55 protein-coding genes and 3 pseudogenes (1 of these 58 running past the window's edge) are annotated in these 55214 nt (G+C 65.9%); 18 read left to right on the plus strand and 40 right to left on the minus strand.

The window, feature by feature from the left end:
- Positions 1–225: 225 nt before the first annotated feature.
- Positions 226–1851, minus strand: a complete 1626-nt coding sequence (groL, locus tag AC1RMY_RS00005) for a chaperonin GroEL (protein ID WP_492861890.1) — start codon at positions 1849–1851, stop codon at positions 226–228.
- A gap of 69 nt (positions 1852–1920) precedes the next feature.
- The gene (gene groES / locus AC1RMY_RS00010) at positions 1921–2235 is read right to left on the minus strand and encodes a co-chaperone GroES (protein WP_492861891.1); all 315 of its coding nucleotides are present in this window, start codon (positions 2233–2235) and stop codon (positions 1921–1923) included.
- Between the two features lie 257 nt (positions 2236–2492).
- Here groES and AC1RMY_RS00015 point away from each other — a divergent pair, with 257 nt between their 5' ends.
- Complete coding sequence (locus tag AC1RMY_RS00015) at positions 2493–2762, plus strand: usg protein (RefSeq protein WP_492861892.1); 270 nt, start codon at positions 2493–2495, stop codon at positions 2760–2762.
- A 12-nt stretch (positions 2763–2774) separates the two neighbouring features.
- Positions 2775–3428: pseudogene (locus AC1RMY_RS00020) on the plus strand (transposase); the annotation flags it as partial.
- Between the two features lie 144 nt (positions 3429–3572).
- Here the strand turns inward: AC1RMY_RS00020 and AC1RMY_RS00025 are convergent.
- Positions 3573–5642: an ATP-dependent helicase gene (locus tag AC1RMY_RS00025; RefSeq protein WP_492861893.1), complete on the minus strand. Its 2070-nt coding sequence runs from the start codon at positions 5640–5642 to the stop codon at positions 3573–3575.
- A 161-nt stretch (positions 5643–5803) separates the two neighbouring features.
- Between AC1RMY_RS00025 and AC1RMY_RS00030 the strand changes: the two genes are divergently transcribed.
- Positions 5804–6214, plus strand: coding sequence for a LysR substrate-binding domain-containing protein (locus AC1RMY_RS00030; RefSeq protein WP_492861894.1), 411 nt, complete (start codon positions 5804–5806; stop codon positions 6212–6214).
- Between the two features lie 327 nt (positions 6215–6541).
- Here the strand turns inward: AC1RMY_RS00030 and AC1RMY_RS00035 are convergent, their stop codons facing one another.
- From AC1RMY_RS00035 to AC1RMY_RS00060, 6 genes are read right to left on the minus strand one after another with little or no spacing between them, the layout of a single operon-like run.
- Positions 6542–7726 carry an acetyl-CoA C-acetyltransferase gene (locus AC1RMY_RS00035; protein WP_492861895.1) on the minus strand — a complete coding sequence of 395 codons (1185 nt, stop codon included), beginning with the start codon at positions 7724–7726 and terminating at the stop codon, positions 6542–6544.
- A gap of 45 nt (positions 7727–7771) precedes the next feature.
- Positions 7772–8752, minus strand: coding sequence for an aldo/keto reductase (locus tag AC1RMY_RS00040; protein WP_492861896.1), 981 nt, complete (start codon positions 8750–8752; stop codon positions 7772–7774).
- 32 nt (positions 8753–8784) lie between these two features.
- On the minus strand, positions 8785–9636 hold the full coding sequence (locus AC1RMY_RS00045) for an alpha/beta fold hydrolase (RefSeq protein ID WP_492861897.1): 852 nt from the start codon (positions 9634–9636) through the stop codon (positions 8785–8787).
- Between the two features lie 28 nt (positions 9637–9664).
- On the minus strand, positions 9665–10666 hold the full coding sequence (locus AC1RMY_RS00050) for an NADP-dependent oxidoreductase (RefSeq protein WP_492861898.1): 1002 nt from the start codon (positions 10664–10666) through the stop codon (positions 9665–9667).
- Positions 10667–10683: 17 nt separating this feature from the next.
- Positions 10684–11778: an alkene reductase gene (locus AC1RMY_RS00055; protein WP_492861899.1), complete on the minus strand. Its 1095-nt coding sequence runs from the start codon at positions 11776–11778 to the stop codon at positions 10684–10686.
- Positions 11779–11838: 60 nt separating this feature from the next.
- Positions 11839–12627: an SDR family NAD(P)-dependent oxidoreductase gene (locus AC1RMY_RS00060; protein ID WP_492863524.1), complete on the minus strand. Its 789-nt coding sequence runs from the start codon at positions 12625–12627 to the stop codon at positions 11839–11841.
- 111 nt (positions 12628–12738) lie between these two features.
- Here AC1RMY_RS00060 and AC1RMY_RS00065 point away from each other — a divergent pair, with 111 nt between their 5' ends.
- The 3 genes and pseudogenes from AC1RMY_RS00065 (at position 12739) to AC1RMY_RS00075 (ending at position 14166) form a co-directional block, all read left to right on the plus strand.
- Entirely contained in the window at positions 12739–13308 is a 570-nt protein-coding gene (locus AC1RMY_RS00065) for a TetR/AcrR family transcriptional regulator (RefSeq protein WP_492861900.1), read from the plus strand.
- A gap of 121 nt (positions 13309–13429) precedes the next feature.
- Positions 13430–13762: a winged helix-turn-helix domain-containing protein gene (locus AC1RMY_RS00070; protein ID WP_492861901.1), complete on the plus strand. Its 333-nt coding sequence runs from the start codon at positions 13430–13432 to the stop codon at positions 13760–13762.
- Between the two features lie 60 nt (positions 13763–13822).
- A pseudogene (locus tag AC1RMY_RS00075) lies at positions 13823–14166 on the plus strand (FCD domain-containing protein).
- A 254-nt stretch (positions 14167–14420) separates the two neighbouring features.
- Here the strand turns inward: AC1RMY_RS00075 and proX are convergent.
- The 9 genes from proX to AC1RMY_RS00120 all read right to left on the minus strand — a co-directional run bounded on the left by proX (position 14421) and on the right by AC1RMY_RS00120 (position 24425).
- Positions 14421–15461, minus strand: a complete 1041-nt coding sequence (gene proX / locus AC1RMY_RS00080) for a glycine betaine/L-proline ABC transporter substrate-binding protein ProX (protein ID WP_492861902.1) — start codon at positions 15459–15461, stop codon at positions 14421–14423.
- Between the two features lie 79 nt (positions 15462–15540).
- On the minus strand, positions 15541–16488 hold the full coding sequence (locus AC1RMY_RS00085) for an ABC transporter permease (protein ID WP_492861903.1): 948 nt from the start codon (positions 16486–16488) through the stop codon (positions 15541–15543).
- Entirely contained in the window at positions 16485–17654 is a 1170-nt protein-coding gene (locus AC1RMY_RS00090; protein WP_492861904.1) for a quaternary amine ABC transporter ATP-binding protein, read from the minus strand. Before AC1RMY_RS00090 ends, AC1RMY_RS00085 begins: the two co-directional genes overlap by 4 nt.
- A 67-nt stretch (positions 17655–17721) precedes the next feature.
- On the minus strand, positions 17722–18036 hold the full coding sequence (locus AC1RMY_RS00095) for an NIPSNAP family protein (RefSeq protein WP_492861905.1): 315 nt from the start codon (positions 18034–18036) through the stop codon (positions 17722–17724).
- Positions 18033–18878 (minus strand): alpha/beta fold hydrolase, encoded by an 846-nt coding sequence (locus AC1RMY_RS00100; RefSeq protein ID WP_492861906.1) that lies wholly within the window; start codon positions 18876–18878, stop codon positions 18033–18035. The genes AC1RMY_RS00095 and AC1RMY_RS00100 overlap by 4 nt, the downstream gene beginning before the upstream one ends.
- Positions 18879–18883: 5 nt before the next feature.
- A complete protein-coding gene (locus tag AC1RMY_RS00105; protein ID WP_492861907.1) occupies positions 18884–19969 on the minus strand; it encodes an LLM class flavin-dependent oxidoreductase in 1086 nt (361 codons plus the stop codon).
- Between the two features lie 34 nt (positions 19970–20003).
- Positions 20004–21515, minus strand: coding sequence for an aldehyde dehydrogenase (locus tag AC1RMY_RS00110; protein ID WP_492861908.1), 1512 nt, complete (start codon positions 21513–21515; stop codon positions 20004–20006).
- Entirely contained in the window at positions 21512–22513 is a 1002-nt protein-coding gene (locus AC1RMY_RS00115; RefSeq protein WP_492861909.1) for a flavin reductase, read from the minus strand. Before AC1RMY_RS00115 ends, AC1RMY_RS00110 begins: the two co-directional genes overlap by 4 nt.
- A gap of 106 nt (positions 22514–22619) precedes the next feature.
- Positions 22620–24425, minus strand: a complete 1806-nt coding sequence (locus AC1RMY_RS00120) for a helix-turn-helix domain-containing protein (RefSeq protein WP_492861910.1) — start codon at positions 24423–24425, stop codon at positions 22620–22622.
- Positions 24426–24559: 134 nt separating this feature from the next.
- Between AC1RMY_RS00120 and AC1RMY_RS00125 the strand changes: the two genes are divergently transcribed.
- Positions 24560–25165, plus strand: coding sequence for an amino acid synthesis family protein (locus tag AC1RMY_RS00125; RefSeq protein WP_492861911.1), 606 nt, complete (start codon positions 24560–24562; stop codon positions 25163–25165).
- 103 nt (positions 25166–25268) lie between these two features.
- Here AC1RMY_RS00125 and AC1RMY_RS00130 read toward each other — a convergent pair whose 3' ends face one another.
- Positions 25269–26504, minus strand: coding sequence for an MFS transporter (locus AC1RMY_RS00130; protein WP_492861912.1), 1236 nt, complete (start codon positions 26502–26504; stop codon positions 25269–25271).
- A 68-nt stretch (positions 26505–26572) separates the two neighbouring features.
- On the opposite strand from AC1RMY_RS00130, the gene AC1RMY_RS00135 reads away from it, so the two are divergent.
- Positions 26573–27001, plus strand: coding sequence for a helix-turn-helix domain-containing protein (locus AC1RMY_RS00135; RefSeq protein WP_492861913.1), 429 nt, complete (start codon positions 26573–26575; stop codon positions 26999–27001).
- A 280-nt stretch (positions 27002–27281) separates the two neighbouring features.
- On the opposite strand, the gene AC1RMY_RS00140 is transcribed toward AC1RMY_RS00135, so the two are convergent.
- The 3 genes from AC1RMY_RS00140 to AC1RMY_RS00150 form a co-directional block, all read right to left on the minus strand.
- Positions 27282–28409 carry an aminotransferase class V-fold PLP-dependent enzyme gene (locus AC1RMY_RS00140; RefSeq protein ID WP_492863525.1) on the minus strand — a complete coding sequence of 376 codons (1128 nt, stop codon included), beginning with the start codon at positions 28407–28409 and terminating at the stop codon, positions 27282–27284.
- Positions 28410–28530: 121 nt separating this feature from the next.
- Complete coding sequence (locus tag AC1RMY_RS00145) at positions 28531–29445, minus strand: dihydrodipicolinate synthase family protein (RefSeq protein ID WP_492861914.1); 915 nt, start codon at positions 29443–29445, stop codon at positions 28531–28533.
- 30 nt (positions 29446–29475) lie between these two features.
- Positions 29476–30105 (minus strand): LysE/ArgO family amino acid transporter, encoded by a 630-nt coding sequence (locus AC1RMY_RS00150; protein ID WP_492861915.1) that lies wholly within the window; start codon positions 30103–30105, stop codon positions 29476–29478.
- A gap of 67 nt (positions 30106–30172) precedes the next feature.
- Between AC1RMY_RS00150 and AC1RMY_RS00155 the strand changes: the two genes are divergently transcribed.
- Positions 30173–31072, plus strand: a complete 900-nt coding sequence (locus tag AC1RMY_RS00155; protein WP_492861916.1) for a LysR family transcriptional regulator ArgP — start codon at positions 30173–30175, stop codon at positions 31070–31072.
- 157 nt (positions 31073–31229) lie between these two features.
- On the opposite strand, the gene AC1RMY_RS00160 is transcribed toward AC1RMY_RS00155, so the two are convergent.
- Complete coding sequence (locus tag AC1RMY_RS00160) at positions 31230–32123, minus strand: LysR family transcriptional regulator (protein ID WP_492861917.1); 894 nt, start codon at positions 32121–32123, stop codon at positions 31230–31232.
- A 125-nt stretch (positions 32124–32248) separates the two neighbouring features.
- Here AC1RMY_RS00160 and AC1RMY_RS00165 point away from each other — a divergent pair, with 125 nt between their 5' ends.
- From AC1RMY_RS00165 to AC1RMY_RS00175, 3 genes are all read left to right on the plus strand, one after another.
- Positions 32249–33433: an MFS transporter gene (locus tag AC1RMY_RS00165; RefSeq protein ID WP_492861918.1), complete on the plus strand. Its 1185-nt coding sequence runs from the start codon at positions 32249–32251 to the stop codon at positions 33431–33433.
- A 22-nt stretch (positions 33434–33455) separates the two neighbouring features.
- A complete protein-coding gene (locus tag AC1RMY_RS00170) occupies positions 33456–34547 on the plus strand; it encodes an alpha/beta hydrolase (RefSeq protein WP_492861919.1) in 1092 nt (363 codons plus the stop codon).
- A gap of 180 nt (positions 34548–34727) precedes the next feature.
- Positions 34728–35081 (plus strand): cyclophilin-like fold protein, encoded by a 354-nt coding sequence (locus AC1RMY_RS00175; RefSeq protein ID WP_492861920.1) that lies wholly within the window; start codon positions 34728–34730, stop codon positions 35079–35081.
- 152 nt (positions 35082–35233) lie between these two features.
- Here the strand turns inward: AC1RMY_RS00175 and AC1RMY_RS00180 are convergent, their stop codons facing one another.
- From AC1RMY_RS00180 to AC1RMY_RS00225, 10 genes are all read right to left on the minus strand, one after another.
- On the minus strand, positions 35234–36073 hold the full coding sequence (locus tag AC1RMY_RS00180) for a 3-oxoadipate:acetyl-CoA acetyltransferase (protein WP_492861921.1): 840 nt from the start codon (positions 36071–36073) through the stop codon (positions 35234–35236).
- A 41-nt stretch (positions 36074–36114) separates the two neighbouring features.
- Positions 36115–37395 carry a TRAP transporter large permease gene (locus tag AC1RMY_RS00185; protein WP_492861922.1) on the minus strand — a complete coding sequence of 427 codons (1281 nt, stop codon included), beginning with the start codon at positions 37393–37395 and terminating at the stop codon, positions 36115–36117.
- Positions 37392–37997, minus strand: coding sequence for a TRAP transporter small permease (locus AC1RMY_RS00190; RefSeq protein WP_492861923.1), 606 nt, complete (start codon positions 37995–37997; stop codon positions 37392–37394). Before AC1RMY_RS00190 ends, AC1RMY_RS00185 begins: the two co-directional genes overlap by 4 nt.
- Before the next feature lie 147 nt (positions 37998–38144).
- The gene (locus tag AC1RMY_RS00195) at positions 38145–39152 is read right to left on the minus strand and encodes a TRAP transporter substrate-binding protein (RefSeq protein WP_492861924.1); all 1008 of its coding nucleotides are present in this window, start codon (positions 39150–39152) and stop codon (positions 38145–38147) included.
- Between the two features lie 46 nt (positions 39153–39198).
- Positions 39199–39999, minus strand: coding sequence for a sugar phosphate isomerase/epimerase family protein (locus AC1RMY_RS00200; protein ID WP_492861925.1), 801 nt, complete (start codon positions 39997–39999; stop codon positions 39199–39201).
- Positions 40000–40021: 22 nt separating this feature from the next.
- Positions 40022–40867, minus strand: a complete 846-nt coding sequence (locus tag AC1RMY_RS00205) for a shikimate dehydrogenase family protein (protein WP_492861926.1) — start codon at positions 40865–40867, stop codon at positions 40022–40024.
- A 28-nt stretch (positions 40868–40895) separates the two neighbouring features.
- Positions 40896–41579 carry a hypothetical protein gene (locus AC1RMY_RS00210; protein WP_492861927.1) on the minus strand — a complete coding sequence of 228 codons (684 nt, stop codon included), beginning with the start codon at positions 41577–41579 and terminating at the stop codon, positions 40896–40898.
- 56 nt (positions 41580–41635) lie between these two features.
- Positions 41636–42511, minus strand: coding sequence for an intradiol ring-cleavage dioxygenase (locus AC1RMY_RS00215; RefSeq protein ID WP_492861928.1), 876 nt, complete (start codon positions 42509–42511; stop codon positions 41636–41638).
- Positions 42512–42540: 29 nt separating this feature from the next.
- Positions 42541–43617 (minus strand): maleylacetate reductase, encoded by a 1077-nt coding sequence (locus AC1RMY_RS00220; protein WP_492861929.1) that lies wholly within the window; start codon positions 43615–43617, stop codon positions 42541–42543.
- Positions 43618–43624: 7 nt separating this feature from the next.
- Entirely contained in the window at positions 43625–44254 is a 630-nt protein-coding gene (locus AC1RMY_RS00225) for a nuclear transport factor 2 family protein (RefSeq protein ID WP_492861930.1), read from the minus strand.
- Positions 44255–44331: 77 nt separating this feature from the next.
- Here AC1RMY_RS00225 and AC1RMY_RS00230 point away from each other — a divergent pair, with 77 nt between their 5' ends.
- Positions 44332–45147 (plus strand): sugar phosphate isomerase/epimerase family protein, encoded by an 816-nt coding sequence (locus AC1RMY_RS00230; protein WP_492861931.1) that lies wholly within the window; start codon positions 44332–44334, stop codon positions 45145–45147.
- Between the two features lie 66 nt (positions 45148–45213).
- On the plus strand, positions 45214–46005 hold the full coding sequence (locus AC1RMY_RS00235) for an IclR family transcriptional regulator (RefSeq protein WP_492861932.1): 792 nt from the start codon (positions 45214–45216) through the stop codon (positions 46003–46005).
- Positions 46006–46064: 59 nt separating this feature from the next.
- Here the strand turns inward: AC1RMY_RS00235 and AC1RMY_RS00240 are convergent, their stop codons facing one another.
- The 7 genes and pseudogenes from AC1RMY_RS00240 to AC1RMY_RS00270 form a co-directional block, all read right to left on the minus strand.
- A complete protein-coding gene (locus AC1RMY_RS00240; RefSeq protein WP_492863526.1) occupies positions 46065–46796 on the minus strand; it encodes an amino acid ABC transporter ATP-binding protein in 732 nt (243 codons plus the stop codon).
- Between the two features lie 54 nt (positions 46797–46850).
- Complete coding sequence (locus AC1RMY_RS00245; protein WP_492861933.1) at positions 46851–47684, minus strand: transporter substrate-binding domain-containing protein; 834 nt, start codon at positions 47682–47684, stop codon at positions 46851–46853.
- Positions 47685–47733: 49 nt separating this feature from the next.
- Complete coding sequence (locus AC1RMY_RS00250) at positions 47734–48375, minus strand: amino acid ABC transporter permease (RefSeq protein WP_492861934.1); 642 nt, start codon at positions 48373–48375, stop codon at positions 47734–47736.
- 7 nt (positions 48376–48382) lie between these two features.
- Positions 48383–49051, minus strand: a complete 669-nt coding sequence (locus AC1RMY_RS00255) for an amino acid ABC transporter permease (protein WP_492861935.1) — start codon at positions 49049–49051, stop codon at positions 48383–48385.
- Positions 49052–49169: 118 nt separating this feature from the next.
- A pseudogene (aroQ, locus tag AC1RMY_RS00260) lies at positions 49170–49633 on the minus strand (type II 3-dehydroquinate dehydratase).
- 2 nt (positions 49634–49635) lie between these two features.
- Positions 49636–50730, minus strand: coding sequence for a Gfo/Idh/MocA family protein (locus AC1RMY_RS00265; RefSeq protein WP_492861936.1), 1095 nt, complete (start codon positions 50728–50730; stop codon positions 49636–49638).
- 4 nt (positions 50731–50734) lie between these two features.
- Positions 50735–51589, minus strand: a complete 855-nt coding sequence (locus AC1RMY_RS00270) for a sugar phosphate isomerase/epimerase family protein (RefSeq protein ID WP_492861937.1) — start codon at positions 51587–51589, stop codon at positions 50735–50737.
- Between the two features lie 249 nt (positions 51590–51838).
- On the opposite strand from AC1RMY_RS00270, the gene AC1RMY_RS00275 reads away from it, so the two are divergent.
- The 4 genes from AC1RMY_RS00275 to AC1RMY_RS00290 all read left to right on the plus strand — a co-directional run.
- Entirely contained in the window at positions 51839–52504 is a 666-nt protein-coding gene (locus tag AC1RMY_RS00275) for a TetR/AcrR family transcriptional regulator (RefSeq protein ID WP_492861938.1), read from the plus strand.
- Between the two features lie 495 nt (positions 52505–52999).
- Positions 53000–53641, plus strand: a complete 642-nt coding sequence (locus AC1RMY_RS00280; RefSeq protein ID WP_492861939.1) for a TetR/AcrR family transcriptional regulator — start codon at positions 53000–53002, stop codon at positions 53639–53641.
- A 35-nt stretch (positions 53642–53676) separates the two neighbouring features.
- On the plus strand, positions 53677–54870 hold the full coding sequence (locus AC1RMY_RS00285) for an efflux RND transporter periplasmic adaptor subunit (protein ID WP_492861940.1): 1194 nt from the start codon (positions 53677–53679) through the stop codon (positions 54868–54870).
- Between the two features lie 14 nt (positions 54871–54884).
- Positions 54885–55214 carry the start of an efflux RND transporter permease subunit gene (locus AC1RMY_RS00290; RefSeq protein WP_492861941.1) on the plus strand. It continues 2901 nt past the right edge of the window, so only the first 330 of its 3231 coding nucleotides appear in the window; its start codon is at positions 54885–54887; its stop codon lies beyond the right edge, outside the window.

The following is a 55214-nucleotide window of genomic DNA, read 5'->3' on the forward strand; positions in this document are numbered from 1 at the left end:
CATAATGGCTGCGATGATCCAGAAATCCTCCCTTCCCGAAAACCCCTAAATGGTCTCAAGAGCGCTGACGCCGGACATCCGCCCATGCCTTTTCAAGAGCGGCCTCGGCACGCGCTAGGTCGATGGGATCGGTCAGCGATGAAAAAGGCATGGCTTCCTCTTGGCATGCCTAGGAGATTGCGGCGTTGGGACAGGGCACCGCGGAAGCCGCGGCGCCCTCGATGCTCAATAATCCATGCCACCGGTGGGCATTGCCGCTGCAGCTTCCTTCTTCGGAAGCTCCGCGATCATCGCCTCGGTGGTGATCAGCAGCCCCGCGACCGATGCCGCGTCCTGGATTGCAGTGCGCACGACCTTAGTCGGGTCGATGATGCCGGCCCTGACCAAGTCGCCATAGGTGCCCGTCTGCGCGTCGTAGCCGTGGTTGTAATCGGCCGCTTCCAGCAGCTTGCCGATCACGACCGCGCCGTCATCGCCGGCATTGTCGACGATCTGTCGAGCCGGGGCGGTGATCGCCTTGCGGACGATCTCGATGCCGGTCTTCTGGTCGTCATTGCCGGCCTTCAGGCCGTCCAGAGCCTTGACGGCGCGCAGCAGGGCGACGCCGCCGCCCGGCAGGATGCCCTCTTCCACGGCCGCGCGGGTCGCGTTCAGGGCGTCGTCGACGCGGTCCTTCTTCTCCTTGACCTCGACCTCGGTCGCGCCGCCGACACGGATCACCGCGACGCCGCCGGCGAGCTTGGCCAGGCGCTCCTGCAGCTTCTCACGGTCGTAGTCCGACGTGGTCTCCTCGATCTGCGCCTTGATCTGCGCGACCCGGGCCTCGATCTCCTTCTTCTTCCCGGCGCCGTCGACGATCGTGGTGTTCTCCTTCTCGATCCGGACCTTCTTGGCGCGGCCGAGCATGTTGAGCGTCACGTTCTCGAGCTTGATGCCGAGATCCTCGGAGATCGCGGTGCCGCCGGTGAGGATGGCGATGTCCTCGAGCATCGCCTTGCGGCGGTCGCCGAAGCCCGGCGCCTTCACCGCGGCGATCTTGAGGCCGCCGCGAAGCTTGTTGACCACGAGGGTGGCGAGAGCCTCGCCCTCGACATCCTCCGCCACGATCAGCAGCGGCTTGCCGGTCTGCACCACGGCCTCCAGCAGCGGCAGCATGGTCTGCAGGCCCGAGAGCTTCTTCTCGTGGATGAGGACATACGGGTCCTCGAGCTCCGCGATCATCTTCTCGGAGTTGGTGACGAAGTAGGGGGACAGATAGCCGCGGTCGAACTGCATCCCCTCGACGACGTCGAGTTCGGTCTCGGCGGTCTTGGCTTCCTCGACCGTTATGACGCCCTCGTTGCCGACCTTCTTCATCGCCTCGGCGATCATCTCGCCGATCGCGCGGTCGCCATTGGCCGAGATCGTGCCGACCTGCGCGACCTCCTCGGAACCCGTGATCTTCTTGGAGTGCTCGCCGAGCGACTTCGTCACCGCCTCGACGGCGAGATCGATGCCGCGTTTCAGGTCCATCGGATTGATGCCCGCGGCGACCGCCTTGGCGCCTTCGCGGACGATCGCCTGGGCCAGGACCGTGGCGGTCGTGGTGCCGTCGCCGGCGGCGTCGTTCTGCTTCGAGGCCACTTCGCGCACCATCTGGGCGCCCATGTTCTCGAACTTGTCGGCGAGCTCGATCTCCTTGGCGACGGTGACGCCGTCCTTGGTGATGCGCGGCGCGCCGAACGACTTCTCGATCACGACGTTGCGGCCCTTCGGACCGAGCGTCACCTTCACAGCGTTGGCCAGGGTATCGACGCCGCGCAGCATCCGCTCGCGGGCGTCTTGCGAAAACTTGACGTCTTTCGCAGCCATGATTCCTCACTCCTTCAGACTTGAGGTTTCAGGTTGATGGACAGATTTGCGACTGGGAGCAGGCCCCGATCAGGCGGCCTTCTTGAGAGAGGCGGTGGTCTCGACGACCCCCATGATGTCGGACTCCTTCATGATCAGGAGATCCTCGCCGTCGATCTTCACCTCGGTGCCCGACCATTTGCCGAAGAGCACACGGTCTCCGACCTTCACCTCGAGCGGCACGAGCTTGCCCTGCTCGTCGCGGGCGCCTGCCCCGACGGCGACGATCTCCCCCTCCTGCGGCTTCTCCTTGGCGGTGTCGGGGATGATGATCCCGCCCTTGGTCTTCTCCTCGGCGTCGATGCGCTTCACGACGACGCGGTCATGTAGTGGCCGAAACTTCATGAGTTCCTCCGTTCATGTCGGTCACAGGTCAAAGCAGGCGACGCCCTGGCGGCGCGGCTGAGGAACCGCGGCGCCCTGCGGCACGTTCGCCCGCGCGATGATTTGGTTTCGCCGATTTCGCAGTTCAAGAGGCCGGCAGCACTTTTTTCGATCGAGTGCTAACAGCCTGAAAAGGCAGCGGAAACACAACCTTTCGGCTTGCGCCCGCGTTGAAAATGCGCTGCCATCGCAGTGCTGTAACCACGGAGCGGAAAGGCATGGCTTCAAGCGACTTCGCCCGCCAGATCGCGGGCTATGGACTGACCACCGCAGGCATTCTCTACCGGATGCCCGACCACCCGGCGATCCTGCAGGAATATGTCTGGCAGGACTACGACCTCGCCCCGCGCTTCCCCGAGCTCAACAAGTTCCTCGCCTTCTGGCAGGCCAAACTCGACGGCAAGCTGTTCCGCATCACCGTGGCTCATAAGGACCTAATCGGCCCCGCCGACCTCAGTGCGGTGAACGGCGAATTCCGACTGCAGTAAGGAGGAGATTGGAAGGCGCATGACCTCACCCCCAGCCCGGCCTACACCGTCATCAAGGCGGCGTCCGAGTTCAAGGACAAGACGACGGCGCCCAACCAGCTTTGGCAGACCGACTTCACCTATCTGAAGATCACCGGCTGGGGCTGGTCCTATCTCTCGACCGTCCTCGACGACTTCTCGCGCTATCTCGTCGCCTGGAAGCTCTGTGCCACGATGCGCGCCGACGACGTCACCGCCACGCTCGATCTGGCGCTGGCGGCATCGGGGCTCGACCGGATCACGGTCGCGCACCGGCCGAGGCTGTTGAGCGACAACGGCTCGTCCTACATCTCGGCCGACCTCGCGACCTGGCTCGACGGCAAGGGCATGCAGCATGTTCGCGGCGCGCCCTACCATCCCCAGACGCAGGGCAAGATCGAGCGCTGGAACCAGACCCTGAAGAACCGCATCCTGCTCGAGAATTACTATCTGCCCGGAGATCTCGAACGGCAGGTCGCCGCCTTCGTCGAGCATTACAATCACGACCGCTATCACGAGAGCCTCGGCAACCTCACGCCCGCCGACGTCTACTTCGGCCGTGGCCAGGCCATCCTCACCGAACGCGAAAGGATCAAGCGCCTGACCATCCAGAAAAGACGCTTGCAGCATCAGTTGCAGGCCGCATAGCCTCAAACCCAGATGAGCCAGAGCCTCCGTTCCTGAGAAACGAAAACGGTCTCAAATCATCTGACGGCGGACATGTTGTAGGTCGCAGGGGCATCGGTCATACGGCGACCAACCGCGACATCGCCGAGCCGTCGGAGTTTCGCGCTATCGCCACATGCCCCGCATTTGGGCCCGGATGTCGATCCTAGGGCCCGAGCTCGCCGATCGGCCTGGATCGGCGACGGCCTGCGGCCACTGGCAGCGCTCGAAGTGCTCGAGCATCGCGTTCGGGATGAAGCGCGTGCGGTTGGCATAGACGTGGCGGTCGCCCGTCGACGACTGGCCGTGCGTGAAGAAGCGTTGCGGCACCAGGAGCCTCAGGTCATCCTTGGCGCGGGTCATAGCGACATAGAGCAGGCGCCGCTCTTCCTCGATCTCCTCCGACGTGCCAATCCCGAGGTCGGAGGGAATGCAGCCATCCACGACGTTCATCACGAAGACCGACTTCCATTCCTGCCCCTTGGCCGAATGGATCGTCGAGAGGACCAGATAGTCCTCGTCGAGCAGGGGCACGCCGGCCTGATCGCTGGTGGCGTCAGGAGGGTCCAGCGTCAGCTCGGTCAGGAAGCGCTCGCGAGACGGATAGCCGCCGGCGATCTGTTCGAGCTGCACGAGATCGGCCTGGCGCGTCGAAGCATCCTCGTGCATGCGCCCGAGATGCGGCTCATACCATCGCCGCGCCCGCTCGATCTCCGCCGGCCAACCGGCGCGCCCCGAACGGAGCTCGGTGACGGCGCCGACGAAGCCCGACCAGTCGTCGCCCGCGCGAGGCGGTGCGGGGGCATCGGCCAGCCCTTCGGCGAGATCGGCGGCCGTCCCGACGTGATCGAGCACGCGCTGGGCCGATGTCGGCCCGACACCGGGCAGCAATTGCAGCACGCGGAAGCCGGCGACACGATCTCGCGGGTTCTCGACGAAGCGCAGCAGGGCGAGCAGGTCCTTCACATGCGCGGCGTCGAGAAACTTCAGGCCGCCGAATTTCACAAAGGGAATGTTCCGCCGCGTCAGTTCGATTTCGAGCGGGCCGCTGTGATGCGAGGCGCGAAACAGCACGGCCTGCTGCTTCAGCGTCGAGCCGCCCTCGCGATTCTCCAGGACCTTCTCCGCGATGAAGCGGGCCTGGTCGGCCTCGTCCCGGACATGGACCAGTTGGGGTCGGGCCCCGCTCGCCCGATCGGTCCAAAGGTTCTTGGTGAAGCGTTCCGCGGCGAGGTCGATGACCGCGTTGGCGGCTGCGAGAACGGCGCTGGTGGAGCGGTAGTTCTGGTCGAGGGTGACGACCTCGGCTGCCGGTGTGAAGGCGGCCGGAAAGTCCAGGATGTTGCGCACTGTCGCAGCTCTGAACGAATAGATCGACTGGGCATCGTCGCCGACGACGGTGAGCCCCCGGCCGTCGGGCTTCATCGCGAGCAGGATCGAGGACTGCAGGCGATTGGTGTCCTGATACTCGTCGACCATGACGTGATCGAAGCGACCGCCGATATTCGCAGCGATCGCGGGTACGGTCATGGCCTGGGCCCAGTAGAGCAGCAGATCGTCGTAATCGAGGACGTTCTGCGCCTGCTTGGCTTCGACATAGGCGGCGAACAGCTCCTTCAACTCGGCGGCCCAGGCGACGCACCAGGGATAGGAGCGCCCCAGCACGTCCTCGATCGGCTGCTCGGCGTTCACGCAGCGCGAGTAGATGGCGAGGCAGGTGCCCTTGGTCGGAAAGCGCGCCTCAGTCTTCGAGAAACCGAGCTCGTGCCGGACCAGATTCATCTGATCGGCGGCGTCCTCGCGGTCATGGATGGTGAACGCCGGGTCGAGGCCAAGCTGCTCGGCCTGATCGCGCAGGATGCGTGCGCCGATGCCGTGGAACGTCCCGGCCCATGTCAGCGCATCCGCGAGCGCGCCGGCTCCGTTGCCGAGCACCTTGCGCGCAATCCGTTCGACCCGCTTCGACATCTCGGCGGCGGCGCGCCGGGAAAAGGTCATCAGCAGGATGCGGCGCGGGTCGGCACCGCTGACGAGGAGATGGGCGACGCGGTGCGCCAGTGTGTTGGTCTTGCCCGAGCCGGCGCCGGCGATGATCAGCAATGGCGGCGCCGGTGCCGCTCCGCCGCCATGCGTTACCGCCCGCCTCTGCGCCGGGTTCAGGGCATCGAGATAGCGAATCGGTGTGACAGCGTTCATGCAACGCTGTTCTACCTTGGTTCTCACGCGCGGTCGCCCTGTCAAATGATGTGGCGGGCAACGCGGCGGCCACAGCGACAGGAAGGCGGACGATACATTCCGCCCTCCCGTAGCACTCCTGAAGCCTGTCAACGGGCGAAGAGGTCAATTCCGTCATCGCGATGACGCCCGCCCAGCATGGCCGCGAGATAGGCAGCGGCGGCCCCGACGAGCAGGACAGCCGCCGTTATAAAGGCGACGATCACGCCAGTCTTGCGTGCCTTCTCAGCCTTCAGCATGAGGATGATGAATTGAGCGTACGCGTGAGTCCCATTTTGCGGACGAATAATGCGCAGGTGCTGATTGCCTCGTTGTGCGACGGTCGCGGTGTCGGGCCAGTGCAGCATCCCCTCGTGGCTGATGATCTCGCTGCGGGGCGGCTGGTTCGTGTGCTGCCCGGCTACAATATCAAGTCGACAGAGGCATTCCTGGTCTATCCATCGGTGCGGTACATGCGTCCCGTGATCAGGGCGTTCACGGATTTTGCCATGGCTCGCCTTCGCGCCGTCGACGGCATCAGCGCCACCGCCTGAAGGCGCCAGTTGCAGACATTGGCTACTGGCCTGGAAGCCGACTTTCGCAGCCGGGTGCATAAAGTCAGATCCCGAACCATTCCGAATCCTGACAAGTCCGCTCACGCGAGTTCTGGCTCGCAGGACGGGCGACGATTGCGGATAGGGCGAATTTCCAAGGACCCTGTGGAGCTCCTTCATAGCTGGATGCCATACATCACAAGACGTGAGCCATAGACGATCCAAGCGGCACGGCTGTCCGGCGCAAAGCCAACCGCCCATTGGCTCGCGCTAGGGCTGGGTATCTCGTGCAGCACCTCGCCCGAACTCATGGAGATGCTTGCGCAATCACAGTGCTTCGAGTGCGAGCGCAATGCCCTGGCCGCCGCCGATGCACAGGGTGACGATGCCCTTGGAAATGCCGTCGCGCCGCATCGAATGGAGGAGCCGTGTGGTCAGGATCGCACCGGTGGCGCCGATTGGATGCCCGTGGGCGACGGCCCCGCCTTCCACGTTGACGATGTCCTCGGGCAGGCCAAGCTCCTGAATGATCGCGAGCGGCACGGCGGCGAAGGCCTCGTTGATCTCAATGCGCTCGATGTCGCCAAGGGTCCACCGGGCTTTGTCCAGCGCCTTGCGGATGGCCGGAACGGGGCCGAGACCGAAGAAGCCCGGCTCCAGGGCCGCGACTCCATAGCCGGCGAGACGCGCCATGGGCTCGACGCCCTTCGTCTCCGCGAAGCCGCGCTCGGCGACGATCACCGCAGCCGCCGCGCTGTTCAATCCCGGCGCGTTGCCGGCCGTGATCGTGCCGTCCGGGCGGAAGGCGGGCTTCAACCGGGCGAGCGTCTCGATCGTGGTATCTGGCCGTGGCGCTTCATCGGTCACGAAACTTTCCGTTCCCTTGCGCCCCTTCACTTCGACAGCAACGATTTCATCCGTAAACCGGCCGGCCTCGCGGGCGGCGGCGAAACGCTGCTGGGAGCGTGCGGCGAAGGCATCTTGCGCCTCGCGCGTGATCTGGAGCTTGGCGACGAGATCTTCCGTGTGCCAGCCGGAATGCTCCCCGGAAAAGGCATCGTTCAGTCCGTCGGTCAGCATGCTGTCGAGGATTTGGGCCGGTCCCATACGGTAGCCCCAGCGTCCGCCGTCCATCAGATAAGGCGCCCGGTCCATATTCTCCATGCCGCCCGCGATCGCGGCATCGCTGTCGCCCGTGGCGATCTCGAGTGCTGCCGACAGGATCGCCTGGGCGCCTGATCCGCAGACACGGTTGACGGTGAGCGCCGGAACGGACACCGGCAGACCGCCGCCAATGGACGCCTGCCGGGCTGGATTCATCCGGTTGCCGGCCTGGATGACATTGCCCATCACGACCGAGCCGATGTCGTCGCCGGACAACCCGGCGCGACGCAGCGTCTCGCGGATGGCGATGGCACCAAGTTCGGTGGCGGGCACCCCCTTCAGCGTGCCGTTATAGGCCCCGATCGCGGTGCGGACGGGATGGGCGAGGACAATTTCAGGCTTGCTCATGTCGGATCTCCTCTCAGGCCGCGCATGCGGCTTTAAGCTCCTGTGTCAGGCAACGGCGCGCGTCGTCACCCGAGGCGGAGCACCCGCGGGCGCGCTGGCCGCATCGAGGCGCGCGATCTGCTCTGCCGAGAGCACCAGCGCCGCCCCGCCCAGATTGCTCTCCAACTGGTCGAGGGAGCGGGGCCCTATGATCGGCACTGCGCCATGCGTCATGGCCCAGGCGATGGCGACACGATCGGGACTGCTGCCGGTCTCCTCGGCGACTTGCAGCACCGCGTCGATGGTGGCCGTGCGTCGCGGCGTGTTCTCGGCCTGAAAGACGCGGCCGCCAAAACCTTCGGCACGCCCGGTCTCGCCCTTGCGATACTTGCCGGTCAACACGCCGCCGCCCAGCGGCGACCAGGTAACGGCGCCGATCCCCAGCGCGTCGCAGGCGGGGATTAGGTCGCCTTCAGGCTCGCGATGCACAAGGCTGTGCTCGAACTGCGCGGCGGCGATCGGCACGGCGCGCGTCAACTCGGCCAGGGTCGCCGCGCGCGCCAGCCGCCAGGCCGGGAAGTTGGAGAGGCCGGCATAGAGGATCTTGCCGGCGCGCGCGAGGTCGTCGAGGCCGCGCACAATCTCTTCCATCGGCGTCAGGCCATCGGGATGATGCACCCAGTAGAGGTCAACGCGATCAGTCTTCAGCCGTCGCAGGCTCGCCTCGACCGAGGCGACCATCGCCCTGCGGCTGTTGCCCGTCACCAGCCGGTTGGCGTTCGGCACGGCGCCATTGGTGAACTTGGTGGCGAGCACGAAATCCTCGCGCCGGCCTTCGAGCGCCTTGCCCAATATCTCTTCAGATTGGCCGAACTGATACACGTCGGCAGTGTCGATGAAGTTGCCGCCTGCCTCGGCGTAGGCGTCAAGAATGGCGATGGCGGTTTCGGGTTCGGCGCCGTAGCCCCAGCCCGTGCCGAAATTGCCGGTGCCCAGCGCAAGCCTGGAAAGCTGAAGGCCGGTCTGGCCGAACGTCGTATGGTCCATCATCTGTGTCCTTGTCGGGGGAGGCCCGCCTGTCAGCTGGCCAGGAACGCCTTGGCCTTCGCCAGGAAGGCCTCGTGATACTGGAAGATGCCGCCATGCCCGGCGTCGGGATAAATGACGAGCTCGGCGCCGGGGATACGGCGCGCCATCTCGGACGAGTTCACGCTCGGCACCATGATGTCGTGATTGCCGTTCGCCACGAGGACGGGCGTGCGGACGGCCTCCAACTTCTGAGGCGCCTGGAGACCCCAGGCCTTGATCGCCTTCAACTGGCGCAGGAAAGCAGTCAGCGAGACCGCCCTGTCACGATCCCGCGTCCGCTCCTTCAATCGTGCAAGGAACGCGGAGGCCGCTCGCCTGCCTGCCGCGCTCGACGTGAAAAAGAGATAGAATTTGGGATCGCGAAAGGTCAGCAGCCCTTTGATGATGAGTGGCCACGACACCGGACCGACCCGCGCTATCCCGGTTCCGCCCGCAGGGCCCGTGCCGGCGAGGATGGCTCGGCGGACGAGATCGGGCGCGTCGAACAGGATCTGCTGCGCGACGAAGCCGCCGAGTGAGAAGCCGATCAGATCGACCGATTTCAGGCCAAGTGCACGGATCGTGGCGATCGTGTCGCTGGCCATTTCGGCTATGGTCAGCGGCGCTGCGCCATCCGACATGCCGATGCCGCGATAGTCGAGCGCGAAGACAGGTCGATCCGCCGCCAGACCCTCGACGATGCGGGGATCGAAATTGTCGAGGTTCGCGCCCCAGTGATTGAGCAGCACCACCGGCATACCGGCATCAGGTCCGAGGCGGCGATAGGCGAAGCGCGTGCCGGCAGCCTCGACACGTTGGTTGGGCGTCGTCTTCCAGTCTGCGCCGCCGATATGGGGAGCCATGATGGATTCCTTCTCCTGGGAGATCGCGTCACTTGAGCGTGACGACGACCTTCCCCTTGGCGCGACCGGTTTCGATGTAGGCCAAGGCCTCGTTCAACTGATCGAAGGGGAAGACCCGATCGAGGACCGGACGGATCGTGCGGTCCTCGATGAGCTTCGCAATCCGGCCGAGTTGCTCGCCGTTGGCGCGCATGAACAGGAACGAGTAGTCGACACCCGCGCGCTTCGCCTTGCTCCGAATGCCCGCGCTGAGCAGGCGCACGACAAGCCGAAGCACGACATTCAGACCCTGTGCACGGGCAAACGCGGGATCGGGCGGGCCGGAAAGGGAGATCAGCTTCCCGCCGGGCTTCAGGATCTTGAGCGATTTTTCCAGCGTCGCGGCATCGAGGCTCGCGAGGACGACATCGTAGTCCGACAGTTCTTCCTCGAAGTACTGGCTGCGATAGTCGATGACGACATCCGCCCCCAGCTCCCTCACCATTGCCGCGTTGGCGGCGCTCGCCGTCGTCGCGACGGTGGCGCCGAGATGCTTGGCGAGCTGGATGGCGAAGGTGCCGACACCGCCCGATCCGGCATGGATCAGCACCTTTTGCCCCGGCTTGATCTGAGCGTGCTCGACCAGCGCCTGCCAGGCCGTCAGCCCGACCAGCGGGATCGATGCGGCCTCCGTCATCGAGAGATTGGCGGGCCTGAGCGCAAGATCGTCTTCCTTGACGGCGATGCGTTCGGCGAAGGTGCCGATCCGCCCGTCGCGCGGTCGCGCATAGACCGCATCGCCCGGCTTGAAGCGCCGTACATTCGCACCGACCGCCACGACGGTCCCGGCCAGATCATGGCCCATCACGAGCGGTGGCTTATAGGGTAGGATCAGCTTGAACTCGCCGTCCCTTATCTTGGAGTCGAGCAGGTTGAGACCGGCGGCCTCAACCTCGACCAGCACATCGCCGGGACCGGGCTCCGGCTCCGGCATGTCACCGAGACGCAGCGCCTGTTTCTTGCGGTACCGATCGAGGATGAAGGCCTTCATGATACTGTTCTTTCGGATCAGGCGTCAGCTGGGACCGTGGCGGCCGGATAATCGGTGTAGCCCTCGGGGCCGCCGCCATAGAGCGTGGCGGGGTTGAGCTGGGCGAGGGGCGCGCCGCCTTTCAGGCGTTCGACAAGATCGGGATTGGCGATGTACGGGCGCCCGAAGGCGAAAAGGTCCGCCGTACCGTCCGCCAAATGCGCGTTGGCGAGTTCGACGCCGTAGCCGTTGTTGGCGAGATACGTATTGCGGAACGCCTTGCGGAGCGCGCCAAAGTCGAACGGCACTGCGTCGCGCGGGCCGGCTGTCGCGCCTTCCACGACGTGGATATAGGCAATACCGAGCCCGTCGAGCTTTTCGACGACGTAGCCGTATTGCGCTTGCTCATTGCCCGACAGCACGGATCCACCTGCGGGCGAGACCGGTGAGAGTCGGACACCTGTGCGCTCAGCGCCGATTTCCTTCACCACGGCTTCCGTGACTTCGATCAGCAGCCGAGCTCGGTTCTCGATCGAGCCGCCATAAGCGTCCGTGCGGACATTCGCGGTCTCCCGCAGGAATTGGTCGAGCAGATAACCATGGGCGCCATGCAGCTCGACCCCGTCGAAGCCCGCCTCGATCGCGATGGCCGCCGTTTGACGGAACGACTCAATGACACCGGGGATTTCGTCCAGTTCCAGGGCGCGCGGCTCCGACACCTCGGCGAAGCCGTTGTTCACGAAGGTTTTGGCCTCGGCGCGGATCGCGGACGGCGCAACGGGGGCCTTCCCGCCATGAAGGTCGACATGGCTGATTCGGCCGACATGCCAGAGCTGGACGAAGATGCGACCGCCTTTCGCATGAACCGCGTCGGTCACCTTGCGCCACTCTGCGACCTGTTCGGGCGTATAGAGACCGGGCGTGTCCTGATAGCCCTGTGCCTGCTCTGAAACCTGCGTCGCCTCGGTGATGATGAGGCCGGCGCTCGCCCGCTGCGCGTAATACTCCGCCGCGAACGGGCTAGGCACCAGACCCCCGCCGGCGCGGTTGCGCGTCAGTGGCGCCATCACGATCCGATTGGAAAGGGTCAGAGAGCCCAGTGTGTAGGGCTCAAACAGCGATTTGCTCATCATAAGGTCACCTTGGTTCGCCCCATGACACTGGGGCCGCTGTATCGATGGTTTGGTCACGTATCAGGCGATGGTGCGATAGCGCTCGGCCGGCCGTGCGTTTCCATAGTTCGGCAGCATCGCCTGGCGCGCCGCCTGGAGCGCGTCCCACTGACCGGCGTCGGGAAGCGGAGGGATCGTCACCGCCTCGCGGCGGTCGAAGCCGACCAGCGCGGCGTCGACGAGATCGCCCACCTCCATCACGTTGGACAGCGCGTTGACGTCGGCGCCGGCGTGCCCCCAGATTTCCGTTCTCGTGGTTGCCGGAAGCACCGCTTGAACATAGACGCCCTTCGGGCCCAGCTCGGCACTCAACCCCTGCGACAGGAACAGAACGAAAGCTTTAGTCGCGCCGTAGACGGTCATGCCGAACTCGGGCGCCAGGCCGACCACGGAGCCGATATTGACGATCGCCCCTTCGCCCGCCTTGGCGAGACGCGGGGCAATGGCGCCGGCAAGTCGCAAAACCGCGGTGGCATTCAGGGCGACCAGACGTGTCATGTCGTCGACGCTCTGCTCGATGAAGCTTCCACCGATGGCCGTTCCGGCATTGTTGACGAGGATCCCGATCCGAGCGTCATCGCGCAGCCGCGCCTCCACCCTTGCAAGCTCGGCAGGCTCGGCCAGATCAGCCTGGAGGATGTCGACGGACACATCGTGTTCCTCGCGCAGGCGAGCTGCCAGAGCCTCCATTCGCGCCGCGTTGCGGGCAACCAGGACGATGTCGTGGCCGCGTTTCGTGAAGCGCTCGGCATAGCCGGCTCCGATGCCTGTCGAAGCGCCGGTGATAAGAACGGACGGAAGCGCGGGCATGGGGTTGCTCATTTCGCGGACAAAACTTACATTCATGATAATCATCATGAATGACTCCAAATATGATATCCATCATGTTTATGTCAACGGGGCTGGCGGAGAATTTTCGAAATGAAGGTCAGTCGAGACCAGATGGCGAAGAACCGGCTCAGAATCCTGGAGATCGCCAGCCGGCTGTTCCGTGAAAAAGGGTTCGACGCGGTCAGCGTGGCGGAGGTGATGAAAGCCGCCGGGCTCACTCACGGCGGATTCTATGGCCATTTCGATTCCAAGGACGACCTCATCGCTCAGGCGCTGGCGCATGTCCTCGCGGCTGGCGAGGGCGGCGGCGGCGACCTGCGCAGTTATGTGGACGCCTATCTTTCACCCCGTCATCGCGACGACTGCGCCGGCGGCTGCCCGACGGCGAGCCTTGCCGCGACTGTCCGCCTTCAGAGCCCGGCGGCGCGCTCCGCCATGACGGAAGGCCTTCGATCGCAGATCGATCGTGCCAGCAAGGCGCTCCCGGAGTTGGATGCGTCGGACAGGCGCCGCGCGGCGGTCGGGAGCTTTGCGGCGATGGTCGGGGCCGTGATCCTCGCGCGGGCGGTCGACGATCCCATGCTTTCGGACGAGGTTCTGGAACAGACGCGTGAATGGATTATCGCAGGCATCGGCCCGCAGCATGCCAGCGTGAGATGAGCGTGTTCGCAGTCGCAGCAGGCGAACGATCTGAACTGATCCACCTCAAACGGTGATCGAGCCTTTCCGACGTTAGATCAAGCCTCACGCATATCAGCTCGGTTTGGTGGGATTATCGTCGTTGCAATTCCGTCTGCACCCTTTTCCGGGCATGCGCGACGCCCCCTGTCGTCAGTCCACCATCTGCGGTCACCTCGCTGCCCGCATCGCCTCCGGTGAGTATGCGGCGAACACACGGTTGCCCGGCGAGCACGATCTCGCGGCGCTTTACGGCGTATCTCGCCCTGTCGTTCGCGAGGCGCTGCGCCGTCTTCGCGACGATGGGTTGGTTTTCTCGCGCCAAGGCGCCGGCACATTCGTGCGGGGAGCGGACGCGGAAAAAGGCAAGGCGCTCGCTTTCGCACCGGTCGGCACCATCGCCGATGTGCAACGATGTTATGAGTTCCGGCTCTAGGTCGAGCCAGCCAATGCCTTTTACGCCGCGAAACGGCACAATGCCGCGGCGTTCTCAGCGATCGCCAGCGCACTCGAACTGATGTGCGATACCACCCGAGCTCATGGCTATCGGGAGGACGCCGACTACGCTTTCCATACGGCTATCGCCGAAGCTGCGAACAATTATTTTTCTTGTCTTCGATGCAAGCTCTCAAGGATCACATCAATGTCGGCATGAAGTTGCACGGTCTGTCGCTGCTCGGGCCTGCCGGAGGGCTGGCGGGCGTGCTGGATGAGCATGACGCGATCTTCGCTGCCATACGCGACCGCAGAGAGGACGACGCGCGCGATGCGATGCGCCGGCACATCAAGGGCTCATACGATCGTCTTTTCGAAGGCGAGGTGCTCGATCTGTCCATGTGAAGGATGTGTGAGTAGCGCCAACTGCCTGATTATTTGCCCGCCCCCTGTTGGTTGGAATTCTTTAGTACAGGCCCTTAGCCGTGCGCGTAGAACGCGCCGTAACCTGACCTTCGATAGCTGCCATAATGCGGACGCTCGTGGGCGAGCGGACGGGGTTGGTCTCTGGCCCCGAGATGCCTCCAGCAACCTTCCCTGGAGGCATCTCAAGCCGAGTAGGGCATTCCGAATGGGTGACGCTTCCTTTCCGATTGAGATTAGGCGGCGCCTCGGGCCTTGCTTACCCATCCGTCAAACGCAGCTTTGTTCTGGGCGATCCATTCGTCGGCCATGCGGTTGATGTTGGCGCTGCTGGCGCCATTCTTGTTGATGTTGAATTCCCAGGCCGACCAGGTCGCAAGCGGGAATTTGATCTGCTCGATCAGCGTCTTGATGGCCGGGTTGGCCGCGACGAACTGCTTGTTCGCGACAGAGGCCCAGTTCCAGGACGACATCGCCATCCGGCAGGGGTCAGCGCCGCCGGCGCAGCCCTTGACGCCGGGCACCAGTGCCGAACCGCGGTTCGGCACGTTCGGCGGCAGCGCATCCTCCGGCGTCGGCAACCAGACGACATCCTCGCCCGGGATCAGCGCATTGTTCACCCAGGACGGGCTCCAGGCATAGAAGAAGGCCGGCTCCCCGCGCTTCACGCGCGCCACCGCCTCGACCATCAAGGTCTCGTACTTGCCGCGTACCGAGCGAACGGTGTCCTTGAGGCCGAATTTGTCGAGTTGGAAGTCGACGACGTCGCCGCAGCTCCAGCCCGGATCGCAGTTGATAAGGTCCGCTCGCCCGTCCTTGCCGAACAGGGCGGCGACCTTGGGATCCTTCATCTGCGCGAGCGTGGTGATGTTGTGGGCGGTCGCGGTCTTCTTGTCGATGAGGTAGCCGTTGATGCCACCACCGACGATCATGCCACTGCCGAGCAGCTCGGCCTGCTTCTCGACCGCCCGGAAGGCGGGCTCGCGCTGGGGCATGTTGACGTCGGTGGCGAGATCGAGATCGCCCTGTCCAGCGGCCTGGAAGAACAGCGTCGTGTTGAGCGTCGAGATCTTCACCTCATAGCCGAGTTCCTTCATCGCACGGCTGATGATCTGGGCGGTCACGTAATTGGCGCCGAGGCTATCGCTCTGGGCGTAGCGCACGGTCTTGCCCTTGCCCGGCAGGGTCTGCGCGAAAGCCGCTCCCTGCAGGGTGACGGCAGCGAGCGCCGCCGCGGCAACGGTCTTGATAAACGGTCTGGCTGACAGGCTGATCATGACGTTCTCCTCTTCGGTTATGACTGGTCTTGTCCCCTGTCCGCCCTTTGCGGGCGGGTTCTTCGTCGAAATGGGTCGGTCAGGCCGCCTGTCGGCTGGCCTCCGGGGGCGGCGGCGCGGCGATCTCCTCGCGTCGCCCTCCCCGGAGGAACCGCGCCAGCACCTGAAGCAGCGGGGTGCGCTGGCCACGCTTCGGTTCGGCGAGCTTCTGGGTGATGCGGTCGAGCATCATCGCCAGCAGCACGATGGCGATGCCGCCCACTGCCGCGCGGCCGACATCGAGACGCCCGAGTCCCTGCAGGACGACCAGGCCGAGCCCTTCGGCCCCGATCATCGCGACGACGACCGACATCACCATCGCAGTCAGGACGGTCTGGTTGAGGCCGCCGAGGATGGTCGGGATCGCGAGCGGAAGCTGGATCTCCCAGAGGAGCTGGCGGCTGTCCGCGCCGAAGGCGAGACCCGCCTCGACGATCTCATGCTCGACCATGCGGATGCCGAGATTGGTGAAGCGGATCAGCGGCGGTGCGGCTGCGGTCACGACCGCGACCTCGCCCGGCACCGTGCCGACGCCGAACAGCATCACCACCGGCACGAGGTAAACGAAGGTCGGCGTCGTCTGCATGATGTCGAGGATCGGGCGGACCACGTTCCAGACCCGGTCGCTGCGGGCGCAGAGGATGCCGATCGGAATGCCGATCACCGCGCAGAACACGATCGCGGTCGCGATCAGCGAGAGCGTCGTCATCGCCTCGGACCAGACGCCGAGCATCGCGATAACGATCAGCGAGACGACACTGAAGATGGCGACGCCCCTGCCCGCGCTGCGCCAGGCAATCAGGCCGATCAGCAGGAGCATGGCGGGGAACGGAATCGCGTGCAGGACCCAGTCGTTGAAGCCGAGCAGGCTTTCGACCGGCCATTTGATCGCCTGGAACAGCGGCCGCAGGTTCAGCGCGAGCCAACGCACCCCGTCCTGGATCCACTGGTCGACCGGGAAGATCGCGAGATCGTCAGCCTTGATCATGGGGCTTCTCCCGGGCTCGGCAGATTGGCGATGCGGGCGAGGATCTGCTCGGCCCCAAGCAGCCCGACGAGCCTGCCGCTGTCGTCGACGACACCCATGGCGCGACCGGCGCGATAGCTGCGCGCTACGTCGACGAGCTTGGCGCCCTCGGGAACGCAGAGATGAGGGCTGCGCCCGGCCGGCAATTCGCCGGTCTGCTGCAGCGTGGCGATCTCGGCCTCGTTCAGCCCCGCGACGACCTGCTCCTGCTGGTCGAGCAGGAAGCCGCCCTCGGCGCTGCCGACCACGATGCCGGCCGGGCCGCGCCAGAGTTCAGCCGGCGGCTTCATCACCGAGCGTGCGTCGAACAATCGCGCCCGATCCACCTCGCGGGTGAAAGCGGCAACGTAGTCGCTGCCGGGCTCGAGAACGATTGATTGTGGCGTGCCCTCGCGGACGAGCTTGCCCTCCGACATGATCGCGATGCGTGTGCCGAGCTTCAGCGCCTCCTGGAAGTCATGGGTGATGAACAGAATGGTCTTGTTGAGCGTGCGTTGCAGCCGCAGCAGCTCGTCCTGCATCTCGGTGCGGATCAGCGGGTCGAGCGCGCTGAAGGCCTCGTCCATGATCAGCATGTCGGCGTCGGTGGCGAGCGCGCGTGCAAGCCCGACGCGCTGGCGCATGCCGCCCGACAACTCATGCGGCAGGTGATAGCCCCAGCGCGCGAGCCCGACGACGGAGAGGACCTCCTCGGCACGCTTGCGACGCAGGGCGGGAGCGACGCCACGCAGCTTCAACCCGAACTCGACATTCTCGATGACGCGCTTGTTGGGCAGCAGCGCAAAGTGCTGGAACACCATCGACATCCGCGTGCGCCGGACCTCGCGCAGCGCCTTCTCGGAGAGCGGTACGATGTCCTGACCGTCCAGCAGGATACGCCCGGCGCTCGGCTCGTTCAGCCGGTTGACGCAGCGCGCGAGCGTCGACTTGCCGGAGCCAGACAGGCCCATGATCATGTACATCGCGCCGGATGGGACGCTGAGCGAGACGTCATCCAGCCCGACCACCTGACCGAGCTTTGTGGAGACGCTGTCCTTCGTGCCGCCGCCACGCAGAAGCTGCAGCGCCGCGGTCGGGTCCTTGGTGAAAACCTTGTAGAGGTTTTCGATACGCAGCCTTTCGCTCACCGCTGTTCCCCTTCTGGTTGTTATCGCGGGGCGGCCTTCGGCCTTTTCTCCCGAGAGCGCCGCGCCGTCAGCGCAGCGGTGAAAAGTCGGTCGGCAGCAGGATCTTGTTTTCGGCCTGCTCGATGTTCTCCGAGAGCTTCGGCAGGAAGGCCTGCCAGCGCGGATCATCCATGAGCTGCTGGCGGCGGCGACGGCGGTCCTCCAGATTCTCATAGGCCCAGAGATGCGTGACCTGGCTCAGCGCGCCGATCTCGGTGGTGAAGTATCCGATGAGCCGGCCGAGGATCGGCTGCTGGATTGCGAGCCCCTCTTCGCGGACGAGCTGCAGATAGCGGCCCATCTTGCCCATGCGGATGCGATAGATGCGCTCCTCGACGATCACGCGCGGCTCCCCTCGTCGGCTTCGGTGAGAAAGTCCCGCATCAGCGCCGCGACCTGATCCGGAGCCTCGTTCAGCAGGGAATGGCGCAGCCCCGGCAGGATGTGCAGCCGGGAGCCCGGGATGCGCTCATGCATGTAGCGCGACATGCGCGGGTTCGAGCCCAGGTCGTGCTCGCCGGTGGCGATCAGCGTCGGCAGCCGGATCTGGTCGATCAGCCCGCCGAAATCGGTCTCGGCCAGGACGCGATAGGCCGAGGCGTAGCAATCGGGATCATTCTCTGCATTGCGGCGCCGAAGCTCCGCAATCAGTTCGGGATTGCGCGCCTGAAAGTCCTCGGTCAGCCAGCGCGACAGCGAAGCGTCGTAATGCGAACCGCGATCGCCGGCCTTGAGCGCGGCGAGGCGCGCCAGCACGCGCTCGCGCTCCTCGTCGGTCCGCCCCGAGACCGTCGACAGCAGCACGAGCCGGCGCAACCGCTCAGGATGGGTCAGCGCGAGGCGCTGGGCGATCAGACCGCCGAGCGAGAAGCCGGCGAGATCGAAGCGGCCGAAGCCGGCATGATCAGCTAGCGTCAGCACGTCCCCGGTGAAATCGTCGATCTCGTAACGGCCCTTGACCCGGTCCGAGCGTCCATGCCCGCGCAGATCGAAGCTCAGCATGCGGAAGTCGTCGGACAGCCGCGCGATCACGCCGTCCCAGGCTTCGCAGTACGAACCGACGCCGTGCACCAGCACGAGCGGCCGACTGCCGGAGCCGTTCAGCCGGTAGTTCAGCGCGACGCCGTCGCGAACGAAGATGCCGTTCACGTTAGGCGACTGCGCCAGGATCACAGCTTCGGTCATCGGCGTCAGGCTCCGATGGCAGCGAGGCGCGGCCGGGCGGCTTCGCGTTCGCGGGCGGCGAAATGCGGCATCACCTCGTCGATGAAGAGCCTGAGCGTCCTGACCTGCAATTCGAAGGGCAGGTTGTAGGAGAGGCCGAGGCAGAACTGGTCGACGCCGGCGGCCTCGTAGACCTCGAGCTTGGGGATGACTTCGTCGGGCGTACCGAAGACGAGGTTGTCGCGGATCGCCTTGGGATCGTAGTTGCCACGATTGGCGACGGTCTCGAACGGCACGGCCTCGGGGAAGCCATTCGTCACCGTGCCGATATTCTGCATCAGGTTTTCGAAGTAGCGCCCGTAATCGACGCTGTAGCGGACGATTTCCTGCCAGTCCTGCCGGCCATCGTAGACGCAGGTGCGCCGCTGCATCATGAATTTCGGGCGCGGTCTCTCGGGATGATCGGCGCAGGCCTTGCGGAATTTTTCGGCGAGCACGCCGATCTCAGCCACGGGGGCCGCGAGCGGCGTCGACAGGATGCTGGCGCCGACGCCGACGGCCCAGTCGAACGTGCCGGGATCGCGCGCCGCGACCCAGATGCGCGGATGCGGCTTCTGCAGCGGCTTAGGCACCGAGGTCGCGAGCGGGAACCGCCAATACTGACCGTCATGGGCGTAGTCGCCGGCCCAGAGCTTCTGAACGGCCGGGACGAGCTCCTTCATATAGGCGACGCCCTCCTGCTGGGGCATGCCGCCGGCCATGCGGTCGAACTCGTATTGGTAGGCGCCGCGCGCGATGCCGAATTCGAGACGGCCGCCGGTCAGGTGGTCGCAGAGCGCAGCCTCCCCCGCGAGCCGGATCGGCGACCAGTAGGGCGCGACCAGCGTCGCCGTGCCCAGCCTAATCCGGCTCGTATGCTGGGCGAGCCAGCCAAGCGTCTGAAACGGGTTCGGCGAGATCGTGCATTCGATGGTGTGGTGCTCTGCGGTCCACAGCGTCTCAAAGCCGCCCTCGTCCGCCATGCGGGCCAGCGCCAGCATGTTGGACATGGCATCCTGCATCGATTCATTGGGCGAGAAGCGCTCCATATTGATCGAGAGAGCGAATTTCATGTCTTGCCTCCGTGCAAATATGCGGGACAGCGCATCAGCGCAGGCGGATGACGAACGGGTCCTGCATGGCGCCCGAGTAGTCGATGACGACGTTCTTCAGGCGCGAGAACTCACGCATGACCTCGAAGCCGCCGCGGCGGCCGTAACCGCTCTTCTTCGTGCCGCCATTGGCGGACATGAAGGCGGCGGAGCGATAGGTGTTGATCCAGACGGTGCCGGCCTCGACATTGCGGGCGAAGCGCATCGCGCGGTCGATGTCGCGGGTCCAGATGCCGGAAGCGAGGCCATATTCGCTGTCATTGGCGAGCGAGATCATCTCCTCCTCGCTCGAAAAAGGCACGACGCCGACGACCGGTCCGAAGATCTCGTTGCGCATGAAGGTCATGTCGTTGCGCGCTTCGGTCAGCACCGTCGGCTCGTAGTACCAGCCGCGCGCCAGCGCCTCGTCCTGGGGCTTGCGGCCGCCGACGGCGACTTTCGCTCCCTCGCGCACGCCGGAGCCGACGAAGTGCTCGACCTTATCGAGCTGCGCCGCCAGCGCGAGCGGCCCGATATCGGTGTCCTCAGCCATCGGATGGCCGACCCTGACGCGTTTCGTGCGCTCGACCAGTGCCTCGACGAAGCGCTCATAGACCGGCGCCTCGACGAAGCAGCGCGAGCCGGCGACGCAGGTCTGCCCCGCTGCGGCGAAGATGCCGGACACGACGCCGTTCACTGCGCGCTCGATGTCTACATCCGAGAACACGACATGAGGCGACTTGCCACCCAGCTCCATCTGGCAGGGCACGAGATTGCCGGCCGCATTGCCGGCGATCTTGCGGCCTGTGTCGGTCGAGCCGGTGAAGACGTATTTCGCGATGCCGGGATGGCGGGTCAGCGCATCGCCGGTCGTGACGCCGTCGCCGGTGACGACATTGACGACGCCCGGCGGGATGCCAGCCTCGATCACCAGTTCCGCCAGTGCCAGCGCCGAAGCCGTGGCGTGTTCGGAGGGCTTGACCACGATCGTGTTGCCGATGGCGAGGCAGGGCGCCAGCGTGCCGGTCAGCATCATCAGCGGCGAGTTCCAGGGGATGATCATCCCGACGACGCCGATCGGCTCGCGCAGGTTGAAGTTCAGCGTGTCGAGCTTGTTGACCGGGATCGTGTCGCCCTGGAGCTTGTCAGCCATCCCTGCGAAATAGCCGTAGGAGTCCGGGATCGCCCGCATCTGGGCGCGCATTTCCTTGATCAGCTTGCCGTTGTCGCGGCATTCGAGCTGGGCCAGTTCTTCTGCATGGGCGAGCATGAGGTCACCGAGCCGGCGCACAAGCTTGCCGCGATCGGTCTGCGTCATCCTCCGCCAGACCGGGTTGATCAGCGCGGCGCGAGCGGAGCGGACGGCCGCATCGACGTCGCGCGCATCGCCCAGCGCAAATTCATACCAGGGCTCGGCCGTGGTCGGATCGTAGCTCGGCGCGTAGACGCCGCTTTGCGGCGGGACAAACGCGCCGTCGATGAAATGCCCGATGCGCGAGCCCTGAAGGGTTTCGACCGTCGTCTTCATGATGCGCCGCCGCGCTCCCAGAGTTGCGGAATGCCGGCCCAGGGCCGGGTGTCCTCGACCATCGCGAAGCGCCCGCCATCATGGGAATCGATGTAGATGCCGAAGCGGCGTCCGCTGCTCTCGCTGACATAGCGGCGCAGCACGCTGCGGGTTTCTCGCGTCAGGATCTGCTCGTAGGGCAACTCGTCGAAGCCGAAGAAGCGCACGCCCTCGGGCAGGGAGATGCCGCCGGCGTCGCCGGCGAGCCGCGCCCGATAGACGAGATGGCCTGGATCGCCATCGGCGACGTCGAACACCGAATAGAGGAAGGTGTCTTCCGGCAGCAGCGGCAGGCTTTCGCCATTGGCCAGCGGCAGCCTTCCATCGAGAATGCGGCGCGTCGCCTGCGGCAGGGCCCAGCCGCCACCGCTTTCGCGGCAGAGCAGCAGCTTGCCATCCGACTCGACGAGGTAGTTCACGACCATGCTGCTCGAGGCGAGCCAGCCCGGCGGCAGAGGGTCCTTCACCGCCGCGTAACGTCCGCGGCAGAAGGCCAGCGGCGCCGAGGGGCTGGTGCCGAACGCCTGCACCTGGCCGATCAGTACGATATGGTCGCCGGCATCGACGCGCTGGTGCAGGCTGCAGTCGAACCAGGTCAGGCAGTCGCCGAGGACAGGCGCGCCGGTATGGACGCTGTCAAAGGCGACGTCGGCGAATTTGTCAGGCGATTTGGAGGCGAAGAGGTTGGAGAGATCCTTCTGATCCTCCTGCAGCAGGTTGACCGCGAAGCAATCTGCCCTGTCGAAGGCCGGAAAGCTCGATGCCCCCTTGCCGACACAGACCAGCAGCAAGGGCGGATCCAGCGAGACGGAGGTGAAGGAATTCGCCGTCATGCCGCGCGGGCGGCCATCGGCGTCATGCGTCGTGATGATCGTGACGCCGGTCAGGAAGGTCCCGAAAGCCCGCCGCAGCGCGACGGGATCGATCGTGGCAGAGTGTTCGGGGGCCGTCGCCAGCATGGCGATCCTCTTCGGTGCTTGTCACCAGTGAGGACGAGGCTAGGCAGGCGCGTCTCGGCTTTCTTCCTCCGGAACGGAGGACAGGCACGCAAAAGAATTCGCCGCTTCAGGGATGAGAGGCGGTCCGGCTTTCGATGATGCCGTGCATCTTGAGCGCCAACTCCAACGTGAAGCGCCGTTCCGGCGTATCCGCATTGATCTGGAACAACTCTTCGATCCGGGCGAGCCGATAGCGTAGCGTGGTGACATGCAGCCCCATCGCGTCGGCGCAGGGCTGACTACGGCATCCGGCGCGCAGATAGGCGGTCAGCGTTTCCAGATAGGGCGTGCCGTGCTCGCGATCATGCGCCGCCACCCTGCCGATGCTGCCCTCGACGAAGGTGCGCACCTCGGCCGCGTCGGCGGCGCCGATCAGCATCGGCAGCGGGCCGAAATCGAGCGCCGAGAGCACGCCACTGCGCCGGAAGCTGCGCGCGATCCGCAGCATGCGCCAGGCTCGCTCCCACTCTCCGGAATAATCGTCGAGCCCGTCGCAGACGCCGCCGATGACCGCGATGGGCTCGCCGCGGAAGCCGTGGCGCAGCGTCTCGACCAAACGCTGCGCGAAGCGATCGAGCCGCTCGCGATCATCGCCCGGCTGCGTCGGCAGGAGGCAGACCAGTCCGGTGCCGATGGCGATGACGTGGCAGCTCAGGCCATGTTGTCGCGCGAGTCGCTGGACACTCTGGTGAGCTTCCAACGAGCCGTTGCGCGCCCCGCTGGCGGCTCCAGGAAAATCGACGACGAGCATGCGCAGCGCGCGCGATAGCGGCAGGCCGAGATGGCGTGCCCGGCGGGCGATGTCTTCCGGATCGCGCCAGCGTCGTTCGACGATCTCGAAGAACAACTCGGTCAGCGTGCGGGTCTCGAAGCGGAATTGGATCACGCTGCGCATCATCTGGACGCTCAGCGCGAATTTCGCACTGTCCAGCATGAGCCGGCGCAGATCGTCGCCCGGCTCGGCGTCGAACAGGACGAGGGCGCCGACGGTCTCCGCATCGACGCTCAAAGGCTCGATCAAAGCAGGCAAGACCAGCTTTCCGCCGCTGGCATCGATTGTGACGCTGCCAACTTTCGTCTCGCCGTCGGCGACCGCAGCCTTGACCGTTGCGATGACGGGATCGGCCTGCCCCGAGGCCAACAAGGTGCGCCACGCAGCCTCGTCATAGGCGACGGGGACGGGCGAGCCTGCGGCGACGAGCGCGTTCTCGGCGAAATCCACCACTAGCACAGCACAGCGGAGGAGCTCGTTCAGCCGCACCGCCAGCGCGTCCGCCGATCCGCCCGACAGGACCTCCTGCAGCAAGGCGCCCTGGGCATGCAGCGCGCGGCGCTGCTCCTCGGCTGCGCGCCGCTCGGCCCGCAAGCGATGCTCGCGTTCGACCGCGATCGCGCCCAGGTGGGCTATCATGCCCATATAGGCGAGGTCGTCGGACGGCAGCGGCTTGCTCTCCCGCGAGATCAGGCTGAGCACCATGGGACGCCCATCGGCATCGGCGCTGGTCAGCGGCATCACCAGAACCGAGCGGTAATCCCGCTCGAAGGCCTCGCGCCGATAACCAGGGAACTCTTCCGATGCCCGCGCATCAGGGATGTAGACCGGCTCGCCAGTTCGCAGCGCGACGAGCGCCGGGCTCGTCGCCAATTCCCAGCGATCCTCGAGCTGGCGCCGCAGCAGCGTGGGGTCGTGACGGACCGAGACATGCGCGTAGCCATGGGCGACGTCCACGGACATAATCGAGCCCATGCTCCAGCCGCCATGCTCGCAGGCGGTCTTGACCAGATCGAACAGGATGCCAGGGAGATCGACGCCGGAATTGATCCGACTCGCCACCTCCCTGAGCGAGTGCATTTGCGAAACAGGCGTGAGCATGCACCTCGTCCATGTCCGATCTTGCGCAGCCTTGCAGCATTCCAGACATCAGACTTCCTCACAACCGTAGGAAGACAGCGGCGTTCGAGACAGTAGCCTCGCCGACATCGGGACTGAACTGTCGGGAGAAGGCCATGGACATCGGGGTGCGCAAGATTGCGACCTTCGTCGAGGAGACGATGATCGAGGGCGGCAAGGCCGCGCCGCGTCCGATCACCATGACCGTCGTCGCCGCGGTTGTGAAGAACCCCTGGGCCGGCCAGGGTTTTGTCGAGAACCTGCGCCCGGAGATCCTTCGCATCGCGCGCCCACTCGGACTGGAGATGACCCGCCGGCTGATCGCAGTGCTGCCGGACGAGCGCGTGGAGGCCTATGGCAAGGCCGCGATCGTCGGCGTGAACGGCGAGATCGAGCACGCCTCGGCGCTGATCCACACCCTGCGTTTCGGCAATACCTTCCGCGAGGCGGTGTCGGGCTCGACCTTCCTGAGCTTCACCAACACCCGCACCGGGCCGGGCGCGCTGATCTCGCTGCCGATGATCCACAAGAGCGAGACCGGCAAGCGCTCGCATTTCATTACCGCGACCTTCCAGATCGCTGACGCGCCGGGTCCGGACGAGATCGTCGTTGCGATCGGCGCTTCCGATGGCGGCCGCGCCCATCCGCGAATCGCCGACCGCTTCGAGGATATGAAGGAGATGGAGGCCGAGTTGCACGCGCGTGAGGTCGTCAGCGTCTGATCGACACCGACGGTCAATGACGTCCGTCGGCCTCGCGCCAAGTGCGGACGTTGAACGCCTGCCCAGAAGCGGAAATCAGAGGCTTGAGTTTTTGAAGCGGCGCCTATGACGCGCCCGATGAAGATCGTGCAGATCGAACTGCGATTCCGAGCGCCAAGCCGATTAGGCATGCGGCCGTTAAAAAGGTCAGGCGCATCCCGGTAGCAATCGATCGAGCACTCGCACCGACCAGCTCGGCGCTGCCAACCCCCGAAGCGAAGACGGCGCCCATCAGCCAGGCCCCTGCGATCAGTCCGAGATTCCGCGAAAACCCGAGCCAACCGGCAACGAGGCCGCGTTGCCGCCTCGTCACTTCAACCAGGGCAGCCGTGTTGTTTGCCGCCTGAAACAGCTGGTATCCTGGCGTCAGCACAAGCAGGGCCGCCAGGTAGCCGATGATGCCGGCCAGATCCGGCAATAGCGCCAGAAGGACGGCTCCGAAGGCCATGAGGGCAAGCCCGCCCACGATCATGCGTTGGTGCCCCCAGACATCGACCAATCGCCCGCAGGGAACGCCGCTGAGGATGGCGATCAATGGGCCAGCCGCCATGACGAAGCCCACCTGGGCAGCGCTCAGGCCCAGCCCAAGCGAGAGGTAGAACGGGCCAACCACCAGCGTCGTCATCATGACGGCCGCAACCAGCAGATTGACGAGCAGATGCGGCGCGATGTGCCGATCAGGGGAGAGCCAAGTTCTTTCGGTCCCGCCTCCCGGTGGGCCGTCCTCGGGCAACGTTGCGAAAGCCACAGCAAGCGTCCCGCTGGCCAACAGGGCCTGAACCCAAAACAGGGTTCGCCATCCCATGGCGGAGATGAGGAGCCCGCCGAGCGCAGGCCCGAGTGCGGTTCCAATCGCTGAGACCGTCCCCAAAAGTCCCATGGCGCGCCCGACATGCTGTTCCTCCGCAGTCTCGCGCATCAGGGCCATAGCGGTCGTCATCATGAAAGCGCCGCCGATTCCCTGCAGGGCACGGGCACAGCTCAATGCCCAGAGGCTGCCGGCAACGACGCAGAGCATCGAAGCGACAGCAAAAATCGCCAAGCCTACGATCAGCATTCGTCTCAGACCGAACCGATCACCCAGTCGGCCTGCAACGACAACCGCGATCGTCATCGTCCCGAGATAGGCGACGACGACGGACTGCACCTGGTTGAAGGGCGCAGCGAATGCCTCCGTGAGCGTCGGCAGCGCAATGTTCGCGATGCTCGTACCCATTGACGCGAGAAGCGCCGAGCCCGGCAAGGCCATGTAGAGGGCTGCCGAATTTCGTTTTACCGGACGCAATTTCAGCTTTTCCATGAGGTGGCCTCTTGCTTCGATCCCGTGTCGAGAGCAGGCTGCCACTTCAAGTCCACTTGAGGTCAAGCATGAATTTCATGGACATCGGCGAGGTTGCGCGGAGAAGCGGAATCAAGCCTTCGGCTTTGCGCTACTATGAAGAGATCGGGCTTATTGCCTCGGTTTCGAGGCTCGGCTTGCGAAGGCAATATGCGCCCGAGATACTGCTCCAACTCAAGCTAATCGTTTTGGGGCAGATGGGTGGCTTCTCCCTTGAGGAGATCACCACCATGTTTGGGCCCGATGGCAAGCCGGACTTGCCTCGCGCGGGACTCCACCAGAAAGCTGAAGCCATCAACCATCAGATCGTCAAGCTTAAGATGCTCCGCGAAACGTTGCGCCATGTCGCAGACTGTCCCGCACCGTCCCACTTGGAATGCCCGACGTTTCGACGCCTGTTGGAAGCCGGAACCGCCGGACGGCGTGGCCGGGCCACGACGAAACGCAAACGCTTGTGAACTGCAGCGAACCTTCCAACGGGCCTGGCACTATAAATCGCTCTCCTGAACCGCGCCACGTGCGGACATTCGCCGTCCGCCAGGAAGCGGACATTCCGAAGCAACCCCTCGCGGGGACCACTTTTGGCCCTTAGGTCCATTCAGTGGTGAAAAAAGCCTCGGCTTACATGACGACGGGGCCTCGCTCCGCTTGCTAGTTTACTGAGCCAATGGCCGACCGAATTGCTTTGGCGCGCCGACCGCAAGATCGGCCGATCAGGACCCAAGGCGGCCGTTCGGCTCAGCCTTCGAACCTTGCCGCGACTTCGACCTGGGCGATCAGATCCGCGACCTCTTCCTCGCGGTTGAAATAGTGCGGGGATGCCCTGACCACCGGCGGGAGATTGCGCGCGAAGGCGTCGATCGGCGTGCTCGCGGGCGGCGACACCGAGACGTTGATGCCCTTTGACGCCAGTCTCTGCATGACCTGCGGAGCCTCTATGCCATCGACGGTGAACGAGACGATGGAGGCGTGATGCCGGCCGAGATCATGCAGGCGAACACCGCGTATCTCGGTGAGCCCGCTGCGCAGTTGGGCTGAGAGCTGCCGGCAGCGCTCTTCGATCGGCGCGAGCCCGATGGCAAGGGCGTAGTCGGCCGCCGCGCCGAGCCCAAGTTTGGTGGCGTAGTTCGTCTCCCAGGTCTCGAAACGGCGCGCATCGGGGCGCATCTCGTAGGCGCCCAGGACCTCGACCTTCGCGCCGAAGACATCGAGCATGACCGGCTCGGTACGGTCGAGCAATTCCTTCCGCATGTACAGAAAGCCAGTGCCGCGCGGTCCTCGCAGAAACTTCCGTCCGGTCGCCGTGAGGATGTCGCACCCCAAGGCCTCGACATCGACCGGCATCTGGCCGACCGCCTGACAGGCGTCCAGCAGATAGGTCACGCCGCGCGCCCTCGCCACACGTCCGACATCTGCCGCAGGATTCACCAGCCCGCCATTGGTGGGAATCCAGGTGATGGCGATCAGCCGCACGCGATCATCGATCATGCGGTCGAGGGCTTCAGGGTCGAGCGCGCCCGCGTCGTCGTCAGGGATGACTTCGACCGACGCACCTGTGCGTTTGGCGACCTGTAGAAAAGCGATGTAGTTCGCCGCGAACTCGGCCGACGTCGTGAGGATGCGATCGCCGGGCTTGAAGGCCATGGCGTAAAGCGCACGCTGCCAGGCGACTGTCGCGTTCTCCGTGATGGCGACCTCGTCGCGATGCGCTCCGATCAAGCGAGCCACGCTGGCGTAGACGGCCAGAACGCGATCGGCCGCCTCTGCGGAGGCTTCGTAGCCGCCGATCTCCGCTTCGCGCCGAAGATGGCCCATAGTCGTTTCGATCACCGGCTGAGGCATCAGCGCCGCGCCGGCGTTGTTCATGTGGTTCCGGTGCAGCGTGCCGGGGGTATCGGCACGGATGCGGGCGAGATCGATCAAGGCGACACCTGCTCTGACGGGAGAAAGCCGGCGCGGCAAGGCGCTCTATCGCCGGGCGAAAACGTCACTGACGGCGGCGATCGACGATCAAGCGCTCGACAGCTGCGGCCACTGCGTCCTCTGAGGCTGCCGGAAGCGCTTGGATCGGAAGCGGCGGAGCGCCCGGGTTCAGGCCAAGCCGCTGGGCGACGGCATACATCACCCGCAAGCTCCCGTGCTGGCGGAACAGCGCCCAAAGCGGCTCGAACGCCGCCTGGATCGCGAGCGCCTCTGCCCGGTCGCCTGCCTGGGCAGCGCGTGTCAGACGGAGCGCGGGCTCCGGCAACAATCCCGCGACGACGCTGTACGAGGCTTCCGCCCCGGCCAGCAGGGCGGAAGCCGCTCCCCAGTCACCGCTGTACCCGATAGCGAGCCCGTCGCGGCAAGAGCTTCGCAGCCGCGCGATCGCGCCGGCAAAGTCGCCATCGGCCGGCAGCGGCATCTTGATGGCCGTGATGGTCGTCAGCTCGGAGAGACGGGAGACGAGCTCAGGCGTGAAGCTGAAATGCGTCGTGGTGGGATTGTTGTAGATGCAGATCGGCAGGCCGGTGGTGGCCGAGACGGACTCGAACAATCCGAACGCCTCATCCTGCGTCAGCGGCGTGTACGACATCGGAGCCAGCAGCAACCCGTCGGCCCCAAGCCGCTCGGCGTCGCGCGCCAGTTCCCTGACCCACGAGGCTCGCAGCGCGCCGATCCCGACGATCAGCGGCACGCGGCCCGCCACGGCCTCCGCCGCGGCGGCCACGGCACGCGAGCGTTCGCCGCGATCGAGATAGGCATAGGTGCCCGTGCTGCCCAACACGGCGACGGAATCGACTCCGGCCGTGACGAGCCGGTCGACCATGACGGCGAGGGCCTGCGTATCGACCACGCCGTCCTGATCAGCCGGCGTCAGCGGGAAGGCCGATAGCCCGCTGAACAGCTTCGCTTGGTTCATGGCAGCCTCCTCAGCCAAACCTGTCCGCCTTCAGTTCGCGAATGCACCCTGCAGCAGGCCGACCGATAGAGTCAGCATCATGATTCCGATCGCGATATCGAGAATGCGCCACGCGATCGGCTTGGCGAAGAGCGGCGCGAGGATCCGCGCGCCGAAGCCGAGCGAGGCGAACCAGGCGAAGCTCGCGCTTGCCGCGCCGATAACGAATGGGGTCCGCTCGGCTTGAGGCAGGCTCGTCCCCATCGCGCCCATCAGCAGCACGGTGTCGATATAGACATGGGGATTGAGCAGGGTGAATGCCGCCGTTCCGGCAAGGGCCGCGCCGAGCGTGACGCTGCCCGCCCCCTCCACGACCAAGGCCAATGAACGCGCTGCTCGCTGAAGAGCGGAGATCCCGTACCAGGCGAGGAAGGCAGCGCCGCCCAGGCTCAGCGCCATCGCAAGTCCTGGAACCAGCGCGAGCGCGGTACCAAGCCCGTTGACGCCGGCCACGATCAGGCTGGCATCGGCTGTCGCGCAGAACAGCACGATGGGCCAGACATGCTCGCGCTTGAGGCCCTGGCGCAGCACGAACATGTTCTGCGCGCCGATCGCGGCGATCAGGCCGAGGGACAGGGCGAAGCCCTTGGCGAAGGGAGGAAGGAGAAATGCGTCGGTCATGCCGTCTTGTGCGCGGGAGCAGCACGATAGGCTAGCTAAATCTGCTTAACCGAGATTAGAGTGACTAATGCTCGACTACCTATCGCTTTCTGCCGTTGCAGCCGTGGCCCGCGAAGGCAGCTTCGAGAAAGCCGCGGCTTCGCTTGGCGTGACGCCATCGGCCGTCTCGCAGCGGGTCAAAGGCCTTGAGGATCGTCTCGGCGCGATCGTTCTGGTGCGTGGATCGCCTTGCCGCCCGACCGAAATCGGCGCTCGGCTCTGCGCCCATGTCGAGCGGGTTCGGCTGCTCGAAAGTGACTTTGCTCAAACGTTGCCCGGCCTGACATCTTCCCCCGAGGGAGCCCCGACGATTCGGGTCGCCGTCAATGCCGATAGTCTCGGCACATGGTTCCCGCGCGTCGCCGTAGCCTTTTCAGACCAGACGGGCGGGCTACTCGACCTCGTCCTCGATGACGAAGGACACACAGCCGAGCGACTTCAGAGCGGTGACGTCCTCGCCGCGGTGACGGCCGATGCCGAGCCGGTCACGGGCTGCCGGATCCATCCATTGGGCCAGATGGCGTATGTTGCCGCCGCGAGCCCTGCCTTCGTCGCGAGCAACTTCGCCGGGGAGCTCGATGCCAACCGTTTGAACGCGGCTCCGATGCTGCGTTTCGATCGCCGCGATACGCTGCAGTTTCGCTGGGCGCAGCAGGCCCATGGCGCGGCGATCTCGCCGCCTACCCATTGGATCCCATCGACCCAAGGCATGCTCGACATGACCCTGGCCGGCTTGGGCTGGTCGATGGTCCCGGTACAGCTCGGGCAGCCTCTCATCGAACAAGGGCGTCTGGTCGAACTACCGCCCGGCAAGCGCCTCTGCGTCCCGCTCCACTGGCAGCGAACTCGGCTCGGCGCCCGGCTACTCGATCGACTGACCGACGCAGTCCGCACCACGGCGAGACAAGAGCTCGAAACAGCAGCCTGATGAAGGCAGTCAGATGAACTGCCCCACTCAATCTGCATGAACAGGCGCCCATGCCTGCTTGCTGGGCAGAAGTGTGTCTGGCCCCCAGCGGTCGCCTTAAATACAGAACAACTCTGTTCCGCCCCGCGCCGGAAAGCGGACCTACGAGCAGGCCGATCTAAACCCGGTATCGCAGCGCCTCGACGACTACCTTGAAGGCTGGGAGGTTCTGGCGGCGACTGGGATAATAGAGGAAGTAGCCGTCGAAGAAGGGCGACCAATCGTCGAGCACTTGCGTCAGGGCGCCGGACGCGAGTTCCATCTCGACGATGTCGTTCGGGACGTAAGCGATGCCAAAGCCGCTGACGGCCGCGTCGATCATCACATAGGAGTTATTGAAGGTGAGCTGGCCGCCCACACGCACCCGCAGCTCCTGGCCGCCCTTCTCGAACTCCCAGGCATAAAGGCCCCCCGCGCTTTCATGGCGCATGTTGATGCAGGTATGCCCGACCAACTCCTTGGGATGGCGGGGCCTGCCGCGGGCGGCCAGATAGGTCGGCGAGGCGACCGCGACCAAGCGCCAGTCCGGCCCGATCCGAACCGCGATCATATCCCTCTCGACGCTCTCTCCGAGACGGACGCCGGCGTCGAAGCCCTCCTCGACGATGTTGCGAAAGGTGCTGTCGAGGATCAGCTCGACGTTGATGTCTGGGTAGTCCTGCAGGACCGTCTTCAGTTTCGGCCAGACCACGCTGTACAGCGCGTGGTCGGACAGCGTCAGCCGGATCGAACCGGAAGGCCTGTCACGAAACGCGGAGAGGGCGGCGATCTCCTCGTCGATCTCGGTTAGGCGCGGCGCGATCGTCTGCAGGAGCCTGTCGCCCGCCTCCGTCAGCGCGACGTTCCTGGTGGTCCGCGTCAACAGCCGGATGCCCATCTGGGATTCGAGCTGCTTTATCGTGTGGCTGAGCGTCGACTGGGCCACGCCGATCCGGGCGGCGGCGCGCGTGAAGCTGCGCTCCTCGGCTACGAGCTGGAACCACCGAAGCCTGTTCAGGTCGCCGATCGACATCGCGGGTCCTCCCCAGCGAGATTGATTATTCGACCACTTCGATCAGTTCAATCCGTCGAGGGCGGCTAATCGAAGGATGCAGGGAGCGCTAGATCGTCCCCATTGAGATTGGGGAGGCGCTCGACATGGCAGCCGTGACCACCGTCGCCGAGGGAAAGCCCGTCGCCGCTTGGGGCGCCGTCCTGTCGATGGCGCTCTGCGTCTCGATGCTCATCGCGTCGGAGTTCATGCCGGTCAGCCTGCTGACGCCGATAGCGGCCGGCCTGAATGCGACCGAGGGCCAGACAGGGCAGGCGATCTCCGTCAGCGGGCTGTTCGCCATCGCCGCGAGCATGCTCGTCACGACCGCCGCCGGCCGGCTCGACCGCAAATGGGTGCTCGTCGCGATGACCGCCCTGATGCTGGCCTCGCTCGTCCTGGTCGCGTCGGCTCCCAACTTCGCCATGCTGATGCTGGGCCGCGCGCTGCTCGGGATCTGCATCGGCGGCTTCTGGGCCCTGGCCACGGCAGTCATCATGCGTCTGGTCCCCTCGGCCGACGTGCCGCGGGCTCTGGCCGTCATGCATGGCGGCCAAGCGATCGCCGCCGCATTCGCCGCGCCGATCGGAAGCTATCTCGGCGGCCTGATGGGCTGGCGTGCCGTGTTCTGGGCGCTGGTCCCGATCGTCGCCGTCAACCTCGTCTGGCACCTCGTCTCCCTGCCGTCGCTGCCCGCCCGCGGCCGGCAGGATGTCCGCGGCATGCTCGGCCTGCTTGCCCACCCGCATTTCCGGCGCGGCCTCCTCGCCGCCATGCTGTCTTGGGGCTCGGCCTTCACGATGTTCACCTACCTGCGCCCCTTCCTGGAGCAGGTCACGGGCGTCGACGTCGCCGTCCTCTCGACGCTGCTGCTCATGCTGGGATGCGCCGGATTCGTCGGCACCTGGGGCGCCGGCCGGTTCGTGACCGGCAGCGTCGCGCCCTTGCTCAGGCTTCCTGCGCTCGTCATGGGCGGCTGCACGCTCGGCCTGCTTTTGCTGGGCCGGTCGGTCGTCGCGGCAGGGCTGTTCCTGGCGATCTGGGGGGCGATGAACACCGCGATGTCGGTGGTCTGGATGACCTGGATGTCCCGGACCGTCGACGAGGCGCCCGAGGCCGCCGGTAGCCTGATGGTCGCCGCGATCCAAGCCTCGATCCTGTCGGGCGCGGTCCTCGGCGGCGTCCTGGTCGATGGCATATCCATTTCCGCGACCTTCGTAGGAAGCGTCGTGCTCGCCGCCTTGGCCGTCCTGCTGATCGGCGACGGCCGTTCCCTTCACAAGCCGAACTGACGCAAACCCAAAGGAACATGCCATGACAAAGGAACACGCCACCTCCGATCGACCCGACCGCCTGGACCGGCGCGGCCTCATGAAGCTAACGGGCGCGGGCGTGGCCATCGCCGCCGCGGCCTCGCTCGGCCGCGATGCGCAGGCGCAGACGCAGGCCCCCTCCGCCGGCTGGGACAAGACGTTCCCGCGCAGCGAGCGGGTCGACCATCGCAAGGTGATGTTCAGGAACCGCTACGGCCTGACGCTCTCGGGCGATCTCTACCTGCCTAAGGCGCGGGGCGATGGCCGGCTCGCGGCTATCGCGGTTGGCGGCCCGTTCGGCGCGGTGAAGGAGCAGTCGTCGGGACTCTACGCCCAGACCATGGCTGAGCGCGGATTCGTGACCCTGGCCTTCGATGGCTCGTTCACAGGCGAGAGCTCGGGCGAGCCGCGCAACGTCGCCTCGCCGGACATTAACACCGAGGACTTCAGCGCGGCCGTCGACTTTCTCGGCCTGCAGCCCATGGTCGACCGCGAGCGCATCGGTGTGATCGGCATCTGCGGATGGGGTGGGATGGCGCTGAACGCCGTCGCGGTCGACAAGCGGGTCAAGGCCGTGGTCGCGAGCACGATGTACGACATGACCCGCGTCATGTCGAAGGGCTACAACGACAGCGTGACGCTCGACCAGCGCACGAAGGCGCTGGAGCAGCTGAGCCGACAGCGCTGGGAGGACGCAGCCAAAGGCGCACCGGCCTACCAGCCGCCCTACAACGACCTCAAGGGCGGCGAGGCGCAGTTTATGCTCGACTATCACGACTACTATCGCACCAAGCGCGGCTATCATTCGCGAGCGGTGAACTCCGGCAATTCCTGGACGCAGACCACGCCGCTGTCCTTCATGAACATGCCGGTCCTCACCTACATCAAGGAGATCGCGCCCCGGCCGGTCCTGTTCGTCCACGGTGAGAAGGCCCATTCGCGCTACTTCGCCGAGACCGCCTTCGCGGCGGCGGCCGAACCGAAGGAGCTGGTGATCGTCCCCGGCGCCAGCCACGTCGACCTGTACGACAAACCGGACGCGATCCCGTTCGACAAGCTGGTGGCGTTCTTCGACCGCCATCTCGTCGCGTGATGCCGACCGGACGGGAGGATCGGGCCGTCGCTCCTCGCGTCGGCCCGAGGGCCTGCGCCGCCGGGCCATCGATGGACGGCGGCGAGATGGCGAACGAAATTCTCTTGGGAGGACCGGACAATGCCGTTCAGGACCATTCGCATCGTCACGGCGATATTCCTCGGAACGATCGGAGCAGCCATGGCTCAGGAACGCATCAGGATCTCGTCGGAGTGGGGTTCGGTCACGGCCGAGCTCGTCGACAACGCGGCCACCAAGGCACTGCTCGGCATGCTGCCGCTGACCATTCCCATGACGGATCACCTTCGGCAGGAGAAGACGGGAAGCCTGCCAGCCGGCCTGCCGGCCGCACCGCGCCAGCGGGCCTTCGCCAACGGAACGATCGGGCTATGGGGCCCGGACCACTTCGTCGTCTACTATCGCGATGGCCAGGTCCCGCAGCCCGGCATCGTCATCCTCGGCGAGGCGAAGGGCGGCGCGTCGATCTTCGATAGGCCCGGGACGGTCTCGATCCGCGTCGAGCGCGCTGATTAAAGATGGCTGAGCCCATGCGAGCAGCCAACCGCCGTCTGCTAGGGCTGCAGACGAGTTTGACGGCGCTGTGCGCCAATAGCGGAACCTGGATTGTTGCCCGGAACCGGACCTTCCTGATTCGGCCGCTGCGATCGGCGCCCAACGGAACTGAATCAGGTGGCCGCCTCTGCCGAGAGACTCAGCAAGCGCCGCGCTTCCATCGCCGTTGCCGGACGCCGGCCGTATTCGGGGCAGAGAGCGACGATGCGTTCGACCAGCGCAGCATTCGACGGGGCCAGCGTGTCACGGTCGAGCCGGACATTGTCCTCAAGACCCGTGCGACAATGGCCGCCAAGTTCGAGCGACCAGCGGTTGAGCTTGATCTGGTCGCGGCCGATGCCGGCGCCGGTCCAGGTCGCGTCGGGGACGAGGCGTTTCAAGGTCGCGATGTAGAACTCGAACACGGTGCGGTCGACCGGCATGGCGTTCTTGACGCCCATGACGAACTGCACATGCAGCGGTCCCTGGATCGCTCCGGAAACGGCCATCTCGGCTGCCTTGAAGATCATCGACAGGTCGAAGGCCTCGATCTCCGGCTTGACGCCATGCGCCTTCATCTCGGCGGCGAGCCAGTCGACCAGTTCCGGGCTGTTCTCGTAGACCCGAGTCGGGAAGTTGCAGGAGCCGGTCGAGAGCGAGGCCATGTCGGGCTTGAGCGGGATCATGCCGCCGCGCCCGCGCCCCGCGCCGGAGCGACCGCCGGTCGAGAACTGCACGATCATGCCCGGACAATGCTTGCGCAGGCCTTCGAGCAGGCGCCCGAAACGCTCGGGATCGGACGTCGGCGCGCCGTCTTCGCCGCGGACATGGCAATGGACCAAGCTCGCCCCGGCCTCGAAGGCTGCCTGGGTCGATTCGACCTGCTCGGCGATGGTGATCGGCACGGCCGGATTGTCGCGCTTGGTCGGCAGGGAACCGGTGATCGCGACCGTGATGATGCAGGGCGTGGTCATGGCGAGATGTCCTGAAGGGCTGCGGGCGTAGGCGGCTCCGGTCACCCGCCGAACAATCTTGCCGGCCAGGTCACAAGCATCGGGAACAGGACCATCAGGAATAGCACGACGAGCTGCGCCAGCATGAACGGCCAGACGCCCTTCATGATCTCCTCCATGCTGATCTTGGAGACCCCGGCGACGACGTTGAGCACCGTGCCGACCGGCGGAGTGACCAGCCCGATGGCGTTGTTCACGATGAAGAGCACGCCGAAATAGACCGGGTCGATCCCCGCCGCCTTGACCACAGGCATCAGGATCGGCGTCAGGATGAGAATCGTCGGCGTCATGTCCATCGCCGTACCGACCACGACCACGATCGCCATGATCGCGAACAGCAGCAGGGTCTGGTTGCCCATGAAGGGCTGCAGCAGGTCGACGATCGCGGTCGCGGTCTCGGAGATGGTGATCAGCCAGGACGATACCAGGGCGGCGGCGACCAGCAGCATCACCACGGCGGTGATCTTGGCTGAGTTGACGAAGACTTCGAACAGCTCCGACGGCTTGAGCTCGCGGTAGACGAAGACGGCGACCACCAGCGAATAGACCGCCGCGACCACGGCCGCCTCGGTCGGCGTGAAGATGCCGAACTTCAGGCCGAAGATGATGATGAAGGGCAGCATCAGCGCCCAGACGCCCTCGCGCAGGGCGCGGCCGATCTCGCCGGCGGAGCGGCGCGGCGGGCTCTCGATCGTCTCCTTGCGCACCTGCCACCACCAGGCGGCGGCCAGACCGAGACCGAGCAGCAGACCGGGCACGATACCGGCGAGGAAGAGCTTGGAGATCGAGACGCCGCCGACGACGCCGAAGATGACGAAGCCGATGCTCGGCGGGATCACGGGGCCGATCACGCCCGCTGCCGCGATCAGGCCGCAGGAGCGGGCCTTGTCGTGGCCGGCCCGGACCATCATCGGCACCAGCAGCGCCGAGAGCGCGGCGGCATCGGCCACCGCCGATCCCGACAGCGCCGACAGGATGCAGGCCGCTAGGATCGCGACATAGCCGAGCCCGCCCTTGACGTGGCCGACCAGAGCGAGCGCGACATCGACGATGCGCCGCGACAGTCCGCCGGTGTTCATGATCTCGCCGGCGAGCAGGAAGAAGGGCACCGCCAGCAAGGGGAAGGAATCGGCGCCGTTGATGATGTTCTGAGCGACGATCTGCGCGTCGAAGATGTCCATGTAGTACATCAGCGCGATGCCGCTGATCAGCAGCGCATAGGCGATCGGCATGCCCAGCGCCATGGTGCCGAGCAGCGACCCGATGAAGACGGCGATGGTCATGGCCGCGGCTCCCCCTTGCCAAGTGTCACAGGCGCGGCCGACAGCTCGCGCCGGTCGCGCTCGGCGAGCTCGCGCTGGAGCGCCTCGAACTCCTCCTGCTCCTCGGTTTCCTTGATCATCACGAGTTCGTCCTCGCTGAGCCTGCCGGTGAGGACACGGCAGAGGTCGTGCAGCAGGACCAGGCCCGTCGAGACGCCGAAGACGATGCCGACGCCATAGAACCAGCCCATCGACAGGCCCGACGCCGGCGCCGCTACGTCCCAGTTGATCATGGTCTGCTGCCAGCTCCCCTGGAGCAGCAGCCAGGTGGCGAAGAGCATCAGCAGCAGGCTGAAGACGAGGCAGGCCTGCTTGCCGGCCTTGGGCAGGAGCAGCAGCAAGGTGTCGACGCCGAGATGGCCATGCTCGCGCAGGGCGATGATCGCGCCGAGGAAGGTCAGCCAGACGAAGAGCCAGCGCGAGATCTCGTCAGAGACCGTGATCCCCGAATTGAAGCCGTAGCGCAGCACGACATTGCCGAAGACGAGCACGACCATGATCGCCAGGAACAGGGCGATCAGGCTCTTCAGCAGCTTGAAATAGCCCTCGACGATCATGGTCATCGCCGCCTCCTCCCCATTGTTCTCATTCTTTGCAGCCGGCGCGCCGGAGTGTTCGCCATCGGCTGATCGGCGGCAGCAGCGCGCGCCGCGACCGATCGACCGGGACAGGACCGGCGGCCGACGCCGCCGGTCAGAGCCTCGTCGCGATCACTTGCGGCCGGCAGCGAGGGCCGCATTGATCTCCTTGACGAGATCGGGGGCGACCTCGTTGGAGAACTTCTCGATCACGGGCTTGGCGGCATTGCGGATGCGCGTCATCTCGGCGTCGGAGATCGTGTTGGCGGTCATCCCGCCCTTCTGCAGATCGGCAAGCGCGGCGGCTTGCGCCTCGCGCGAGGTCTTGCGCTGGAAGCCCTGGGCCTCCTTGGCCGCAGCCTGGAACAGCGCCCTTTCATCGGCCGAGAGCTGATCCCAGAGCTTCTTCGACATCAGCAGCGACTGCGCATTGTAGATGTGCTTGGTTTCCGAGACGAACTTCTGGACCTCCTGGAACTTGTTGCCGAGGATGGTCGGATAAGGGTTCTCCTGGCCGTCGACCACGCGCTGCTCGAGCGCGGTGTAGACCTCCGGGAACGCCATCGCCACGCTGTTGGCGCCGAGCCCGTTGAACAGCTCGATGAACAGCGGCGACTGCAGCACGCGCAGCTTGAGCCCCTTGAAGTCCTCCAGCTTGGCGATCGGGTGCTTCGAATTGGTCACGTTGCGAAAGCCGAGCTCCCAGAAGGAGAGGCCGACCAGCCCCTTGTCCTCGAGGCTCTTGTGGAGCTTCTCACCGATCGGGCCGTCGACGATCTTGTCGGCTTCCTCGGGATTGTTGAAGAGGAAGGGCAGGTCGAGCGCGGCGAAGCGCTTGTCGAGGCCGACGAGCAGGCCCGCATTCAGCAGCACGAAGTCGATCGTGCCGCCCTGGACGGCCGAGACGTTCTGGAGGTCGCCGCCGAGCTGACCGGCCGGGAAGGTCCTGATGTTGATCTTGCCGCCAGACTTCTCCTTCACCAGTTCGGCGAACCTGGTCATGCCCAGGCCCTGCGGCGTGCTCGCGACGTTCTGGGTGGTGAAGCGCAAGGTGCGCTCCTTGATCTGGGCGAAGGCGCCGCTCGGGATGAGAGCGGTCGCGAAGGCGGTCGCAGCGATCAGATGCTTGATATAGCCCATGGTGTGTCTCCTCCGGTTGGTTCTGGTTGTTGCCGCGTCTTCTTGCTCAGGCTCCCCAGGCCTCGATCGTGGCTTTCGTGTCGGGCAAGGTGTCGCGCGAGATCACCTCGATGATCGCGACGCCGCCGAAATCGATCTCTTCCAAAGCTGCTCGAACCCGGTCGAAGCGGACCGTGCCGAGCCCGGCGCGATCGTGCTTCCAGGAGGTTCGCGTCGCGTCGGAGAGGTGAACCTGCGCCAGCATCGGCTGCAGCCGCCTGATCGCTTCGGCCTGGTCCTCGCCGATGAACTCGGCATTGGCGACGTCGTAGGCGACGAGCAGCCGGGCGTGACCGAAGGCTTCGACAAAGGCGACCATGGCTTCGGCCGTGGCGATCGCGGTCTGGGGATGGGTTTCCAGCAGCAGGTCCTGGCCGGTCTCGTCGGCGACCTTCAGCAGAGCCGCGATGCTGTCGCCGAGCCAGGACAGCGTGTCGTCGCGGCGTGGCGGCAGCAGGCCGGAGACACGGCCGGGCACCGTGACCACGCCGCGACCGCCGAGATCGGCCGAGAGCCGCAGCGCGTCGGCATAGCGCCCGATAGCATAGTCCCGCACCTCGGGAAGGCAGCTACCGAGGTTGAAATCGAGCGCCGGCAGGTTCATCGACTCGACCCGCAACCCGTCCTGCGCGAGGTCCTGCCGCAGGCGGCGGCGAGCCGCACCGTCCAGCTCGTCCGGCCACAAATGGCCGGGCGCCATGATGACGTCGAACTCCCGCAGCCCGAGCCCGCCGATCCGCCGCATCGTCGCCAGTGCCGGCTCGCTCCACATGAAGGAAAAGGTCGTTCCGCCCAGTCTGATGCCCATCGGCGTTTCCCCTCGTCCCGCGCTAGCCGCGCACCGCCGCAGCGACGCGTTTTGCCGTCGCGGCGCTGAAGTCGTGGTCGCCGAGGCCGAGATGGGCGGCCATCGCCGCGAGCTGGTGATCCATCATCCCGGTGCCGTCGATCGTCCGGCAGCCGATCGCAGCGGCCCGGCGGAGCAGCTCGGTCTCGTGTACGATGACGTCGGCGACGATGCTGCCGGGCGCGATGCGCGCGGCGTCGACAGGAAGCGGATCATCGTCCTTCATGCCGACGGGCGAGGCATTGACCACGAGTTCGAAGCCGTCGGGATCGGGCGCGCCGGCCCGTGCCGGCCAGCCGAGCGCCACGAGCCGTTCGGCCAGGCTCTCGCTGCGTGCGGTGTCGCGATCATGGAGGACGAGCTCGGAGACCCCGGCTTCCGCCAGAGAGAAGGCGATCGCGGTGCCGACGCCGCCGGTCCCGACGAGCAATGTCCGCCGCCCCGCCGGATCGGCGCCGTTCGTCTTGAGGTTCTCGACGAAGCCGATGCCGTCGACGATATCACCGAGCCAGCCGCCATCGGGGCGAATGCCGATGAAATTGACGGAGCGGACGATGCGCGCCCGCTCCGTCAGGTCATCGACGAGATCGACGCTCGCCGGCTTGTGCGGGATGGTGACAATCATCCCCGCAAGGTTCCGCAGGCGACGCATCCCGGCGAAGAAGGCCGGCAGGTCCGCCGGCGCGACATGATATGGCAGGCACAGCAGGTTGAGGCCGTGCAGGTGGAACAGGCCGGTCCAGACCTCGGGCGCCCGCACCTGCGCGATCGGATCGCCAACGATGCCGAGGATGCGGGTCGCGCCATCGACGACGGGGCGTCTGCTCATGGCGATGGTGTCTTGCGTCATGGCGCGATCAACCCGTCGGCTCGAGGCAGAAGGCCATGTCGTAGACGGCCGTTTCCGCCGGATTGACGCTCAGTCGTTTCGCCTTGAGCTGGGCGGTGATCTCCGGCATCAGCGCCTCGAGCTCGCGGCGGCCGACGGCGTCGACCAGGACGACGGCGTCGAAGACATTGTCCCTGGTCATGCCGCGCAGCTCGGTCTCGCGGGTCTTGGCGCCGGTGACGTCCGGTCGGGCCGTGCCGAGATGGACCGCGTTGACGCCCTCGAGCGCCAGAAGCTCGTCGGCGAGCGCAGGAGCCAGCGTGCGGAAGGCGTCGGCATCGATGCCCTCGAAGGGCACGCGGAAGGTCGCCATCGCGCCGCCGACGCCGCGCCCGACCGAGACGGCGATGTCGCAGGCCGAGCGGATGAAGTTGAAGAAGGTCGGCTGCGTCCTGAGCGTCCAGGGCGTCGGATTGTTCAGGCGGGCGAGGTAGTCGGGTGCGCCGAAGGTGGCGAGGCTCTCGCCCTCGTAGAGGGTCAGATAACGATGCCGGTCACGGGCCCAGTCGACGCCGCGGCGGCCGCGCAGGAAGCCCGGCACGCCGAGCCGTTCCGGCATGTGCTCGCGCGTGTGCCAGAGATGGTAGTCGCTCTCCCCCTCCGCCCGGATGTCGTGCCAGACGATCATGAAGGCCTTGCCCCTGAGCGGCATCGAATGTCTCTCCTCTGGATGTGCCTCGGCGATGCGTTGCCGGCAAAGTTACCGGATCAGGCCGTGCGCGGCTGCGGCGCCAGGACGAAGTCGTAGTGAAGGTGGCGATAGGGTCGCTCGACCCGCGTGCCGTCAGACGCGGTGCCCGCCGGCATCTCGGCAAAGGGACGGATCAGCGAGTCCTTGACGCCGAAGACCACGTCGGAATCGAGATAGGCGTCGCCCTCGACGAAGACATGGGTGACGAGCTGCTCATGCGCCGGCGCCGCGATCATGAAATGGACATGCGCCGGCCGGTAGGGATGGCGCCCCTGCGCCGCCAGCATCTCGCCGACCGGCCCGTCATTGGGAATCGGATAGGCGGCCGGCATGATCGTCCAGAAGTGAAAGGCGCCGTCCTTCGCCGACCTGAGCCGGGCGCGCATGGCGAGGCCGTGGTCCTCGTCGAGCTGCTGGACGTCGTAATAGCCGTCGCCGTCGGAATGCCAGACATCGACCGCTGCGTCGGCCAGGGGCAACCCGTCTGCTGCGCTGACCGAGCCGGTGACGAGCAGCGGCACGCCCTCCAGCCCGGGCGAGATATTGGCGCCGAGCGGCAGTTCGGGCGGCTCCTGCACATAGAACGGGCCGAGCACCGTGGTTTCCGTCGCGCCGCCCGGCAGGCGATGGTTGAGGGCGTCGACCAGCATGGAAACGCCGAGCGCGTCCGAGAGCAGGATGAACTCCTGCCGGTTGGCGTCGCACATGTGCCCGGTGCGGGTCAGGAAGGCGATCGCCTGTGACCACTCCTCCTGGGTGGGCTCGATCTCGCGCACGAAGTCGTGGAGATGGCGCACCAAGGCATCGCTGATCTGGCGCGCGCGCGGATCGCTCGCCTGTCCGACCCGCTGGCAGACCGCGGCCGTGATCGAGCGCTCGTCGAAATTCCTCACGCTGTCCTCCCTGGCATCATCGTCGTCGCTCAGCCTTGCGGCGCGTCCCCGGCCCAGGCGCGCGCGATCAGGCCGTGAATGGCGTCGCGCTCCAGGGGGCGAGGGTTCGGGTACGGGTTGCGGGTCACGATCTCGGTCGCCTGCTCGATGCCGCTCTCAGGCATGCCGAGATCGCGTAGGGCGCGGGGAGCGCCGAGCCGCCGCGCGAGATCGTGGACGCCCGTCGCCGCCTCATCGGCGCCGAGGGCGCGTGCGATGCGCTGCATGGCCTCCGGTGCGCTCGCCGCGTTGTAGGCGATGGCGTGCGGTAGGATGACGGTGTGGGTCTCGGCATGCGGCAGGTCGAAGGCGCCGCCCAGCACATGGCAGAGCTTGTGATGCAGCGCCATGCCGACCGCCCCGAGGCAGGCGCCGCAGAGCCAGGCGCCGTACAATGCGTCGGAGCGGGCTCGCAGTTGCGACGGCTCGCGCATGATCGACGGCAGCGCACGCGCCAGCGCTCCGATGCCCTCTTCCGCCATGAGCGAGACGATCGGATTGCCGTCCGGCGCATAGAGCGCCTCGACCGCATGGGCGATCGCGTTGATGCCGGAGGTCGCCGAGAGCTCCGGCGGCAGGGTCAGCGTCAGCTCGACATCGTAGATCACCGTCTCCGGCAGTATCTTCGGGCTGCGCTGCGTCGTCTTCAGCCCATCGCTCGTCTCGCCGAGGATCGGCGTCATCTCGGAGCCGGCATAGGTCGTCGGCACGACGATCTGCGGCAGGTCGCTGCGCAGGGCGATGGCCTTGCCGAGCCCGATGGTCGAGCCGCCACCGACGGCGACGACACCATCGACGCCGAGCGCCGCGACCTCGGCCATGGCGCGCTCGGTCACCGCAACCGGCGTATGCATGACCGCTCCGGCGAAGACCCCGGCAGCGCGCGCGCCGAGCGACGCCGCCAGCCGCTCGGCTTCGCCTTGCTGGGCCGGTGTCGCCAAGACGAGGACGCGCTCGAGACCGAGCCGCTCGACCTCTTCGCCCAGCCGCGCGAGCGTGCCGGCTCCGAAGATCACGCGGGCCGGAAGCGGCTCGTAGACGAAGGGCCGGATGGCGACGCTCGTCATCTTGGCCTCAGCTCGCCAGCGCCGCAGGCTGGTCGGCCGGCGCACCTTTCAGCCAGCCGGCACCGCGGGCATAGAGCGCCTCGACCTCGCGGCCGATCAGCCCGGGCATGTCGGGCTTGACCTTGTAACCGATACGGGTCTGCAGATAGGCGAGATGGCGATAGCCTTCCGGAAAGCGCAGCAGCAGCTCGCGGTCGAGCGCGAGTGCGGCGGACGGATCGACCGGATCGATCCGGTCCTTCTCGTAGATCGGCTGGCGCAGCACGATGCCCCAGCGCCCGTCGCGCTTCTCGAGGAAGTCGTAGAAGCGGCCGGTGCAGACGACGTCGCAGACGACGCCGTCGACCTCGGCGCGCTGGCTGATCGTCATCTTCGTCTGGGAGATCGCCCGCGCGCCTGCGACGTCGACCGCGATGCCGCCGAGGAAATGCAGGATGCGGACGCCGCGTTCGAAACCCTCGCGGCTGACGCGAATGAACTCGTCGCCGGTGCCCTGGAACCAGGTCGCCATCATCCGCCCCTCCGGGTGCCAGACGGCCCGGAAACGCTCCCAGTCGCCGGCGTCGCGCCAGACCACCCAGTTCTCGAGGAGCTCGCGGATGGCGCGCCGGTCGGCCTCGTCGCTCGCTGCGGTCATCTCCGGTCTCCATGTTTGTTCATTTACAGAAACTAGTTTTATATGGCGATCAAATGATGTCAACGAGGACCTGCCAAATGAGATCGATCTCGCTCGCACATCTCACGGTGATCGATGCCGATCCGCTGACGCTGATCGATGCCGGCGCGGTCGGCGGCTTCGACGCGATCGGCCTGCGCATCGTGCCGCCGCTTCCGGGGGATAGGATCGTCCCGGTCGTCGGCGACATCCCGCAGCAGCGCAGCATCAAGGAGCGACTCGCCGCGACCGGTCTGCGCATTCTCGATATCGAGGCGATCTGGCTGTCGCCGCAGACACAGGTCGACGATCTGCAGCCCGCTCTGGACGTCGGGGCCGAACTCGGGGCGCGCTACGTGCTGACCGTCGGCTTCGATGCCGAGCCGGCTCGGCTCATCGACAACTTCGGGCGCTTGTGCGCGCAGGCGAACGCGCGCGGGCTACGGCCGATGCTGGAATTCATCCCCTATGCGACGATCGCCGATCTCGGCAGCGCCTATGAGCTGCTGCGGCAGGCGGCGCCCGAGGATGCCGGACTCCTGGTCGATGCGCTGCATCTCAGCCGTTCGGGCGGCAGTCCAGCCGACATAGCCCGCTACGACTCCGGCCTGTTCTCCTATATCCATCTCTGCGATGCCCCGGCCTTGCCTCCTCCGGCCGCCGGACTCCGTGCCGAGGCGCGCGGCGAGCGGCTCTATCCGGGGCTCGGAGAGCTTTGGCTCGACGCTTTCCTCGACGCCTTCGCCCCCGATACGCCGGTCGGGATCGAAGCGCCCTCCGCCGCCTTTGCCACGCTGCCTCCGGCAGAACGCGCCCGGCACGCCGGCGAAGCCACGCGGCGGCTGCTCGCGCGGAACGCCGCCGAGCGACGCTGATCCCCCGCTTCCCCACAGGCGGCGGGCTTGCTAACCTGTTCACACTGATGAACAGAGGGGCTGGCATTGAAACACGAAGGGCTGAACGAGGATGCGCGCAGTGCCGTCAAATCGGCCGACCGGCTGCTCGACCTGTTCGAACTGCTGGCGCGCTTCAATGGCGGCCTGTCGCACACCGCGATCACGGAGGCGCTCGGCATCCCGAAAAGCAGCCTGACCCAGCTCCTCAAGACCGCGACGGGGCGCGGCTACGTGGCCTATTCGGCTGCCGGCAAGAGCTACCGCCTCGGCGAGCGCTTCACCAGCATGGCGCGCCTGACCTCGCGCCGGCAGGACCTCGTCGGCCTGGCGCAGCCGGTGCTGGAGCGGATCACCGCGCAGACCGGCGAATCCTCGGCACTCAACATGCTCAAGGGCAACGAGGCCGAGGTGGTGGCGACGGTCAGTTCCTCGCAGCGGCTGGTTTCCCATATGCGGCTCGGGGACCTGGCGCCGCTCTATGCAACCTCCGGCGGCAAGATCATTCTCGCCCATATGTCCGAGAGCCGGCGGAATGAGTACCTGGACGGCGTCAGCTTCCAGCCGATCACGGCCAACACCTTGTCCTCGGCGGCAGAGCTGCGTCGGCAGCTCGATAAGGTCCTGCGGGAGGGCATCGCCTATTCCCTCGAGGAGTTCACCCCGGGCATCATCGGATTGGCGAAGGCCGTGCTGGGCGAGGACGGGGAGGCGCTCGGCTCTCTCAACGTCGCGCTCCCGGCGGTCCGCTATAATCCGCGGGCGGAGGCCCTGATCACAGACGCGCTAGACGAAGCCGTGGCGACGCTACGCCGCCAGCTCGCAAGCACGGGCGGATAGCACGACCTCCCCCCGGCGCGCCGCGTGACAGCTTGCCCAGGCGCCGCCCGATGTCGCCCTCAGTGCTTGCTGAGGATTTCGCCGAGGAACTTCCGCGTCCGCTCATGGCGCGGGTTGTGGAAGAACTCCTCGGGCGGCGCCTGCTCGACGATGGCGCCGGAGGCCATGAAGATGACGCGGTTCGCCACCTGCCGGGCGAAGCCCATCTCATGGGTGACGCAGATCATGGTCAAGCCCTCTTCGGCGAGGCCGATCATGGTGTCGAGCACCTCCTTGACCATCTCGGGATCGAGCGCCGAGGTCGGTTCGTCGAACAGCATGACCTTGGGCTTCATGCAGAGCGCCCGCGCGATGGCGACGCGCTGCTGCTGGCCGCCCGAGAGCTGAGCCGGATATTTCTCGGCCTGTTCCAGTATCTTGACCCGGCCAAGGAACTTGCGGGCGGTGGCCTCGGCCTCCGCCTTGCTCGCGCCGAGCGAGCGCATCGGCGCCAGCATGCAGTTCGCCAGCACGGTCATGTGCGGAAACAGGTTGAAATGCTGGAAGACCATGCCGACCTCGCGGCGGACCGCGTCGATGGTCTTCGCGTCGTCTCCGAGCCTCGTGCCGCCGACCCTGATCTCGCCCTTCTGGTAAGTCTCCAGGTGGTTGATGCAGCGGATCAGCGTCGACTTGCCCGAGCCCGACGGTCCGCAAAGCACGATGCGCTCGCCTTTGCGGACCGAAAGGTTGATGTCGGACAGGGCCTGGAACTCGCCATACCATTTGTTCACGCCTTGCATCGTGATCATCCGCGTCTCCGCGTTGGCGGCTTCTTCGGTCATGGCGGGCCCCCCACGATCTCGTCAGCTAGCGACGAACGGGATGTCCGGGACGCTGTCCGGGAACGTCGGCAGCGGGTTCTTCATCCATTTCGGATAGATCTTGGCCAGCTCGCCATTGGCCTTGATCTTGTCGATGAAGGCGTTGACCGTCGCGTTGATCTCCTTTTCGCCGAGGCGAGTGCAGGCGCCGTTGTAGAGCGTGGTGAACTGGAGCTTGTTCTCGTACACGCCGGGCTTCGTCTCCTCGAGCCGCGGGATGTAGAAGATGTTGCCGCCGACGGCCTGGACCTGGCCGGAGAGGAGCGCCTGGATCGCCGGCGCATCGCCGTCATAGCGGCGGATCGTGGTGCCGGGAGGGGCCGTGCGCGTGACATCGCTGTCCTGCACGCTGCCGCGCGCGACGCCGATCGTATACTTGCCCATATCGGCATGCGTCTTCACCTCGACATCCTTCGGCGCGATGAAGGTGATGACGTTGGCGGCATAGGGCTTCGAGAACTGCACGGCCTTGGCGCGCTCGGGCAGCATCGCCATGGTCGCGAACAGCACATCGACGCGGCCGGAGGTCAGCGCCGGGATGCGGTTGGCGACGGCGAGCTGCACGAACTCGACGGGAACGCCGAGTTCTTTCGCGAAGAGTTCGGAGATATCGGCGTCGAGACCGTCCTGCTTACCGGCGCTGGTGACGAAACCCCACGGCGGGTTGTCGCCCTGGATGCCGATGATGACCTTGCCGCGCTTCTTGATCTCGTCTGGCGTCACGGCGAGCGCTTTCCTCGAGATGAGCGCCGGCATCGCCAGCGCGGCGGCACCTGCAATGAGGACATTGCGGCGGGTGGTCTTGATCCTCGTCATGCTTCTCTCCCTTTTCGTGTTTGGTTGGTTCAGGCGGTGAACGGGGGTGTCAGCGCGCGGCGATGGCCATGCGACGCTCCAGATGCGAGCCGTAGAGCGAGAGCGGCCAGCACAGCAGGAAGTAGAGGATGCCGACGATCCCGAAGACGAGGAGCGGCTGGAAGATCTGGTTGGAGACGATGTTGCCGGCCCGCGTCAGCTCGGTGAAGCCGACGATGGCGGCGAGCGAGGTGCCCTTGATCAACTGGACCAGGAAGCCGATCGTCGCCGGCAGCGAGATGCGGATCGCCTGAGGCAGGATGACGTCGCGCATCCGCGACACGTAATTCAGGCTCAGCGCCTTGGCGGCCTCGGTCTGGCCCCTCGGCACGGCCTCGATCGAGCCGCGCCAGATCTCGCCGAGATAGGCGCTGGCGTGGAGCGTGAAGCCGATCGCGACCGCGACCCAGGCATCGAGCTTCAGCCCGACCAGGGCGAGCCCGTAATAGACCACGAAGAGCTGCATCAGCAGCGGCGTGCCTTGGAAGACGGCGATATAGCCCGCCGTGATCCGCTCCATCAGCGGCCGGCCGGAGACCCGCATCAGCGCGATGGCGAGCCCGAACACGCCGCCGCCGACGAAGCCGACCAGCGAGAGCAGCACGGTCCATTTCAGGCCGGTGAGCAGGAAGAGGAATTCGTTCGATCCCATCGCACCCTCACTTCACCGGATAGCTGAAGTAGCGGGCCGAGATCGCGTCGAAGAAGCGCATCATCACCCAGGAGATCACGAGGTAGAACAGCGTGATCGTGCCGTAGACCTCGAAGGAGCGGAAACTGTCGGACTCGATCCGCTGCGCCACCGAGGTCAGTTCATAGGCCGAGATCGCCGAGGCGACGCTCGTGGTCAGCGTCAGCAGCACGAACTGGCTGGTGAGCGAGGGGAAGATCGCCCGGAGCGCCGGCTTGAGCACGATCAGGCGGAAGACCTGGGCCTTGTGCAGCCCGAGCGCCAGTCCCGCCTCGATCTGGCCCTTGCCGATCGACTGCACGCCGCCGCGGATGATCTCGATGGCATAGGCGCCGCCATTGATGCCGAGCGCGATGATCGCGGTCGGCGTCGGGTCGAGCTTCACGCCGATCAGCGGCAGGGCAAAGTAGATGAAGAAGATCTGGACCAGGAAGGGCGTGTTGCGGATCAGCTCGACGAAGGCCTTCACCAGCCAGCGCACCGGGGCGATCTTCGAGTCGCGCAGGACGACGCCACTGATGCCGATGACGATGGCCAGCGCCATGCCGCACAAGGCGAGCAGGAAGGTGCCGAGGCAGCCCATCAAGAGATCGGACAGCCCATCGATCACCGGCGTGAAATCGAGCTTGTAGTTCATGGCTCCTCCCCAGCGGCCGACCTTCTCAAAGGGGTCGATCCGAATTCATTGGCCTAGCCGCTCCCGCGGGCGCTTTGTCCTCGGTTCCGACGTTGCAGCCGGCATTTGCCGGCGCGCTTTAGGCGCGCATTTGGGTGGCGACCGATTTTGCCTGCAAGCGCGCTGCTGCTTCGATCGCCAAGTCGTAGCCATCCGAGCCGAGGCCGCAGATCACGCCGGTCGCGGCGAAGGCAATGTAGGAATGGTGCCGGAACGCCTCCCGCCGGTGCACATTGGCGATATGCAGTTCGATGATCGGCCCGGCAAAAGTCTTGAGCGCATCGTGGATCGCGATCGAGGTATGGGTCAGGGCGCCGGCATTGATGACGATCGCATCGGCCTCGTGCCGCGCCTGATGGATCCAGTCGACGATCTGCCCCTCATGGTTGGATTGCCGGAACACCAGCCCGTGGCGCAGCCCCGCATCAGTTCCGCGGCAGCGCTCCTCAATGTCGGCCAGCGTCTCGTAGCCGTAGATGTGCGCGGCTCGCGCTCGCCCAACAGATTGAGGTTCGGCCCGTTGAGTACGTAGATCGGCTTCAGACTCATGATGCCCTCCGCTGTTCGTCGGATTGGGAGCGGAGCAGGGTCGAGTAGCGATCGCGCAGGTCGATCCGCTGGCCCGTCGCGGCAGCTTCGGCGACGGCGAGCGTCGCCAGCAGCGTGCGCGCCCCGTCCTCGACCGGCTGCAGGGAGGCAGCCGTGCCGCGGACCACGTCGCGGAAATGATCGAGCTGGGCGATGTAGGGATCGAGCGTCGGGGCATGGATCCGCCGGGCCTCGATCGGTTGGTTCCAGTCCGGAGCGCCGCCGCCGGCCTGCGTCCACTGCACCAGGTTTGGAAATTCGAGCGCGCCGCGGCTGCCCATGAAGCGGTAGCTGCTCTCGCCGCTGAACGGAAACTCCGGGGATTCCCCGACACCCTGCTCGGTCGTCCAGGGCGAGACGGCGCTGTCGCTGACGAAGAAGGTTCCGACCGCCCCGTTCTCGAACTCGATCAGCACGCCGGCCGTGTCCTCGACGGCAAAGCCGCGCTGACGGTTCGAGACGACGGCGCTGACCGAGACGATCTCGCCGACCGAGAAACGCAGGAAATCGATCTCGTGGATCAGGTTGATCAGCACGGGCCCGCCGCCGGCCTGCGTCCGCCATGGCGCGATCTTGAAATAGGGATCCGGCTTGTACACCGACCAGATAGCGGAGACACCGACGAGATCGCCGATCCGGCGCTCCACCAGCAGCGACCGCAAGGCCGCGACCTGGCGATGGTGGCGACGGTGATGACCGACCAGCGATTGGGTGCCGGCCGCTCGGATCGTATCGATCAGCGCGTTCGCCGACTCCAGGGTGTCCGTGACCGGCTTCTCGATCAGGATGTGGATGCCGCGACGGGCGCATTCGATGCCGGTCTCGGCATGAAGCTGATTGGGCGAGGCGATGATGACGGCGCTCGGCCTGGCCTCGTCGAGCATTGCGCGATAATCGGCGAAGACGCGCGCGCCCGGATTCTGCGCTGCGACCGGCTCGACATTGACGTCGGCGATCCCGACCAGGTCGAAATCGGGATGCTCCGCGATCTTCGCCAGGTGCTTGCGTCCGATCAGCCCGGCGCCGATCACGCCGATTGCGATGTTCGTCATGCTCTCACTGATTCCTGTGTTCTGGGGCGGCGTACGTGTTGCCGACCGCGGACGCCTCACGCGCCGGCAAGGCATCAAGCAACCGCCGCGTCGCGGTGTAAGCGCTCACGATGCGCGAGCGCGCATCGAGCCCGCGCATCGGCAGCTCGACGCTGAGCGTCGCATCGGCCGGCAAAGCCCGGACCAGAGCGGCGAGCGGCAAGGAACCCTTTCCCGGAGGCAGGCGTCCTTCTCGGGCTTCGGCGATGGCGTCTTCGTCGGTTGCCGGCCGGGCCGGAACCGCGTCGCAGAGCTGGGCGGCACGCAGAAAATCCGGCGGCAGGGCTGCCAGATCGCCGGGAACTCCACCCGAGCGGCTGAGGTGCAGCGCGTCCATCAGTACGGCGCCGTTGGGCCTGCCCGCCTGGCGCACGATCGCCTCGGCCTGCGCCACGGTCCCGACCACGCGCCAGCGCATGAACTCCAAGTCGACCCGCAGGCCGAACTCGCCGGCGAGGTCGCACAGCGCAGCAAAGCTGGCGACCAGGCGCTGGCGATCGGCATCATCGCCGGAGACGGTGACCGCTCTCGCGCCCAGATCGGCCCCTGCTTCGAACAACGGTGCGAAGGAGGCGATGTCGAGCCCGGGCGTCAACTGGATGAATTCGATCTCGTTCAGGCGCACGCCTTCCGAAGCGAGGATCGCGCGCAATTCGCGCTGCGCCCATGATCCGGCCCGGATCGGATAGGCGACGCCGCCCGTCATGGCCGGATGGGCGCGCACGCCTATGGAGGCAAAGCCGGCACGCGCCGCCTCTCGCGCCAGTTCCGGTGGCGGCAGCTCCAGCGCTGTCAGGTGCGCGAGGCCGAGCGCGGTCATCGGGCCGCGAACTTTGCCGGGGCGACAGGCCAGGCGGCGAGCCGAAATCGTGGCCCAGCAATCCGCAAGGACGAGCCGACACGCGTGAGCTGACCGGATGCCGCGATCGCCATGGGCGTCATTTCCCTATAATTAACCTATAGGATAGTTGTCGGTTAATTAATCGGTGGGATAATTGCTGTCAAGCGTCTTCCAAATCGGTTATGAAGGACGGGCACCATTCTCGGGGCAGGCAGCCGGTATTGCGGGATGACAACAGACAGCACGCACGCGCCCGCGAACGCCAAACCCGGGGTGCGTGGCCGCGACCGCGAAAGAACGAAAGCCGAGATCCTGCGGATCGCCTTCGAGGAATTCGCCGAGAACGGGCTCCTGGGCGCCAACGCCGACGCGATCGCTGCACGGGCCGGGATCACCAAACGGCTGATCTTCTACTATTTCAACTCGAAGGAAGAGCTGTTCACCGCGGTGTTGGAGATGGCTTACGGCAAGATGCGCCTGGCGGAGGAGAGCCTGCATCTCGATGCGCTCGAACCAGAGGCCGCGATTCGCCGGCTCGCCGAATTCACCTTCGATTTTCACCAGGCCAATCCGGAATTCGTCCGGCTCGTCGCGATCGAGAACATCCATCGCGGCCGGCACGTCCATAGCAGCGAGACGCTCAAGCAGATGACACGGCCGGTCATTGGCCAAATCGAGCGCATTCTGGCCAAGGGCAAGGCTCTGGGCGCGATCAGGCCGGGGATCGACGCCCACGAACTCCATGCCACGTTGAACGCCCTATCGATCTTCTCTGTCGCCAACCGGCACACCTTCGAGGCGCAGTTCCGCTGGGACATGACGTCGCCCGGCGCGACGGCCCGCCGCCGGGCGGAGATCACCGAGGTGCTGTGGCGCTATGTGCGCGGAGACTAGGCGTCAACGCTTCCCGCTCAAGGAGCGGGGGGCGCTTGATCGCTGATTTTTGGCGTGTCAGAAAAGTCCAGTTTTGCCCTCCGCTGAACCGCCATATGCACGCCCGAGGGCGGACCCTGTCAGCGTCTGAAACGGGCCAAACATACGCCTGCCGCCAGTCACTGAGCTGCACTGCCTGAAAGCGGCCCTTCCCAACGTCCGCAAGGCGACATTATCCAAGCTCAGAAACGGTGGATTCGTGGGCTCGGACGCTGCCTTAGCGGTTGCGGCGGCCCGCGTCCTCACGCTGTTCTGCGACTGGCGGGACTTAGACGCACTGCCGGCGAAAACGAGCCCGGGTGACAATCTGAATGCGCTACGGTGACAAATTTTGCCCTCGGGTGACAAACTCTCTGCTACCCGACAAGAAACCATCAAGAGCGGCGTCCGACTTGACTTGGTGCGCAGTCTTCGGCATGAGAATGAACGTTCATTCTCATTGCTCCAAGGTATCGCGTGTCACCTTCTGCCGCCATCCCCGCGCCCGACCGCGCCCCGTCGGAACGCCAGACCCGCATCCTTGATGCGGCCGAACGCGTCTTCGCGCGCGCCGGCTTCCATTCGGCGACGATGCAAGACGTCGCCGCGGAGGCCGGCATGAGCCCGGGCAATCTCTACCGCTACTTCGCTTCCAAGGACGCGATCATCGCCGGCATGGCCGAGCGCGACCGCACCCTGATCGCAGCCGATTTCGCCGAGCTCGACCCTGCCAAGGGTAACGTCCTCGACCAGCTCGAGGCGCTCGGGCGCAAGCATCTGATCGAGGAGCCGCGCGAGAAATCCATCATCTGCATGCAGATCTGGGCTGAAGCGGCGCGCAATCCGCAGATGGCGAGCATGTGCGCGGCGATCGACAGCACCGTCGTCGGCGGGCTCGGCTTTGCCATCGCTGGCGCCAAGGCCAGCGGCGAGCTGCCGGCCAATCTCGACGATGCCCGCTTCCTGCAGGCGATCTTCATGATGGCGGACGGCTTCTTCTGCCGCCGCGCCACGGATCCCTCCTTCGACCCCGTGATGGCCGCCGACACCCTGTTCAAGGCGATGCGCGGGCTGGCGCAGGTGCTGCTGCTGCCCGAATCCGGGAGCACCCAGCCGTGATCGCCTCCTTTTCTTCCAGCCGGAAAGTTCGTCCGATGTCCCCCGCTGCCACCGTCTTCCGCATCGCCGGCCTGTCGCTGCTGGCGCTCGCCGTCGGGCTCGTTCCCGCCGCACAGGCGCAGACGCCGGCCGCCGCATCGGCTCAAGCGGCCCCCGCCTCCGGCCCCTCCGTCACGGTCACGACCGCGAAGGTTTCGGAGATCGTGCAGAGCGTCGTGGTGTCCGGCTCGATGATCGCGCGTGACGAGGTCATGGTGCAGCCCGAGGTCGATGGCCTGGCCATCGTCGCGATTCTGGCCGAGGAGGGCGACCGCGTTGCCGCCGGCCAGGTGCTGGCGCGGCTCTCGCGCACCACGCTCGAGGTCCAGAAGGCGCAGAACGACGCCCAGATCGCGCGGGCGGAAGCCGCCGTTGCCCAGGCCAATGCGCAGATCGTCGAGGCCGAGGCCAATGTCGTCCAGGCCAACAACGCGTTCGACCGGACCAAGGCGCTGCGCGACAGCGGCAATGCCAGCCTGGAGACCTTCGACCAGCGCGATGCCGCCGCCCGCTCGGCCCGCGCTCGCGTCAACTCGGCGAGGCAGGCGCTGGCGATCACGACCGCCGACCTTGCTCTAGCGAAGGCTCAAGGCCGCGACATCGAGGTCAGGCTCGCCCGCACCGAGATCAAGACGCCGCAAGGCGGCATCGTCAGTCGCCGCAGCGCCAAGCTCGGGGCGATGGCCTCCATGTCCGCGACCGAACCACTGTTCCGCATCGTCGCCGACGGCGCGGTCGAGCTCGAAGCCGAGGTCGCCGAGGTCGAACTGCCGGGCCTCAAGGTCGGGCAGCCCGTCGCGGTGACACCGGCCGGCGCGACGCAGGCGCTGGCGGGCACGATCCGCCTGATCGCACCCGAGGTCGACAAGGCCTCGCGGCTGGGGCGGGTCAGGGTCGCGCTGATCGGCAATCCGCCGGTCGCGATCGGCTCGTTTGCGCGCGGCGTGATCGAAACCGGCCGCAAGACCGTCGTCACCCTGCCGCTCTCGGCGATCACCTATGCCCGCTCGGGCGCCACCGTGCAGGCGGTCAGCGGCGGCAAAGTGACCACCAAGAAGGTCGAGCTCGGCCTGGCCGGCGATGGCCGTGCCGAGATCGCATCCGGCATCGCTGCGGGCGAGACCGTAGTGGCGCGCGCCGGCACCTTCGTGCGCGACGGCGACGTCATCACGCCTGTTGCGACGAACTGACGGGAGCGGCGCCGGTGAACATCAATTTCTCCGCCTTTTCGATACGCAAGCCGGTTCCGGCGATCCTGCTCTTCGTCGTGCTCTGCGTGCTCGGGCTGCTCTCGTTCTCGAAGCTGCCGGTGACGCGCTTCCCCAACATCGACGTGCCGCTGGTCTCGGTGACGATCACCCAGTCGGGTGCGGCGCCTTCCGAACTCGAAAGCCAGGTCTCAAAGCGCGTCGAGGACGCTGTCGCCAACATCACCGGCGTGAAGCATGTGATGTCGACGCTGACCGACGGCTCCTCGGCGACGGTGATCGAGTTCCGGCTCGAAACCAACACCGACCGCGCCGTCAACGACGTC

It is taken from the genome of Allobosea sp. GW822-FHT03F07 (assembly GCF_058801345.1).

Coding starts and splice junctions, on each gene's coding strand:
- groL (WP_492861890.1), bottom strand. CDS start 1,851: ATGGCTGCGAAAGACGTCAAGTTTTCGCAAGACGCCCGCGAGCGGATG.
- groES (WP_492861891.1), bottom strand. CDS start 2,235: ATGAAGTTTCGGCCACTACATGACCGCGTCGTCGTGAAGCGCATCGAC.
- AC1RMY_RS00015 (WP_492861892.1), top strand. CDS start 2,493: ATGGCTTCAAGCGACTTCGCCCGCCAGATCGCGGGCTATGGACTGACC.
- AC1RMY_RS00025 (WP_492861893.1), bottom strand. CDS start 5,642: ATGAACGCTGTCACACCGATTCGCTATCTCGATGCCCTGAACCCGGCG.
- AC1RMY_RS00030 (WP_492861894.1), top strand. CDS start 5,804: ATGACGCCCGCCCAGCATGGCCGCGAGATAGGCAGCGGCGGCCCCGAC.
- AC1RMY_RS00035 (WP_492861895.1), bottom strand. CDS start 7,726: ATGAGCAAGCCTGAAATTGTCCTCGCCCATCCCGTCCGCACCGCGATC.
- AC1RMY_RS00040 (WP_492861896.1), bottom strand. CDS start 8,752: ATGGACCATACGACGTTCGGCCAGACCGGCCTTCAGCTTTCCAGGCTT.
- AC1RMY_RS00045 (WP_492861897.1), bottom strand. CDS start 9,636: ATGGCTCCCCATATCGGCGGCGCAGACTGGAAGACGACGCCCAACCAA.
- AC1RMY_RS00050 (WP_492861898.1), bottom strand. CDS start 10,666: ATGAAGGCCTTCATCCTCGATCGGTACCGCAAGAAACAGGCGCTGCGT.
- AC1RMY_RS00055 (WP_492861899.1), bottom strand. CDS start 11,778: ATGATGAGCAAATCGCTGTTTGAGCCCTACACACTGGGCTCTCTGACC.
- AC1RMY_RS00060 (WP_492863524.1), bottom strand. CDS start 12,627: ATGCCCGCGCTTCCGTCCGTTCTTATCACCGGCGCTTCGACAGGCATC.
- AC1RMY_RS00065 (WP_492861900.1), top strand. CDS start 12,739: ATGAAGGTCAGTCGAGACCAGATGGCGAAGAACCGGCTCAGAATCCTG.
- proX (WP_492861902.1), bottom strand. CDS start 15,461: ATGATCAGCCTGTCAGCCAGACCGTTTATCAAGACCGTTGCCGCGGCG.
- AC1RMY_RS00085 (WP_492861903.1), bottom strand. CDS start 16,488: ATGATCAAGGCTGACGATCTCGCGATCTTCCCGGTCGACCAGTGGATC.
- AC1RMY_RS00100 (WP_492861906.1), bottom strand. CDS start 18,878: ATGACCGAAGCTGTGATCCTGGCGCAGTCGCCTAACGTGAACGGCATC.
- AC1RMY_RS00105 (WP_492861907.1), bottom strand. CDS start 19,969: ATGAAATTCGCTCTCTCGATCAATATGGAGCGCTTCTCGCCCAATGAA.
- AC1RMY_RS00110 (WP_492861908.1), bottom strand. CDS start 21,515: ATGAAGACGACGGTCGAAACCCTTCAGGGCTCGCGCATCGGGCATTTC.
- AC1RMY_RS00115 (WP_492861909.1), bottom strand. CDS start 22,513: ATGCTGGCGACGGCCCCCGAACACTCTGCCACGATCGATCCCGTCGCG.
- AC1RMY_RS00120 (WP_492861910.1), bottom strand. CDS start 24,425: ATGCTCACGCCTGTTTCGCAAATGCACTCGCTCAGGGAGGTGGCGAGT.
- AC1RMY_RS00125 (WP_492861911.1), top strand. CDS start 24,560: ATGGACATCGGGGTGCGCAAGATTGCGACCTTCGTCGAGGAGACGATG.
- AC1RMY_RS00130 (WP_492861912.1), bottom strand. CDS start 26,504: ATGGAAAAGCTGAAATTGCGTCCGGTAAAACGAAATTCGGCAGCCCTC.
- AC1RMY_RS00135 (WP_492861913.1), top strand. CDS start 26,573: ATGAATTTCATGGACATCGGCGAGGTTGCGCGGAGAAGCGGAATCAAG.
- AC1RMY_RS00140 (WP_492863525.1), bottom strand. CDS start 28,409: ATGAACAACGCCGGCGCGGCGCTGATGCCTCAGCCGGTGATCGAAACG.
- AC1RMY_RS00145 (WP_492861914.1), bottom strand. CDS start 29,445: ATGAACCAAGCGAAGCTGTTCAGCGGGCTATCGGCCTTCCCGCTGACG.
- AC1RMY_RS00150 (WP_492861915.1), bottom strand. CDS start 30,105: ATGACCGACGCATTTCTCCTTCCTCCCTTCGCCAAGGGCTTCGCCCTG.
- AC1RMY_RS00155 (WP_492861916.1), top strand. CDS start 30,173: ATGCTCGACTACCTATCGCTTTCTGCCGTTGCAGCCGTGGCCCGCGAA.
- AC1RMY_RS00160 (WP_492861917.1), bottom strand. CDS start 32,123: ATGTCGATCGGCGACCTGAACAGGCTTCGGTGGTTCCAGCTCGTAGCC.
- AC1RMY_RS00165 (WP_492861918.1), top strand. CDS start 32,249: ATGGCAGCCGTGACCACCGTCGCCGAGGGAAAGCCCGTCGCCGCTTGG.
- AC1RMY_RS00170 (WP_492861919.1), top strand. CDS start 33,456: ATGACAAAGGAACACGCCACCTCCGATCGACCCGACCGCCTGGACCGG.
- AC1RMY_RS00175 (WP_492861920.1), top strand. CDS start 34,728: ATGGCTCAGGAACGCATCAGGATCTCGTCGGAGTGGGGTTCGGTCACG.
- AC1RMY_RS00180 (WP_492861921.1), bottom strand. CDS start 36,073: ATGACCACGCCCTGCATCATCACGGTCGCGATCACCGGTTCCCTGCCG.
- AC1RMY_RS00185 (WP_492861922.1), bottom strand. CDS start 37,395: ATGACCATCGCCGTCTTCATCGGGTCGCTGCTCGGCACCATGGCGCTG.
- AC1RMY_RS00190 (WP_492861923.1), bottom strand. CDS start 37,997: ATGACCATGATCGTCGAGGGCTATTTCAAGCTGCTGAAGAGCCTGATC.
- AC1RMY_RS00195 (WP_492861924.1), bottom strand. CDS start 39,152: ATGGGCTATATCAAGCATCTGATCGCTGCGACCGCCTTCGCGACCGCT.
- AC1RMY_RS00200 (WP_492861925.1), bottom strand. CDS start 39,999: ATGGGCATCAGACTGGGCGGAACGACCTTTTCCTTCATGTGGAGCGAG.
- AC1RMY_RS00205 (WP_492861926.1), bottom strand. CDS start 40,867: ATGAGCAGACGCCCCGTCGTCGATGGCGCGACCCGCATCCTCGGCATC.
- AC1RMY_RS00210 (WP_492861927.1), bottom strand. CDS start 41,579: ATGCCGCTCAGGGGCAAGGCCTTCATGATCGTCTGGCACGACATCCGG.
- AC1RMY_RS00220 (WP_492861929.1), bottom strand. CDS start 43,617: ATGACGAGCGTCGCCATCCGGCCCTTCGTCTACGAGCCGCTTCCGGCC.
- AC1RMY_RS00225 (WP_492861930.1), bottom strand. CDS start 44,254: ATGACCGCAGCGAGCGACGAGGCCGACCGGCGCGCCATCCGCGAGCTC.
- AC1RMY_RS00230 (WP_492861931.1), top strand. CDS start 44,332: ATGAGATCGATCTCGCTCGCACATCTCACGGTGATCGATGCCGATCCG.
- AC1RMY_RS00240 (WP_492863526.1), bottom strand. CDS start 46,796: ATGATCACGATGCAAGGCGTGAACAAATGGTATGGCGAGTTCCAGGCC.
- AC1RMY_RS00245 (WP_492861933.1), bottom strand. CDS start 47,684: ATGACGAGGATCAAGACCACCCGCCGCAATGTCCTCATTGCAGGTGCC.
- AC1RMY_RS00250 (WP_492861934.1), bottom strand. CDS start 48,375: ATGGGATCGAACGAATTCCTCTTCCTGCTCACCGGCCTGAAATGGACC.
- AC1RMY_RS00255 (WP_492861935.1), bottom strand. CDS start 49,051: ATGAACTACAAGCTCGATTTCACGCCGGTGATCGATGGGCTGTCCGAT.
- AC1RMY_RS00265 (WP_492861936.1), bottom strand. CDS start 50,730: ATGACGAACATCGCAATCGGCGTGATCGGCGCCGGGCTGATCGGACGC.
- AC1RMY_RS00270 (WP_492861937.1), bottom strand. CDS start 51,589: ATGACCGCGCTCGGCCTCGCGCACCTGACAGCGCTGGAGCTGCCGCCA.
- AC1RMY_RS00275 (WP_492861938.1), top strand. CDS start 51,839: ATGACAACAGACAGCACGCACGCGCCCGCGAACGCCAAACCCGGGGTG.
- AC1RMY_RS00285 (WP_492861940.1), top strand. CDS start 53,677: ATGTCCCCCGCTGCCACCGTCTTCCGCATCGCCGGCCTGTCGCTGCTG.